At 40.3% G+C, this 57671-nt stretch carries 58 protein-coding genes, 2 tRNA genes and 2 pseudogenes (1 of these 62 running past the window's edge); 15 read left to right on the forward strand and 47 right to left on the reverse strand.

The annotated features are described in order from the left end of the window. The 5 genes from BMX26_RS06990 to BMX26_RS07010 all read right to left on the reverse strand — a co-directional run. The coding region (locus BMX26_RS06990; RefSeq protein ID WP_180366059.1) for a cache domain-containing protein at positions 1 to 788 on the reverse strand (788 nt) is incomplete at its 3' end. 189 nt (positions 789 to 977) lie between these two features. After that, positions 978 to 1622, reverse strand: coding sequence for a glycoside hydrolase family 73 protein (locus BMX26_RS06995; RefSeq protein WP_225355223.1), 645 nt, complete (start codon positions 1620 to 1622; stop codon positions 978 to 980). A gap of 12 nt (positions 1623 to 1634) precedes the next feature. Next, entirely contained in the window at positions 1635 to 2192 is a 558-nt protein-coding gene (locus BMX26_RS07000; RefSeq protein WP_225355225.1) for an ECF transporter S component, read from the reverse strand. A gap of 125 nt (positions 2193 to 2317) precedes the next feature. Next, entirely contained in the window at positions 2318 to 2974 is a 657-nt protein-coding gene (locus BMX26_RS07005) for a hypothetical protein (protein WP_075530733.1), read from the reverse strand. After that, on the reverse strand, positions 2967 to 3986 hold the full coding sequence (locus BMX26_RS07010) for a helix-turn-helix transcriptional regulator (RefSeq protein ID WP_075530734.1): 1020 nt from the start codon (positions 3984 to 3986) through the stop codon (positions 2967 to 2969). The genes BMX26_RS07005 and BMX26_RS07010 overlap by 8 nt, the downstream gene beginning before the upstream one ends. 160 nt (positions 3987 to 4146) lie before the next feature. On the opposite strand from BMX26_RS07010, the gene BMX26_RS07015 reads away from it, so the two are divergent. Continuing rightward, positions 4147 to 6699 carry a heavy metal translocating P-type ATPase gene (locus BMX26_RS07015; protein WP_075530735.1) on the forward strand — a complete coding sequence of 851 codons (2553 nt, stop codon included), beginning with the start codon at positions 4147 to 4149 and terminating at the stop codon, positions 6697 to 6699. A gap of 81 nt (positions 6700 to 6780) precedes the next feature. Here the strand turns inward: BMX26_RS07015 and BMX26_RS07020 are convergent, their stop codons facing one another. The 7 genes from BMX26_RS07020 to BMX26_RS07050 all read right to left on the reverse strand — a co-directional run bounded on the left by BMX26_RS07020 (position 6781) and on the right by BMX26_RS07050 (position 13114). Then, positions 6781 to 7026: a type B 50S ribosomal protein L31 gene (locus BMX26_RS07020; RefSeq protein ID WP_075530736.1), complete on the reverse strand. Its 246-nt coding sequence runs from the start codon at positions 7024 to 7026 to the stop codon at positions 6781 to 6783. A 98-nt stretch (positions 7027 to 7124) separates the two neighbouring features. After that, positions 7125 to 8447 carry a transcription termination factor Rho gene (rho, locus tag BMX26_RS07025; RefSeq protein WP_075530737.1) on the reverse strand — a complete coding sequence of 441 codons (1323 nt, stop codon included), beginning with the start codon at positions 8445 to 8447 and terminating at the stop codon, positions 7125 to 7127. 14 nt (positions 8448 to 8461) lie between these two features. Next, entirely contained in the window at positions 8462 to 9748 is a 1287-nt protein-coding gene (locus BMX26_RS07030; RefSeq protein ID WP_075530738.1) for a UDP-N-acetylglucosamine 1-carboxyvinyltransferase, read from the reverse strand. Positions 9749 to 10011: 263 nt separating this feature from the next. Beyond that, positions 10012 to 10191, reverse strand: coding sequence for an LBP_cg2779 family protein (locus BMX26_RS07035; protein ID WP_075530739.1), 180 nt, complete (start codon positions 10189 to 10191; stop codon positions 10012 to 10014). A gap of 73 nt (positions 10192 to 10264) precedes the next feature. Next, complete coding sequence (locus BMX26_RS07040; RefSeq protein WP_075530740.1) at positions 10265 to 11863, reverse strand: CTP synthase; 1599 nt, start codon at positions 11861 to 11863, stop codon at positions 10265 to 10267. A 173-nt stretch (positions 11864 to 12036) separates the two neighbouring features. Next, a complete protein-coding gene (rpoE, locus tag BMX26_RS07045; RefSeq protein ID WP_075530741.1) occupies positions 12037 to 12630 on the reverse strand; it encodes a DNA-directed RNA polymerase subunit delta in 594 nt (197 codons plus the stop codon). Positions 12631 to 12679: 49 nt separating this feature from the next. Further along, on the reverse strand, positions 12680 to 13114 hold the full coding sequence (locus BMX26_RS07050) for a DUF1934 domain-containing protein (RefSeq protein WP_082272509.1): 435 nt from the start codon (positions 13112 to 13114) through the stop codon (positions 12680 to 12682). A gap of 81 nt (positions 13115 to 13195) precedes the next feature. On the opposite strand from BMX26_RS07050, the gene BMX26_RS07055 reads away from it, so the two are divergent. From BMX26_RS07055 to BMX26_RS07075, 5 genes are read left to right on the forward strand one after another with little or no spacing between them, the layout of a single operon-like run. Then, entirely contained in the window at positions 13196 to 14503 is a 1308-nt protein-coding gene (locus BMX26_RS07055; protein ID WP_075530743.1) for an HD domain-containing protein, read from the forward strand. Positions 14504 to 14516: 13 nt separating this feature from the next. Beyond that, positions 14517 to 14885 (forward strand): DUF3899 domain-containing protein, encoded by a 369-nt coding sequence (locus tag BMX26_RS07060; RefSeq protein ID WP_173648111.1) that lies wholly within the window; start codon positions 14517 to 14519, stop codon positions 14883 to 14885. 23 nt (positions 14886 to 14908) lie between these two features. Continuing rightward, a complete protein-coding gene (locus tag BMX26_RS07065; protein ID WP_075530744.1) occupies positions 14909 to 15928 on the forward strand; it encodes a hypothetical protein in 1020 nt (339 codons plus the stop codon). Then, positions 15925 to 16764, forward strand: a complete 840-nt coding sequence (locus tag BMX26_RS07070; RefSeq protein ID WP_075530745.1) for a LicD family protein — start codon at positions 15925 to 15927, stop codon at positions 16762 to 16764. Before BMX26_RS07065 ends, BMX26_RS07070 begins: the two co-directional genes overlap by 4 nt. Continuing rightward, a complete protein-coding gene (locus BMX26_RS07075; protein ID WP_075530746.1) occupies positions 16757 to 17710 on the forward strand; it encodes a glycosyltransferase family 2 protein in 954 nt (317 codons plus the stop codon). The genes BMX26_RS07070 and BMX26_RS07075 overlap by 8 nt, the downstream gene beginning before the upstream one ends. 33 nt (positions 17711 to 17743) lie before the next feature. Here BMX26_RS07075 and BMX26_RS07080 read toward each other — a convergent pair whose 3' ends face one another. From BMX26_RS07080 to BMX26_RS07090, 3 genes are read right to left on the reverse strand one after another with little or no spacing between them, the layout of a single operon-like run. Next, positions 17744 to 18661: a hypothetical protein gene (locus BMX26_RS07080; protein ID WP_075530747.1), complete on the reverse strand. Its 918-nt coding sequence runs from the start codon at positions 18659 to 18661 to the stop codon at positions 17744 to 17746. Next, the gene (locus BMX26_RS07085) at positions 18645 to 19448 is read right to left on the reverse strand and encodes a YibE/F family protein (protein ID WP_075530748.1); all 804 of its coding nucleotides are present in this window, start codon (positions 19446 to 19448) and stop codon (positions 18645 to 18647) included. Before BMX26_RS07085 ends, BMX26_RS07080 begins: the two co-directional genes overlap by 17 nt. Then, positions 19435 to 20541 carry a YibE/F family protein gene (locus tag BMX26_RS07090; protein ID WP_075530749.1) on the reverse strand — a complete coding sequence of 369 codons (1107 nt, stop codon included), beginning with the start codon at positions 20539 to 20541 and terminating at the stop codon, positions 19435 to 19437. The genes BMX26_RS07085 and BMX26_RS07090 overlap by 14 nt, the downstream gene beginning before the upstream one ends. 140 nt (positions 20542 to 20681) lie before the next feature. Here BMX26_RS07090 and BMX26_RS07095 point away from each other — a divergent pair, with 140 nt between their 5' ends. Next, positions 20682 to 21647 carry a biotin--[acetyl-CoA-carboxylase] ligase gene (locus tag BMX26_RS07095; RefSeq protein ID WP_075530750.1) on the forward strand — a complete coding sequence of 322 codons (966 nt, stop codon included), beginning with the start codon at positions 20682 to 20684 and terminating at the stop codon, positions 21645 to 21647. Between the two features lie 29 nt (positions 21648 to 21676). On the opposite strand, the gene BMX26_RS07100 is transcribed toward BMX26_RS07095, so the two are convergent. The 11 genes and pseudogenes from BMX26_RS07100 to BMX26_RS07150 form a co-directional block, all read right to left on the reverse strand. Beyond that, entirely contained in the window at positions 21677 to 22552 is an 876-nt protein-coding gene (locus BMX26_RS07100; RefSeq protein ID WP_075530751.1) for a hypothetical protein, read from the reverse strand. A 224-nt stretch (positions 22553 to 22776) separates the two neighbouring features. After that, positions 22777 to 22849 (reverse strand) — tRNA-Thr (locus BMX26_RS07105). Between the two features lie 49 nt (positions 22850 to 22898). Continuing rightward, a pseudogene (locus BMX26_RS07110) lies at positions 22899 to 23864 on the reverse strand (alcohol dehydrogenase catalytic domain-containing protein). Continuing rightward, positions 23861 to 24490 carry an ABC transporter permease gene (locus BMX26_RS07115; RefSeq protein WP_075530752.1) on the reverse strand — a complete coding sequence of 210 codons (630 nt, stop codon included), beginning with the start codon at positions 24488 to 24490 and terminating at the stop codon, positions 23861 to 23863. The pseudogene BMX26_RS07110 and the gene BMX26_RS07115 overlap by 4 nt, the downstream one beginning before the upstream one ends. Next, entirely contained in the window at positions 24483 to 25259 is a 777-nt protein-coding gene (locus BMX26_RS07120) for an ABC transporter ATP-binding protein (RefSeq protein ID WP_075530753.1), read from the reverse strand. Before BMX26_RS07120 ends, BMX26_RS07115 begins: the two co-directional genes overlap by 8 nt. Beyond that, positions 25249 to 25887 (reverse strand): ABC transporter permease, encoded by a 639-nt coding sequence (locus BMX26_RS07125; RefSeq protein ID WP_075530754.1) that lies wholly within the window; start codon positions 25885 to 25887, stop codon positions 25249 to 25251. The genes BMX26_RS07120 and BMX26_RS07125 overlap by 11 nt, the downstream gene beginning before the upstream one ends. 49 nt (positions 25888 to 25936) lie before the next feature. Then, positions 25937 to 26815 carry a glycine betaine ABC transporter substrate-binding protein gene (locus tag BMX26_RS07130; protein ID WP_075530755.1) on the reverse strand — a complete coding sequence of 293 codons (879 nt, stop codon included), beginning with the start codon at positions 26813 to 26815 and terminating at the stop codon, positions 25937 to 25939. After that, positions 26805 to 27665 (reverse strand): SDR family oxidoreductase, encoded by an 861-nt coding sequence (locus BMX26_RS07135; RefSeq protein WP_075530756.1) that lies wholly within the window; start codon positions 27663 to 27665, stop codon positions 26805 to 26807. The genes BMX26_RS07130 and BMX26_RS07135 overlap by 11 nt, the downstream gene beginning before the upstream one ends. Further along, positions 27662 to 28126, reverse strand: coding sequence for a MarR family winged helix-turn-helix transcriptional regulator (locus tag BMX26_RS07140; RefSeq protein WP_075530757.1), 465 nt, complete (start codon positions 28124 to 28126; stop codon positions 27662 to 27664). Before BMX26_RS07140 ends, BMX26_RS07135 begins: the two co-directional genes overlap by 4 nt. Before the next feature lie 126 nt (positions 28127 to 28252). Further along, positions 28253 to 29875, reverse strand: coding sequence for an ABC-F family ATP-binding cassette domain-containing protein (locus BMX26_RS07145; protein ID WP_075530758.1), 1623 nt, complete (start codon positions 29873 to 29875; stop codon positions 28253 to 28255). Positions 29876 to 29936: 61 nt separating this feature from the next. Next, positions 29937 to 30581, reverse strand: coding sequence for a hypothetical protein (locus BMX26_RS07150; RefSeq protein WP_075530787.1), 645 nt, complete (start codon positions 30579 to 30581; stop codon positions 29937 to 29939). Between the two features lie 155 nt (positions 30582 to 30736). On the opposite strand from BMX26_RS07150, the gene BMX26_RS07155 reads away from it, so the two are divergent. Next, positions 30737 to 30958 (forward strand): hypothetical protein, encoded by a 222-nt coding sequence (locus BMX26_RS07155; RefSeq protein WP_075530759.1) that lies wholly within the window; start codon positions 30737 to 30739, stop codon positions 30956 to 30958. Positions 30959 to 30989: 31 nt separating this feature from the next. Here BMX26_RS07155 and BMX26_RS07160 read toward each other — a convergent pair whose 3' ends face one another. From BMX26_RS07160 to BMX26_RS07195, 9 genes and pseudogenes are all read right to left on the reverse strand, one after another. Next, positions 30990 to 31487 carry a GNAT family N-acetyltransferase gene (locus BMX26_RS07160; RefSeq protein ID WP_075530760.1) on the reverse strand — a complete coding sequence of 166 codons (498 nt, stop codon included), beginning with the start codon at positions 31485 to 31487 and terminating at the stop codon, positions 30990 to 30992. Between the two features lie 75 nt (positions 31488 to 31562). Beyond that, a complete protein-coding gene (locus BMX26_RS07165; RefSeq protein WP_075530788.1) occupies positions 31563 to 31745 on the reverse strand; it encodes a hypothetical protein in 183 nt (60 codons plus the stop codon). A gap of 109 nt (positions 31746 to 31854) precedes the next feature. Then, positions 31855 to 32835, reverse strand: coding sequence for a ribose-phosphate diphosphokinase (locus tag BMX26_RS07170; RefSeq protein ID WP_075530761.1), 981 nt, complete (start codon positions 32833 to 32835; stop codon positions 31855 to 31857). A gap of 68 nt (positions 32836 to 32903) precedes the next feature. Further along, on the reverse strand, positions 32904 to 34310 hold the full coding sequence (gene glmU / locus BMX26_RS07175) for a bifunctional UDP-N-acetylglucosamine diphosphorylase/glucosamine-1-phosphate N-acetyltransferase GlmU (RefSeq protein WP_075530762.1): 1407 nt from the start codon (positions 34308 to 34310) through the stop codon (positions 32904 to 32906). Positions 34311 to 34580: 270 nt separating this feature from the next. Then, positions 34581 to 34751, reverse strand: a complete 171-nt coding sequence (locus BMX26_RS09620) for a hypothetical protein (RefSeq protein ID WP_180366061.1) — start codon at positions 34749 to 34751, stop codon at positions 34581 to 34583. Further along, complete coding sequence (locus tag BMX26_RS07180) at positions 34723 to 35127, reverse strand: ABC transporter permease (protein ID WP_075530763.1); 405 nt, start codon at positions 35125 to 35127, stop codon at positions 34723 to 34725. Before BMX26_RS07180 ends, BMX26_RS09620 begins: the two co-directional genes overlap by 29 nt. Next, a pseudogene (locus BMX26_RS07185) lies at positions 35127 to 35498 on the reverse strand (ATP-binding cassette domain-containing protein); the annotation flags it as partial. The pseudogene BMX26_RS07185 and the gene BMX26_RS07180, both read right to left, overlap by 1 nt. A 331-nt stretch (positions 35499 to 35829) precedes the next feature. Beyond that, positions 35830 to 36666: a pur operon repressor gene (gene purR, locus BMX26_RS07190; RefSeq protein WP_075530765.1), complete on the reverse strand. Its 837-nt coding sequence runs from the start codon at positions 36664 to 36666 to the stop codon at positions 35830 to 35832. Positions 36667 to 36925: 259 nt separating this feature from the next. Further along, positions 36926 to 38551 (reverse strand): glycoside hydrolase family 13 protein, encoded by a 1626-nt coding sequence (locus BMX26_RS07195; RefSeq protein WP_075530766.1) that lies wholly within the window; start codon positions 38549 to 38551, stop codon positions 36926 to 36928. A 133-nt stretch (positions 38552 to 38684) separates the two neighbouring features. On the opposite strand from BMX26_RS07195, the gene BMX26_RS07200 reads away from it, so the two are divergent. From BMX26_RS07200 to BMX26_RS07210, 3 genes are all read left to right on the forward strand, one after another. Further along, entirely contained in the window at positions 38685 to 39839 is a 1155-nt protein-coding gene (locus BMX26_RS07200; RefSeq protein WP_075530767.1) for a glycerate kinase, read from the forward strand. Between the two features lie 36 nt (positions 39840 to 39875). Continuing rightward, positions 39876 to 40739 carry a 4-(cytidine 5'-diphospho)-2-C-methyl-D-erythritol kinase gene (gene ispE / locus BMX26_RS07205; protein ID WP_075530768.1) on the forward strand — a complete coding sequence of 288 codons (864 nt, stop codon included), beginning with the start codon at positions 39876 to 39878 and terminating at the stop codon, positions 40737 to 40739. 348 nt (positions 40740 to 41087) lie between these two features. Further along, entirely contained in the window at positions 41088 to 41660 is a 573-nt protein-coding gene (locus BMX26_RS07210) for a TetR/AcrR family transcriptional regulator (RefSeq protein ID WP_075530769.1), read from the forward strand. A 73-nt stretch (positions 41661 to 41733) separates the two neighbouring features. Here the strand turns inward: BMX26_RS07210 and BMX26_RS07215 are convergent, their stop codons facing one another. The 8 genes from BMX26_RS07215 to BMX26_RS07250 form a co-directional block, all read right to left on the reverse strand. Beyond that, positions 41734 to 41988, reverse strand: a complete 255-nt coding sequence (locus BMX26_RS07215) for a Veg family protein (RefSeq protein WP_075530770.1) — start codon at positions 41986 to 41988, stop codon at positions 41734 to 41736. Between the two features lie 90 nt (positions 41989 to 42078). Beyond that, positions 42079 to 42969 (reverse strand): 16S rRNA (adenine(1518)-N(6)/adenine(1519)-N(6))-dimethyltransferase RsmA, encoded by an 891-nt coding sequence (rsmA, locus tag BMX26_RS07220; RefSeq protein WP_075530771.1) that lies wholly within the window; start codon positions 42967 to 42969, stop codon positions 42079 to 42081. Next, complete coding sequence (rnmV, locus tag BMX26_RS07225; protein WP_173647868.1) at positions 42969 to 43520, reverse strand: ribonuclease M5; 552 nt, start codon at positions 43518 to 43520, stop codon at positions 42969 to 42971. The genes rsmA and rnmV overlap by 1 nt, the downstream gene beginning before the upstream one ends. Before the next feature lie 4 nt (positions 43521 to 43524). After that, the gene (locus BMX26_RS07230; protein WP_075530773.1) at positions 43525 to 44295 is read right to left on the reverse strand and encodes a TatD family hydrolase; all 771 of its coding nucleotides are present in this window, start codon (positions 44293 to 44295) and stop codon (positions 43525 to 43527) included. A gap of 54 nt (positions 44296 to 44349) precedes the next feature. Continuing rightward, the gene (metG, locus tag BMX26_RS07235; RefSeq protein WP_412771409.1) at positions 44350 to 46407 is read right to left on the reverse strand and encodes a methionine--tRNA ligase; all 2058 of its coding nucleotides are present in this window, start codon (positions 46405 to 46407) and stop codon (positions 44350 to 44352) included. A 31-nt stretch (positions 46408 to 46438) separates the two neighbouring features. Next, positions 46439 to 47155 carry an alpha/beta hydrolase gene (locus tag BMX26_RS07240; RefSeq protein WP_075530774.1) on the reverse strand — a complete coding sequence of 239 codons (717 nt, stop codon included), beginning with the start codon at positions 47153 to 47155 and terminating at the stop codon, positions 46439 to 46441. Between the two features lie 16 nt (positions 47156 to 47171). Next, positions 47172 to 47873 (reverse strand): NAD-dependent protein deacylase, encoded by a 702-nt coding sequence (locus tag BMX26_RS07245; protein ID WP_075530775.1) that lies wholly within the window; start codon positions 47871 to 47873, stop codon positions 47172 to 47174. Positions 47874 to 47887: 14 nt separating this feature from the next. Continuing rightward, positions 47888 to 49147 carry a hydroxymethylglutaryl-CoA reductase, degradative gene (locus BMX26_RS07250; protein WP_075530776.1) on the reverse strand — a complete coding sequence of 420 codons (1260 nt, stop codon included), beginning with the start codon at positions 49145 to 49147 and terminating at the stop codon, positions 47888 to 47890. A 73-nt stretch (positions 49148 to 49220) separates the two neighbouring features. On the opposite strand from BMX26_RS07250, the gene BMX26_RS07255 reads away from it, so the two are divergent. Next, positions 49221 to 49964, forward strand: a complete 744-nt coding sequence (locus tag BMX26_RS07255; protein ID WP_075530777.1) for a substrate-binding periplasmic protein — start codon at positions 49221 to 49223, stop codon at positions 49962 to 49964. A gap of 85 nt (positions 49965 to 50049) precedes the next feature. Here the strand turns inward: BMX26_RS07255 and BMX26_RS07260 are convergent, their stop codons facing one another. From BMX26_RS07260 to BMX26_RS07275, 4 genes are all read right to left on the reverse strand, one after another. Then, positions 50050 to 50388 carry a hypothetical protein gene (locus tag BMX26_RS07260; protein WP_075530778.1) on the reverse strand — a complete coding sequence of 113 codons (339 nt, stop codon included), beginning with the start codon at positions 50386 to 50388 and terminating at the stop codon, positions 50050 to 50052. Positions 50389 to 50523: 135 nt separating this feature from the next. Then, positions 50524 to 51447 carry an exopolyphosphatase gene (locus BMX26_RS07265; protein ID WP_075530779.1) on the reverse strand — a complete coding sequence of 308 codons (924 nt, stop codon included), beginning with the start codon at positions 51445 to 51447 and terminating at the stop codon, positions 50524 to 50526. A gap of 12 nt (positions 51448 to 51459) precedes the next feature. Next, the gene (gene trpS, locus BMX26_RS07270) at positions 51460 to 52485 is read right to left on the reverse strand and encodes a tryptophan--tRNA ligase (protein WP_075530780.1); all 1026 of its coding nucleotides are present in this window, start codon (positions 52483 to 52485) and stop codon (positions 51460 to 51462) included. A gap of 257 nt (positions 52486 to 52742) precedes the next feature. Next, on the reverse strand, positions 52743 to 53888 hold the full coding sequence (locus BMX26_RS07275) for a hypothetical protein (protein ID WP_143454879.1): 1146 nt from the start codon (positions 53886 to 53888) through the stop codon (positions 52743 to 52745). Positions 53889 to 54034: 146 nt separating this feature from the next. Between BMX26_RS07275 and helD the strand changes: the two genes are divergently transcribed. The 3 genes from helD to BMX26_RS07290 all read left to right on the forward strand — a co-directional run. Further along, entirely contained in the window at positions 54035 to 56290 is a 2256-nt protein-coding gene (helD, locus tag BMX26_RS07280) for an RNA polymerase recycling motor HelD (protein WP_075530782.1), read from the forward strand. Between the two features lie 50 nt (positions 56291 to 56340). Next, a tRNA-Thr gene (locus BMX26_RS07285) sits at positions 56341 to 56413 on the forward strand. A 733-nt stretch (positions 56414 to 57146) separates the two neighbouring features. Further along, positions 57147 to 57671: the 5' end (the start) of an APC family permease gene (locus BMX26_RS07290; RefSeq protein ID WP_075530790.1), read on the forward strand. Its footprint extends 948 nt past the window's final position; only the first 525 of its 1473 coding nucleotides appear in the window; the start codon lies at positions 57147 to 57149; the stop codon falls past the right edge of the window.

A 57671-nucleotide genomic window follows, 5' to 3' on the forward strand; every position in this document is an offset into this window, starting at 1 on the left:
TTATTGAAATAAACACCAGCGACCTTCGAAGCGCCTTTAATGGTGACAAAGCCTTTGCGCTTCTTAGAATTTTTTACTGCTTGATAAGTGGCTAATGATTTTAAACTAGCCCCTCTAGCATAACGTTTATCTTTAATAGGACTGGCTGAAGCAATGGCAACCCCTTGATCAGAGCACAAAACAGCCCGACCGGTTTTACCAATCTTGAGCTGGTTAATTGGACGTTCAATCGTATTAAAGTTGACATCGAACCCTAAAACAGTCGTTCTACCTGTCCGATCTTTAAAAGCATAAGAAGCAGTCAAATAGTAGTCCCCAGTAGTTGCATCCTTGTAAGGCAGCGACCACTGAATCGTATTCATATGCTTAACAGCTTGCTTATACCAAGTGCGGGTTTTAACTTTGTAATCAGCAGGCAAAGGCGGTAAAGTTGAGACCCCCATAAATTTTCCGTTGCTATTGCCAACCGTAATGGAAGTAATAGCATCATTGGTATTAAGCATTGCTTGAGCGGTTGCCTTCAAAGTCTTGCTGTCCATATTGCCTGATTTAAAAGACGCATCTTTGGCAGCTTTTTTAATTGTTTTAGCCGTTGAATTTTGTAAGTGGGCCCTTTCTTCTTGTAAAAGGTCGACAGCCCCCTGTTTGGAGAAATTATTTCTTTCAATCAAGTGGTTTCTTAATGAGTGATAACTTCCAAAACCTGAGACAAGCAGCGGTATTAAGCCCACCATCAACATCAACCACATAATTGTTGTGCCAAGTGATTTATTCTTTTTATTCTTCATAATAACGCTTCCTTTCGGCTGCAAAAAAATAATTGCTTAAATCTTTCATAAACATATTAATTATAACTTTAATAATTATTTTTTGATATATTTGCACCAAATAATCGCTAAAAAATCTAGCTTTTTTCTTTTTTTCGGCTAAAGTAAACTTTTGAGCTAATTATACAAAAAAAGACGTGTCAAACACGTCTAAGCTAAATCATATTGATCAAGATGATACTGTTCAATGAGACTAATCAATTTTTGCGCATAAGTCGGATCGGTCGCATACCCAGCCTCCTGCAAGGCTTTAGCTGCTTCCTTATAGTTACCGGCATTCAAAACAGCTCGATACTTATCTTTATTCCAACTAGTTCCATAAACAAAAAGGTTCGTGTGGGCTTTCACCGAAGATTCCCAGCTGCTGTAAGTGGCAAAGTTGGCTTTAACCGTAATCCATTGTCCATTCACATATTCTTTTGTTTCTAACAACACACTATTTTTACCGTAACTTTTAACCCCAAATAAATTATGATACTTGGATGCCAGCGTACTTTGGCCCCAGTTAGACTCTAAAGCAGCCTGCGCTAAGGTAATGCTCGGCAAGATTTTATGCTCTCTTTGTTCATTTTGCGCAATCGGTACCAGCTTTTGAATAAAACCTGCCCTGGTTTTAGTATTAATTTTTTCAACTTGGCTGGTTTGTGGATTGGTACTCTTATTGGCGCCGGCTGTCAAAACCCATTTTGTCAGCTGCACACTAACCAAACTCACCAAAATCAAAAGTAAAATAATATCGGAATACTGCAATTTGCCGTTATTGATTAAAAAATGTCTCCGCTTACGGCCTGCCACACGCTTCACCTCTTAACGCTGATATCTTTTCAACAATGGTAACGAAATAATTGGACAAATAACAGCTGCCATGATTGCTTCGGGAATCCCGTTGGTCACCACAACTCCTTCCAAATATGGCAATAAAGCTGCCACATTCACCGCATACAAAACCTGTGCCTGCCCGCGATAAAATAGAAAAATCAAGCCTAATACCAAAATGGTATTGGTTAAAGCACCTAAAAGTGAAGCTATCATCATTGCCCCAGATAGCTTGATTTTATTTCGCAGCCACATAAAAACGTACCCGCTCACAACCCCAATTAAAATACGCGGTACAACAGAAACCAAGGGATTAACAAAAACAATCGTAGCCAAAGGACTGGTTGGCCAAATAAAAGCCCTAATAAAGCAAACCAAGCCCCAAACGCCCCCAACTAAGGCTCCGTCAAAAGGACCCAAGACTAACGCCGCCACAATCACGGTTAAATGCAAAGTCGTTAAATTAAGCGGTCCTAATGGAATATAGCCAAAAAACGGCACAAAATTCTGCACAATAATGATCGCACACAACAATGAATCTAAAACCATTCTAAAAGTTTTATTCTTTGTAATACTCACTTTTAACAACATCCTTTTAATAAAAATTCAATTTAAATTATTATAACATATAAAAGATCGGTTAAAAAAACTCCGGTTAAAACCGGAGAACAAATTTATTTTATTTTTTTAAAATAAAATTGTTCCATAAAGCCTGCATCTTTTTTGAGCTGAACACCTAAAATCACTGCAAAGATAACAGCTCCGATAAAATCAGCTAACAAATCGCCCATCGTATCCATCAAAGCTGCCCGCCCTAAGAGCAAATGTCCCGCTTTCATGTAACGTTGCAGGTTCATTCCAAACGAATCACAGGTAAATTCATAAAATTCCCACAAAACACCGCAAAAAACAGCAAAGGCTGTCACATAAATTTCCACAAAAAGGGCCGGCAAAGACTGGCTTTTAACCAACAGCCCATATAAAGCCAAACCAAAACCCGCTAGCAAAGCGCCGCTAATCAAATGCAGCCCCTTATCCCAATAAGGAATCCGGTAAAAATGATAAATAGTGCCTAAATAAATAGCACCGTAAGTAAACAACAAAAACAGTCCATATAAAACCGGCGGCAGGTAAAAATGCAATTTTTGCGCCAGCAGCCGCGGTGCTACAATGACAACCGTCCCCAGCACAATCTCTAAGGCTAAAAAAAGCAAAGCTCCTTTTTGGCTACCGCGAGCCGTAAAAGCCTCAAAAAGTGTCATAAATAAAGAAATTAACATCGAAATAACAATAAAAGCCAGCAAAAAATCTAATTTACTCTTTTTACGCATTTTGTTCTTCCTTTCTCAAAAGCAACCGGTAACTGCTAGGAGTTTGACCATATGTTTGTTTAAAACTTTGACTGAATTTACTTTGACTCGCATAGCCGATTTCTTGAGCAATTTGTGCTAACGGTTTATTTGTTTCAGCTAAAATTTTTTTCGCATATTCCATCCGATGTTTGCGCAAATGGCTGGCTATGGGCTGACCATACACCCGTTTAAAGGCAGCTTTAAGGGTTGTTTGATTTAGTAAAAATTCATTGGCTAAAGCTGCAATGGTGTAATGCTTGTTTAAATTATCAACTAATTTGTCATGTACTTTTTTGACCGTATCAACCTGACTGGCACTATACTGGTTCACCAATAGCGGCTTGTCCGGAGCATACAGTAAATATAACAACAATTCCTGCAATTTTAGCCGCGCATATGGCAGCATCAGCTCTTCTGGTACTTCATATAATACTTCAAATAAATTTTCAATCCGCGCCGTCCTTAAAAAAGTCGTCGCCTTATTTTGTGACAGCCGGCAGTATTTTTCATAAACCTGCCTCCAACAGGCCCCGTCTGGCATAAGTGTTTCCATGACTTGATCAGCCTTTTTGACATCAATCGACAAATATAATCCCTGGTAATAATCACTGGGAAAAGCAATCTGTGAATGTTTACAACTATTCATGTCATGCAGCGACATATCACCTTCACCTAAATAAAGTGCGCCACCGTTTTGCATATTCCAGCCAATCCGGCCTAAGCGGCAATGGTTGATTTCGATGATTTTTTGTTCCAAATGGTTATGACAAAAAAATAATTGTTTGGCCTGATAAGTCCGAAAAGAAAGTTCAACTCCCGGCCACAATTCATAAGTCAAAATTTTACCCTTACCCAAGTCATCGACCGCAGCTTGTAAATTATGCTCGGTCAAAAAAGGCTTTTTATCAGCAATTTGATGTTTTTCAATCACAACTTGGCCTAAGGGCACCGCTGCTAGCTGCTGTTTTATCCCATAAATAGCTTCATTCACTTAACCTCACCTCTTGCCAATATCATAACACTTGCGCTGCTTTTTTTCGAATAATTAGCCCAAATAGGCAAAAACTTTTCCCAAATAGACAAAATCAAAGCGAAAAACTTGTTTAACCAAAAAAAGCCCCGTATGCTTAACAATGAAAGGAGGAAAAAACATGAAAAAAGAACGTTATGACGTGACTGGGATGACCTGTGCTTCTTGTGTCCGCCACGTTGAAGATGCGGTTAAAAAGCAGCCTGGCACCAAAAACGTCGTCGTCAACTTACTCACCAACAGTATGGTTGTCGAATATGATGAGCAGAAATTAAATCCGGCTTTAATTGAAAAAGCGGTCGATCAGGCTGGCTATGGTGCTTCGCTCCACCAAGATGAAATTAAAACGCCAGCGGCCAATAAAAAAACAGTCTCGCTAGCACAACAAAGTTATCAACAGACTAAAAAAAGATTGTTTCTTTCACTTATCATTGCCGTTTTCCTGCTTTACCTTGCGATGGGAAAAATGCTGCATTTGCCGCTGCCTTTGTTTTTCACAGGACAAAAAAACCTGCTGATTTGGGCTTTAACTCAAATGCTCTTGGCTTTAATCCTTATTGTCATTAATAAAAATTACTTTATCAGCGGCTTTAAATCCTTATTCCACTTAGCACCTAATATGGATGCACTGGTGGCAATTGGTGCCGGAACAGCTTTTTTATACAGTTTATTTTCCTTATATAGGCTAGCATTTGGCTTTGGCCATCAACAGGCATCACTCATCAGTCAATATGGCGGAAATCTTTATTTTGATTCCACCGGCATGATTTTAACCTTGATCACTTTAGGCAAAACACTCGAAGCCAAGGCTAAGGGGCAAACGACCACCGCTTTAGACAAGCTGCTTGATTTAGCTCCCAAAACAGCCCGCATTCTAAAAGGCAATCAAGAAATTACCGTGCCGCTGGCAGAACTTAAGCAGGGCGACCTGATGCTGGTTAAAACCGGCGAAAGTCTCCCAGCTGACGGCATTGTCATGTCGGGAACAGCTTCACTTGATGAATCAAGTCTTACCGGCGAAAGCTTACCGCTGACCAAGCATCAAGGCGATTCTGTCTTCAGTGCCACCATTGTTAAAAGCGGCTATTTAACAGTTAAAGCAACCCGCGTGGGTCAGGAAACGACCTTGTCACAAATTATTAAACTCGTAGATGATGCCAATAGCTCTAAAGCTCCAATTGCCAGCTTGGCTGACAAAATCAGCGCTATCTTTGTGCCGGCTGTCATCGGACTTGCCCTGCTGACCTTCATTGTATGGCTTATTTTGGGCGCTAGTTTTTCTTTTGCCTTGTCCTCAGCGATTTCTGTTTTGGTTATCAGCTGTCCGTGTGCTTTAGGTCTAGCAACACCAACTGCCATTATGGTTGGTACAGGCAAAGGCGCTTCTTTAGGTATTTTATTTAAATCAGCTGAAAGCTTGCAAAAAACACATGAAGTACAAAGTATTATCTTGGATAAAACCGGCACCATCACTAAGGGCCAACCACAAGTCACCGACGTTTTGGTTAGTTCACCTGATTTGCTGACCTTTGCTTTTTCCTTAGAAAAATTATCCGAGCACCCCTTAGCAAAAGCCTTGACTGCTTTTGCCCAAAAGCAAAAAGTCACGCCCAAGCCGGTAACAGAATTTAACCAGTTAACAGGTTTAGGGCTCAGTGGTAAAATTAATGGCCGCCTATATTTTTCCGGTAATCAAAAATTGATGCAGCAGCAACAGATTACAATTCCGGCTGAAATAGATATCGATCAATTCAGCCAAGCCGGTAAAACACCCCTCTTTTTTGCCAGCGAACAATCCTTTTTAGGTGTCATCTGTGTTGCTGATGTCATTAAAGAAGATAGTCCTAAAGCCATCAGCCAGTTCAAATCCTTAGGCATTGAACCTATTATGCTGACCGGCGATAACCAAAAGACAGCCCAAGCCATCGCTCAAAAAGTCGGAATTACCAATGTCATGGCTGATGTTTTGCCGCAGGATAAAGCAAACATGGTTAAAAAATTGCAGGCTCAAGGGAAAAAAGTGGCCATGGTCGGCGACGGTATCAACGATGCGCCCGCTTTAGCCCAAGCTGACGTAGGGATTGCCATTGGTGCCGGAACGGATGTAGCGATTGATTCTTCTGACTTAGTCTTAATGCATAGCCGTCTTAGTGATGTCACTACAGCCCTGGAATTGAGCCGAGCCACCATTAAAAACATTAAAGAAAACCTCTTTTGGGCCTTCTTTTACAATGTCATCGGCATCCCCGTTGCAGCCGGTCTGCTTTATCCTACTTTAGGCCTTAAATTAAGCCCAATGCTAGGAGCTTTAGCCATGAGCTTCAGTTCGGTTTTCGTCGTTTTCAATGCTTTAAGATTGCGTTTCTTCAAGCCAAGTTTAAGGACAGCCTCGGTTGAAAAAACAATGGATTCAGCTGATGCTGATGTTATAATAAAAAATATCAAATCACCCACAATTAAAGGAGATAATCTTATGAAAAAAACTTTTGCTGTTGAAGGTATGTCATGCGACAACTGTGTTAAACATGTAACGAATGCTTTGCTTAGTGTCGATGGTGTAAAAGATGCCGTTGTCAGCTTACAAGACAACAAAGCCCAGGTTGAAATGGAAGAGTCTGTTTCCAAAGATGCCTTGCAAAAAGCCGTGGCTGACGCAGGTTATACCTTAAAATAACTTGAAAAAAGGCGGTGCCGTTTTAGCACCGCCTTTTTTTGCACAAAAAAAACATCTCCCAAAAGGAGATGTCTAAACTGCTTATTTTGTAAAGCCGTACTTCTTGTTGAAGCGGTCCACACGGCCATCGGCTTGAGTGAACTTTTGCTTACCTGTGTAAAATGGGTGTGAATCACTTGAGATTTCAACACGAATCAAAGGATAAGTTTGGCCTTCAAATTCAACTGTTTCGTCAGAAGTCTTAGTTGAACCAGAAACAAACTTGTAGCCTGTAGCTGAGTCCATGAAGACAACTTCGTGATATTCTGGATGAATTCCTTGTTTCATTATAATTTCGCTCCTTTGCCCTGAATCATTTGCTGAAACAGAGTTATTTATGTTATCGCAACATACATCATGATAACATGATTTTGCAAGGCATGCAATCATCTTTTGCGATTTTTTTGCAGAGTTACTCTTTTCTTAACCTTTGTCGCTAAAATATTTTGACAAAATTCCTGATTATCAGCCGTTTGTCTCAACATTTTTAAAATTTCACCGGTAGACTTACGCAAATCATTATCCATCAATTCCCGCAGCTTCCAAGTTGCTTCAAGTTCAGCTGGACTCAAAAGCAGGTCTTCTTTTCGCGTCCCTGATTTTTTGAGGTCTACAGCTGGGAAAATTCGCCGTTCGGCTAATTCACGGCTGAGCTGCAATTCTTGGTTGCCGGTGCCTTTAAATTCTTCAAAAATAATATCATCTTGCCGGCTGCCGGTATCGACTAAAGCGGTCGCAATAATTGTTAAACTGCCGCCTTCACGTACATTTCGGGCCGCCCCGAAAAATTTCTTGGGCTTATATAAGGCATTAGGATCAAGTCCGCCTGATAAAATCTTGCCACTGGATGGAACAACGAGATTATACGCCCGGGCTAGCCTGGTTAATGAATCCAGCAAAATAACGACATCCTGCTTGTCTTCAACTAACCTCATTGCCCTTTCTAAAACCATTTCAGATATCTTGACGTGATTTTCCGGACGCTGATCAAAAGTAGAATATACTACTTCGCCCGTGGGGTTTATTTTTGCCAAATAATCTTCTAAATCCGTCACTTCTTCCGGTCTTTCATCGATTAACAGCATGATTAGTTTAGCCTTTTTAGCATTTTGCGAAATGCCCGCTGCAATATTTTTCAAAAAAGTCGTTTTCCCCGCTTTAGGCGGAGCTACAATCAAACTTCTTTGTCCAAAACCAATTGGTGCAAATAAATCAACTAACCGCGTTGATAATTCTTTGGAATCATGCTCCAAGACTAATCTTTGGTCAGGATAAATGGCTGTTAAAGCCGGAAAATGAGGCCGGCCTTTAGCCTCATCAGGCGCCTTGCCATTAACCGCATCAATGTACATCATGCCGTAGCGTTCATTTGAAGCATTCGACCGTGGGGGCCGAACCCGCCCAGCCACTTCGTCGCCATTTCTTAAGCCAAATTTTTTAATCTGTGAAGCCGAGAGATAAATATCTTCTTTTGAAGAACTATAGTTAATAGGCCGCAAAAAGCCATATCCGCCATCATCATAAAAGATTTCTAAAATGCCCTGCATCCGAAAATCATTTTTTTCAGCTTGAGCTCGGATTACCGCCAAAGAAAGTTCTTTTTTGTTCATCTGGCTGTAGTATTTGATTTTATACTTGCGGGCATACTCATAGATTTCCTTGAGGGTCTTTTTTTGCAATGCTTCCAGCGTGAAATTTTGCTCGCCCATTTAATCCCTGCTTTCTACAATTCCTGTTGCAAACTTGCACTTTCATTGATGACTTTTAAATCAACCGACAAACCTCTGAATTTTTCAACAATCCGGTCATATCCCCGCAAAATATTGTCGGCCTTATTAATCACGGTCGTTCCTTGAGCCATCAAAGCCAGTCCAACTAAAGAAACGCCGGCTCTGATTTCACCGGCTTCAACTTCAGCCCCGATAAGCTGGGTGGAATGGCTCACCGTAATCTTGCCGTCTTGACTGAAAATTTTGCCGCCCATCTTATTCATTTCTGGAATATGCTTTGTCCGCTTAGGGTATAAAGTATCAATAATCGTTGACTTACCTTGAGCACACATTAAAAGCGGTGTAATCGGCTGTTGCAAATCGGTCGCAAAGCCTGGAAACGGTGCTGTTTTGATATTAACAGGTGCCAATAAATCACCACCTGGAACATAGATTTTATCTTCATCGATTTCCAAAGTGACACCCATTTCTTCAAGCTTTGACAAGAAAGGATCCAAGTGTTCGGTAATGACATTTTTAACCAAAACCCCTTCACCATTAGCCGCTGCAAATGACAGGTAAGTCCCTGCTTCAATCCGGTCTGGGATAATAGTATGGGTGTTCATGGATTTGAGAGAATCAACCCCTTGAATCCTAATTTCATTGGTACCGGCTCCTCTGATATGAGCCCCCATATTATTCAAAAAAGTGGCCAAATCAACAATTTCAGGTTCACGAGCTACATTCTCCATGATGGTCGTCCCTTTAGCTTTAACGGCTGCTAATAAGACATTGATAGTTGCACCAACAGATACCAAGTCAAAGAAAATCCGAGCCCCGTGTAAGCCTTCAGGGCCAGTTGTGATGCAGACCGTATTATCTTTTTCTTCAACCACAGCGCCTAAAGCTTTAAAACCTTTAATGTGCTGATCAATTGGACGCGGTCCGATGTTATCGCCACCAGGAAAACCCACAACGGCTTTACCAAAGCGGCCTAATAAAGCCCCCATAAAGTAGTATGAAGCTCTTAAACTTCTAATCGCTCCACCAGGTAAAGGCACACTTTCAATCTGCGTTGGGTCAACCAAAAGTTCCCCATGCTGATAAAAAGACTTCACGTTCATCCGTTCCAAGATAAGCATTAAATTATGCACATCCAAAATATCCGGAACTGAATCAAAGCGCACCGGAGTATCGGCCAAAATTGCTGCGGGAATCAAGGCTACCGTGCTATTTTTAGCACCACCAATCGTTACTTCACCTTTCAGCTTCTGTTGACCTTTAACAATCATTTTTTCCATTTGTAATTATTCCTCACTCAAAATATCTTTTCGAATCATCATCATATCAATTCGGACTTATTCACCTAAGGCTTCAGTCCGCATGTTTACGTGCTAAAAAAATAATGCACCATATTGCATTTTACAAGATATATGTTTTTCTTTCAATAATCTTACAGTTATTATCGCATTTTTTTGAAAAAAAAGCGTGTAAATTCATGAAAATATTTTGCTTCTGCGGAAATAAAAAAAGATTGCCCTTCAAAAGAGCAATCTTTTTTAAACTAAATTCCCATAACTTTACGTAATTCAGTTTCTTCAAGTTCACTAGCTTCGCCGCGCATTGATTTAATATCATGCACTCTTTCAACTGAAACGTGACTTGCTAAGGAAAAATCGGTATCGGTCATATTGTGTTTTGCTTCATAGCTGATGATTTCGTGTGCTAAAGTCTCTTTATCCATCTTTACGCCTCCGCATCGTTTAATCTTACCTCTTCAGCATATCACAATTTAACCCCACTTGTCTTAAAAAAGCTTACTTTTCAGCAGCTGATTTAACAAATTCGGCAAATAAACCTTCAGGGCGCTGTGGCCGGGACAAGAATTCTGGATGATATTGTGAAGCTACAAAGAACTTGTGATCAGTAATTTCTACAACTTCAACCAAGTGGTTATCTGGTGAAGTTCCCGCAAAAGTTAAGCCTTTTTGTGACAACAATTCACGGTACTTGTTGTTGAATTCATAACGGTGACGGTGACGTTCCTGAATAACATCTTGGTTGCCGTAAGCCTGCGCTGTGCGCGTACCAGGACGCAATTTGCATGGGTAAAGGCCTAAACGCTGTGTCCCACCCATATCCTTGATATCAGCTTGATCAGCCATCAAATCAATGATATTGTTCTTGCATTTAGGATCAACTTCAGCTGTGTTGCAATCTTCAAGGCCGCAAACATCACGGGCAAATTCGATACATGCCATTTGCATCCCTAAGCAAATACCCAAGAATGGCACATTGTTTTCACGGGCATAACGGATGGATTGAATCATACCTTCAAGACCACGATCGCCAAAACCGCCTGGCACAATGACACCATCATAGTCTTTAAGTTCAGCAGCAACGTTATCGGCAGTTAATTTTTCAGAATCAAAATAATCAATCTTAACGCTCTTATTAATCTTGTAGCCGGCATGCTTCAAAGCTTCGTTAACGGAAATGTAAGCATCTGGCAATTGAACATACTTACCAACAAGCGCAATCTTAACTTCGCCTTCCAAGTTGCGTACCCGGTCGCACAGTTTTTGCCAATCACTCATATCAGCTTGCGGTGTATCTAAGTGAAGCATCTTGCAGACAATATCATCCATATGTTGAGCTTGCAAGTTCATTGGAATTTGATAGAGGGTATCAACGTCCATTGATTCAATAACAGCTTCTGGCTCAACGTCACAGAAGTTGGCAATCTTATCACGCATGGATTGTGAAATTGGCTTTTCGGTTCTGACAACTAAAATATTAGGCTGAATGCCTAACCCGCGCAATTCCTTAACAGAGTGCTGTGTTGGCTTGGTCTTCATTTCACCGGCAGCCCGCAAATATGGCACTAAAGTTGTATGAATATAAACCACATTTTCACTGCCAACGTCGGACTTCATTTGGCGCAAAGCTTCCAAAAATGGCAAGGATTCGATATCACCAACGGTCCCGCCAACTTCCGTGATAACCACGTCAGCATCCGTAATGGTCCCAGCCCGCATAATCTTTTCCTTAATCATATTGGTAATGTGCGGAATAACTTGAACAGTAGCGCCCAAATAATCACCGCGCCGTTCTTTTTTCAAAACTTCAGAATAAATCTTACCGGTTGTCACATTAGAATACTTGTTCAAGTTGATATCAATGAAGCGTTCATAGTGACCTAAATCAAGATCAGTTTCTGTACCATCATCGGTCACAAAAACTTCCCCATGTTGGTAAGGGCTCATCGTCCCTGGATCAACGTTGATATATGGGTCGAATTTTTGAATTGTCACCTTCAAGCCTCGATTTTTAAGCAATCGGCCTAAGGATGCTGCTACAATTCCTTTTCCTAATGAAGAAACGACACCGCCAGTAACAAAAATATACTTGGTCATTAAAATAGCTCCTTTGAAAATTTTACTGGGTCAGCACATTTAAAAAATAAAACGACAAGCTCCCTATTCCTCAATATGAATAGGGAGCTTGTCTTTTTTCGTACCTTAGCCTCAACTATATGAGGCGCCCATAAAGCATTCTACACAATTACAAGATGGGCGTCAAGTATTAATTATAATTCTTCGTCAGAATCATCCAAATCGTCATCGTTAAGTTCGCTTAATTGACCTTCAATACCATCAGGAAGTTCATCTTCTCCGTCATCAGTACTGTCAATATCATCTAAGTCTTGACTATAAGCTTTTAATTCATGATCTTCATCATCATCGCTATCGTCATCACTATCAAAGTCGCTATCGAGATCATCATCTTCAGGATCATCGTTATTGTAATCAATAACATCATCTTCATCAGCATCATCAGCCAAGTAAGCATTAACCTTATTACGCTTCTTGCGTGGACGATCTTCATCTTCTTCATCATCAGAGTGAACAAGAGCTTCATCGATTGAATCATATGGGAACCATGAACGAAGCCCCCATTCATTGTTGCCAAGTGAGATAAAGCTGCCGTCAAAGTTTAAATCAGTGTAAAACTGAGGTAAACGGTCACGAATTTCCTGGTTACTCTTGCCTAAAAATTCTTGAATTTCATTAACTAAGTCATCAAATGCCATTTGAGTGCCATTTTCATGCAAAATAGCATGGGCAACTTCGATCATTGATAATTCACTTTTATCGGCATTTTTGAATTTTTCTAGATCCACTGGTGCACGTCCTTTCTGCTGTTTACAGTCTACTCTTCATCTTACTATATCATGCTTCAAATTGCAATCGGATTTTATATTCTCCCAGCAATTCTTCGCCTGAGAAAAGCTGGTAATCCACGGCTAATTGCCCCTTGGCATTCTCCTCTTCAAATAAAACTTTTTGGGTTTGGCAAGTTAACTTGATTGCCCCAAAAGGGGTTTGATAATTAGTTTCATAGTGCTTTGCTTCATCAAAGTAAAGGCGCAATTTCATCTGCGATCCATTTCTGGTCAGCCAAATGCCTTTTTCATCAACTTTAAAAGTCACTGTCAAGTTCTGGTCTTCTTCGTAGCGCAAATAAGTATTTTCTTTAACCTTAGCCAGCCGGCCTGAAAATTCCTGCTGATACTTATTCAATTGCCCATCCTGCTGTTGTAAGGTTTTAATTGTTATTTTAATAGGTTTTCCGTTTGTTACCGTCAACTTTGATGTTCCTTTCACTTTAAAGTCGGTTTATTGTATAATTGATTGATAATTACTTAAAAGAAGGTGGCCTCAATTACTCTTGATTATACACCTAAAATGCTTGCAAGAGAAAAAGTCTTGCGCGACCCTGTGCATGACCATATTTTCATTTCACACCAAGTAATTTTAGATTTGATTAATACCAAAGAATTCCAACGCTTGCGCCGCATTAAACAGCTGGGTACCACCAGCTATACTTTCCACGGTGCCGAACACTCCCGTTTCTCCCATTCGGTGGGTGTCTATGAAATAACCCGCCGTATTTGCGATTTATTTGAACGCAACTATCAAAGCCAAACACCAAATGACGGCTTATGGGATGATTCAGAGCGCTTGGTTGCTTTATGTGCAGCCTTGCTTCATGACCTGGGACACGGCGCTTATTCACACACTTTTGAACACCTATTCAAAACTAACCATGAAAAAATGACTCAGCAGATTATTACTGACACCAGTACCGAAGTCAATCAAGTGTTAAAAAAAGTTGACCCTGCTTTTCCAGCCCAAGTTGCGTCTGTAATTAATAAAACCTACCCTAATCCGCAAGTGGTACAGATGATTTCCAGTAAAATCGATGCCGATCGCATGGATTATTTGCTGCGGGATTCATATTTCACCGGTGCTGACTACGGCACCTTTGATTTAACCCGTATTTTAAGAGTGATGCGGCCATGTAAAGATGGCATTGTCTTTGATAAAAGCGGTATGCATGCCGTGGAAGACTATATTATCAGCCGGTTTCAAATGTATCAGCAAATTTACTTCCACCCCGTCTCCCGGTCGATGGAATTAGTATTGGCTCATTTACTAAAAAGAGCCAAGGACCTTTACCAGCAAGGCAAATTAGAAAATAATTTTGCTAAAAAATACCTTGAACCTTTCTTTAACGGCAATTTTTCCCTCGAAGATTATTTGAGCTTGGATGACGGGGTGTTAAATACTTGCTTTATGGCTTTTAGAGATGCTAAAGATCCGATTTTAAGCGACTTTGCTCGACGTTTTTTAGATCGTCATCCCTTAAAATCAGCCAAATTGACCGGCCAAAGCAAAAAAATGCTGCCAAAGTTGCGTCAGCTTGTCGAAAAATGCGGTTTTGACCCCGCCTACTATACCGGCACCAATGATAGTTTCGATACCCCTTATAAATATGACAGCACCAACATTCGTTTGCGCGAAAAAGATGGGCAAATCGTTGAATTGTCACATGTGTCTGCTTTGGTAGACGTCTTAAAAAATCGTTCTTTAGGTGATGAACGCTTCTTTTTCCCTAAAGAAATGCTTGATCAAAATGAAGAACCTGAAATTTTTGATATCTATTATCAAGAGTTTGCCCAACATGTCAAAAACGACCAAATTATCCAATAGAAAGGATTTTTTTATGAATTTTATTCAAAAAAATTTATGGATGCCCTGGGCCCCATTGCTGCTGATACTTTCCGTACTAGCAGCCCTGATTTTGGCTTTCACACCTTACCGCATCCAAGCATCTAACTTTTTATTCCTTTGCGGCCTTTTTTTGCTGTGCGTGGCTATCGTTGATATTCTGCTGCATGCCCACTTGATGGCCGGCTGGTTTCAAAAGCAGCGCAAAGGCGAAAGCGACGAAGCTTTTAAAAAACGTAAGATTGATATTAAAAGTGTTGCTTCCAAGCAAAAAAACGAACCGATTCATTTTAAAAAGCTTTCGTTTACCTGCACTTTAATCGGTGGCTTAATGATTTTAGAAGCCATCGCGATGACCATCTAAATTTTTTACAAAGGATTATGAGTATGGAGATTTATTACTTAGCGGAACCTAAACGCAAAAAAGATAGCCGCGATGCCGGCAACAAAGCCCGTAACGATGTCGAAAAAATTTGTCAACAAAATCAGTTGCTTCCAGTATTTCCTTATAATGTTGATACTAATCGGAAAAATAAACTCAAGCTGTGGTTTGAGCTTCACCAAGCCTTGCATAAAGTTCCTAAAGACAAGTTGTTATTAATTCAATATCCCCTTCCTTTAGGGTATAACCTCTTTTTGCCGGGTATTTTAAAAAAATATCGGGTTATCTTATTGATTCATGACTTACTCGACCTCAGAAGTGGACTTGATACTACCAAAGAAATCAGCTTAATCAACCAGGCGCACTTTATTATTTCACATAATCAAAAAATGTCAGACCTGCTTATTACAAATGGAGTGGCAAAACAGAAGCTTTTTAACCTCGAATTATTCGATTATCTCAGAAAAGACGACAGCTATCAGTTCAACCACCCAAATGATCCTTACTGCCTTTGTTTTGCCGGCAACCTGCGCAAATCGCAATTTATCTACCACTTTGCGCCTGAAGTTGCCCAATTAGGTGTTAATCTTTATGGCAATAATTTCGATCAGACTAAAAAACTGCCACCCAAGGTAGTGTATCATGGGGCTTTTCCAACTGAAGAGATTCAAGAACAGTTAAACGGCCGGTTTGGTCTGTTATGGGACGGACCCAGTCCTCTTTCCTGTCAAGGTAAAGACGGCAATTATTTAAAATACAATAATCCGCATAAAGTATCCATGTATTTAAGCGCTGAAATGCCGGTGATTGTTTGGAGCGGCGCTGCGATTGCTGATTTTGTCCAAAAAAAGCACGTCGGCTTGGCTCTTGACTCATTAAATGACTTGCCTGATATCATCAGCCGTTTAACGCCTAAAGAGTACCAAACCCTCTGTCAAAATGCCGCTAAAGTCGGTCAAAAAGCGGCTCAAGGCGGCTTTTTGACCAGTCAATTAAAAGCTATCGTAAAGCAGGTGCAAGCATGAAAAAATATATTTTAAGTCCAGCCGAACTTAAACAAATCCAGGATTTAGAAATCGGAGCAATGTGTGAATTAGATCGCATCTGCCGCAAATATAATTTGAAATATACCTTAGCCGGCGGCACTCTTTTAGGCGCTCTAAGGCATGATGGCTTTATTCCATGGGATGATGACATGGATGTTAATATGCTGCGCAGCGACTTTTTAAAATTGCGGGAAATCGCCCCCAAAGAATTGAGGCAGCGCTATTTCTATCAAAGTTCCCAAACCGACCCTGAATACCTCTACTTTTTCGACAAAATCAGGATTAATGATACAACCTTCAAGGAAGCGGTTCTGGCTGATAAAAAAATTCACCATGGCGTTTATATTGACATTTTCCCGGTAGACGATATTTTAGATGCAAATTCACAACAAGCACAAGACCAGCTTAAGGAATTTAAACATTGGCGGTCAGGGTTGATGGGCAAATATCTCGATATTAAAAACCGTCCTGTCTCTGTCCAATTAAAACAGGCCCTATTAAAGCTGTTATACTTGCCTTATTCAACCAAAGAGCTGTTGGCAAGAGCCGAAAAAACCATTCAAAAATATAATAACCGGCAGTTAACGACCGTCAGATGTTTTTGCGGCACGGATGTCGATAAAGAAGTCCTCTTAAAAAGCGATTACGAAAATATCGTTGAACATGACTTTGCGGGACATAAATTTTTTATTCCCCAAAATGCCGATGCCCTGCTTAGGCAAAAATACGGCGATTATTTAAAATTACCGCCTAAAGACCAGCAAAAAACACAGCACGACCTCGTAGCTTTGGATCTAGGTGATAAAGATGAATAAGATAACCATTAGCGTGGTAATGCCCATCTATAATGTGGCTCCCTACTTGAAACAATGCCTAACCAGCTTGCAAAATCAGACTTACCCGAAAGAACTGACCGAAATCATCTTAGTTGATGACGGTTCAACTGATGATTCCGCAGCGATTTGCCAAGCTTTTGTCCAGCAAAATCCGCATTTTACTTATTTAAAGCAAGCCAATGCCGGCCAAAGCGCAGCGCGCAACTACGGTTTAACCCAAGCCAAAGGGCAATATGTTCTCTTTTTAGACAGTGACGACTGGTTTGAACCGGACCTGCTAAAACACCTTGTTTCAGCAAGTGCTGCAGGGACTAAAAAACTGGTTGAAGCCAGCTTTACTTGGGAATTTTCAGATCATCAAAGCTTTTATCAAGCACCAAGATGTTCTGATTTAGCGCATTTTGTCGTTCATGCTCATGTCGTGCCTTGGAATAAGCTTATTGATCGCCAGTGGCTGCTTAAGACTAAGATTTTATTTCCTGAAGGCCGCTTATATGAAGACCAAGATTTCTTTTTTAAACTGATGGGAAACCTCAAAGACATAAGTGAAGTCGGCATTAGCCAAGCAAGTGATATTCACTACCGCCAACGTGGGGGGTCGACCATCTATACTTATTCAGAAAAATTAACTGATATTTTCTGGATTTACCAAGATATCTTGCAATACTACCAAAAAAACGACCGCTTTCAAAAGGAGCTGGAATACCGTTTCACCCGCAATCTTTTAGGAAATATCTTACTGCGCCAAGTGCGCCATTTCCCTCAAAAAGCGCAAAAAGAATATCTATTGAAACTGATTTTTACTTTTATCCAGCAAAATTTTCCTGCTTGGAAACACAACCCTTATCTTAAAGAAAGAAGTGCCGTTAATTGGTATTTGAAATTAACACCCAACTGGCTCTTCAAATTTATCGCTCTGCATTAAAAAAAGCGCAAAACCAATTGTTTTGCGCTTTTTTTAATTGATGTCTTCATATTGTCCACTAATAGCATCTTGCTTTTGGGCTTTTTTCGTGGAGGTATTAAATTTATACATGCCTTTCAAATTTGAAACTGTTGTATTAACGTTGCTAGTATGGCGAATTTCAATTTGATATTCATCATCACCAAGGTCTTGCACATAATACTGATCGCCCGCTTCCTGTGGAATGCCGGTAGCATCCCTAAAAGCTTGTAAGATTTCATCATTGGTCAAATTCTTAGTAAATGAAGAAATCGAGGCACTGGAAGCCGATGAAATATCGCTGCCGGTTGCTTTTTTGTATTGCGAACTTAAAATTTGTGAGCTGCGCGCATTGATATAACCTGACGCACTACTTTGACTAGCACTGCTAGTGCTGGTAGCTTGGGCTTGATCAATTAAATAATTGTACTGTGCGGCCTTTTGCTGCAAATTAGCAACTGCTTGGTAGCTGTTAGGCAAGGAATTAAGCGACTGTAAGCTGCCGGCTGCTTCTGAAGCCTTATCAGCCTTATAGTAAGCAATCACATCATTGTAATATTCATTAGCCAGACTGACAATCTGATATTCTTTTTGCACTTTAGTAATTTGCTTGGTCAAAGCTTCTGGACTGGTAACATTATCTAATTTTTGCAAATTTTTTTCTGCTTGGCTCACCCTATTAGCGGCTAAATTTTTCTTCGCTGTCAATAAATATTTGAGATTTTGCTTGAATTTTTGTTCTTTCACAGATAGTTTATCTGCCTGCGTTAAATCTTGATAAGCCTGCTTAGTATTGCCTGCTTCCAAGTCAGTAATGGCCGTTTGATAACTGCCATCACTTTTAGTAGTTGTCTCGCTAGTGCTTTGCTTACTGCAAGCTGCTAAACTGGCTATTAAGCTGACTATTAACAGTCCTTTAAATAGTTTTTTCATCTTGATCCCCCGTTTCACTCTTGCTTAACCCATTTTGACGCTGCTTCATAATCTTTTTCCCCATTAAGTACGTCGTAATCGCAATCACCAAAACAACTGCGATGACTGAATATAATACTTGCATAGATTCAGCAACAAAAATTTTTGAATTTAAATAATAGCCGAAATTTTCTTTTAACTTATGCAATAGCACAAATAAGGCTAAATCGCCACCAAACATCCCAAAAAACAAGGTGTTGAAAGTCATTCCCATAATTTGAAAGCCAATATTTTTACCGCTGCGATAAATTTCATCCAAAGTTATGGCAGCATTATGTTGGCTAAGCTCTTCTAACCCGCTGGCAATTGCCACAGCTGCTTCGGCAATCGCGCCCAAGGTACTTAAAATCGTCGTAGCAATCAAAACCTGTTCAAAATCCACCCCAACCAAGAGGTTAAAGGCTTCAATTTCTTCTGACTGCTCATTGGCAAACCCTTTAATCTGAGCCAAGTAATCCATTGGAAGCATTAAAGCCATCATTACTAATAGCACAATAATTGTAGCAAAAAAAGCTGTCGTTGTCGCATCTTCATCGCTATTACCCATAAAAATTGTAATTGCTAATATGCAAATACTGGTAAATAAAACAACCAACAACGGCGAAATACTACCGGCAATTAATAAAAGGGCCATAAAGAGCAGTGAAAAATTGAACACGACACTTAAAAAAGCACTTAATCCGCGCTTGCCGCCAACTAACACCATTAGGCCAAATAAAATCAGTACTAATAAGCTAAGCGTCGACATGACTGTCACCCCCTAAAACATTGGCAGTTAAAAAGCTGGCTAAAGGAACCGTTAAGGTAATTCCAATCCCACTAATCACAGCTTGCACAACACCTAAGGCCATCGTCCATTCAAAGGTATAGGCAATACTGTTATTGGTTCTAAAATAAAGTAAAGCCATCATAAATGTTTCCGCAAAAAAGATGAGGACTAAAACATTCACTAGCGGCCCCATAATAGCTTGACCAACGTTCATCCCTGATTTAAACAATTGTCTTTTAGAGATATAATGATCATTTTCCTTCATTTCAAAAAGCGTCGAAACAATATCGGTGGCTGCATCCATCACTGTCCCTAAAAGTCCAATCACCGTTGCAGCTAAAAAAAGTTGCTTAGGCGCTTGAGTAGCGTAATCTAAAGCTTCATAATGCATTCCTTGATCACCGGTGACTTTCATAGCCAAAACACCAATAACCAATGCCAAGACTGTTGTGGAGGTCACCGCCGCAAATGTTACACCAAATTGTTTATTGAACCCAATTACTAAGAACAGTGACAGGCCGGTAAAGATTAGTGCTGCCAGTGCAAACAGCCAGAAAAAGTGCGTCAAATTCAGCCTGACATCCAAGTCAACAAACAATAAAAAGATGACAAAATTAAGCAAAACACTCAAAATACTCTTCAGGCCCGCAAACTGCATCGTGGCATATAAAAGTACTACAACTAGCCAGCACAAAAAAACTAAATACGTATCTCTTTTTTCATTACTAATGATAGCAGTAATTTTTTTGGAGCCGGTAATTATCAAAAAGACCCGGTCGTTCACCTTATATTTTTGATCATACCCGCCCGACTTTGAGTAAGTATTAGGCAATTTAAATTTTTGACCACGATATTTTCCATTTTCTACCACCATCCAAACGGTTTGTTCAGTGGTATAGTCCGCATTACCATAGGTATCTTCCGACCGCACGGTTTTCCCCTGCTTAACCTTGGTAATCCTAGCTATCGGGTCATGATACAAAAAAGCATCATGGTTCATAAACCAAACCAAGACCATCCCGCTTAAACAGATGAGCAAAAGCTTGAGCAGCTTTTGCATATTTTTTTTCATTATTTCCACCTGACTTTCTCTGCTACCCATCTAATTATAGCGAATTTACCCACCAAATTAAACCAAACATCCCTTAAACTTGCATGTCCCGTAAAAAGCATTTTATAATAAATTTAATTATAACTAAAGAAGGTTTATTTATGAAAACGAGTACCCAAGTTTTAAAATTGCTTATTGATGCTGACACTTATCTTTCCGGTCAAGAAATTGCTCAAAAACTCAACTTATCCCGCACAGCTGTCTGGAAAGCTATCAACACTTTAAAAGAAGCTGGGTACCAAATTGAAGGTAAGCCACGCGTCGGCTACCGCTTTAACGATAATAACAAACTAAGCGAAGCCGGCATCCGCAAATATCTAGCGTCTGATTTGGACCTTGATTTTGAAATCTACGACACCATTGATTCTACGAATACCCGCTGCAGCCAAGTAGCCAGTGCTCAAACAATCACCAAACCGCTGGTTGTCATCGCCGACACCCAAAGCAAAGGCCATGGGAGATATGGCCGGAATTTTTCTTCACCTAAAGGATCAGGTATTTATTTGAGCATCCTGCTGGTCAATACCGATCCTGATTTTAACCCGGGCTTATTGACAACAGCAGCGGCAATTGCGGTCACCCGCACTGTTGAAAAGCTGCTTCATGTTGATTGTAAGATTAAATGGGTCAATGATGTCTTAGTCGACAACAAAAAAATTACTGGCATTTTGACGGAAGGTGTGGCTGACTTAGAAAACCAGCTGCTCAAAAATATCATTGTCGGCACGGGCATCAACTACCTGACCGATCCCCATACTTTTCCCGACGACATCAAGGATCGTGCAGGTTCTTTAATAGAATACGTCCAAAAAACTGGTATCAGCCGCAACCAATTCATCGCTCAATATCTCAATGAATTTTTCAACCTTTATCCCGACTACAAAAAAGCCGGCTTCATGGATGAATACCGTAAGCATTCTAATACTATCGGCAAAGATGTCGTCATTAACCGCTCCGGTCAAATAACAACCGGCCACGTGGCCACAATTGATAATGAAGGCCGCATCGTCCTTAGTTCAGGGCAAATTATTTCATCTGGCGAAGTAACTAAAATCAGAGGCATTTAAAAAAAGCTCCTGCAATTGCAGGAGCTTTTTTAATAATGTCCATTGCTATTATATTGTGCTGCTTCCATTAAATCTTGAAATAAAGACAATCTAAAGAAAGCGATGAAACTGCCTAAAATAATCAAGCCACCCCCTAACATCCACAGCATATTCTGCGCCTCTACCAGATATTTGAAGTACAGGCTGTTAAAAGAATAGACTGAATTCTGGTAAGCAAAAGATGAGTTGGTCATCGTCGCTACCAGCGCCAACAAAACAACAGCCAGCCCCGCAGCCGGCAAAGCCAATTCTAAGAGTTTAAATGTTTTAGCGATATTCCGCTCATTGGAATAATAAAAAATCAACAAAATCAACCCAATCACAACTAAAGCTCCGACCATTAATATCCGGCAGACAACCCTACCAATCAGATAACGCTGCTGCACCCGCATCATCCCAGAACGCCTAAATTTGATGCCGAAATATAAAGCTGCATCTTGCGCAAAAATATGATGAAAATTATACAATTGTTGCGGTGTAGCCTTTAAAGAACCCTTTTTCAAAGCGGACTCAAGGTTATGTTCGACCATTGCAGTAAAAGTATCAGCATTAGCTAATTGCTTACGGCCTGCACAAAAATTTTGCGTTGTCTGCTTGAGTAAAAGCTTCGTTTGGCTTTCAGTCAGCGTTAAATGTCGAATTTGCTGGCTGGAAAAACCATTCGATTGAGCACAATAATTCAGTACATCATTATAAATATTGCGATACTCTATCACAAAAGTACCGGTTTGACTTTTTTTTACCAGATACTGCTGGTTTAAAACCGTCGTATCTAAAGAAAGGGCCACTAAACTGCCCATCAACGCCAAAATAATAGCGATTTCCAAAAGACTGTAAAATAGCAACCTTTTGCGTTTTTTTTCCACTTTTATCCCCCCAAAAATACCTTACCTAACAACAAGCGCTTTCTTTTTATGGTTAAAAGCAAGCCCTAAATTGCCTTTAACCGTAGCGCTTTCATTAGCATGTATGTTCAGTGATTAATAATAGCTTATTTCAATGAACAAAATATGACTTAGTTATGTTAAAAAATCAAACAAGATTGTAATGTAAAAAAAGCAGGTAACAATCATGTTACCTGCTTGGGTAGTGCTTGTTAAAGGACTTGAACCTTCGACCTACGCATTACTAGTGCGTTGCTCTACCAGCTGAGCTAAACAAGCATCGTGGTTTATAACCAACTTCTTTATTCTACCATATTTAAAAATATCGTCAAGCCTTTTTAGCTAATAAAATAATTATTTTTCCAAAACTATGGGAACTTTCCAAATATTGGTGAGCCAAAGGAACTTCTTCCCAGGAAAAAATTTTTTCAGGCTTTAACACGAGGTGGTGATCAACGACAAACTGCACCAAGTCATTGAAGCTTGCTTCCGTGACATCACCAGAATATCCGCCGGTGAAGTAGCGCTGGTTAGGGATATCCATAATCGGATCAAAATCTTCTAAGTACCACTGATCACCAAGTTAGCCGGTACTGCAAACAATTCCTCCCTGCTTAACATGCTTAAAGGTGTCTTTCATGCTTTTCGGCCCAATTAATTCCAAAACACGATCAAAACTTAGTTTGCTTTTTAAAACATTAGCTTGATCTAAAATTACACCATCAAAGCCGGCCTTAAGAAGCTGATTTTCTTTGGCTTTAGACCTAGTTGTCCCCCCAAATTTTCACATGATCAAAGCTGTGTTTAACCAAATTCACAAACGCTACGCCTACACCGCTGGTTGCCCCTCGGACTAGGATTTCCTGGTGGGGCTTAAGCTGCAGATTTTTCATGGAAATAAAAGCGGTGTAATAAGTTTCCGGTAAAAAAGCCAATTGTTCATAAGACAAATTAAAACGGGCGGGATAAAGCTGATTATTAGGCAAAAGCACGTATTCGACGTAACTGCCGTCAAAAGCCCTACCCATCTAACCCATCAAAGAAACAACTGTCATCCCTAGCTTAAATTATGCGGGTCAGACGTTTCCGCCACAGTCCCAACGCATTCAATGCCTAAAATTCGCGGCAATTTAACTGTGGGTGACAAACCTTTTCTGGTAAAAATTTCCGAATGGTTAATGCTAAAAGCCTGAACCTTAACTAAGGCCCAGCCCAGCTTTACTTGCGGCTTAGGAACTTCTTCTAATTGCAAAGCTTCACTTCTGCCTGGATGGCGTAAAACAATTGCTTTCACCTAATCCCCGCTTTCTTGGATAATAAATATTCTAATCCCTGCATCACAGCCATAATCATTAAGGTTAAAACCATTGTCAGCAGGGTTCCAACTAAAATCGTCGTCAAATCTTGCGTTTGCAAACCTAAAAATAAAACCTGGCCTAACCCGCCGGCTGAAATCGTAGCTGCAATCGTGGCCGATCCCATCACTGAAGCTAAAGCCACTTTAAGTCCCGAAAAAATGCTGGGAATAACTAAAGGCAACTGCACTTTGAAAAAAATCTGCTTTTTGGTCATCCCCAGTGCCGCTGCGGCTTCAAGCAAACCGGGATCAATTTCGGCAAGGCCGGTTAAAAAGGTCCGCAAAAGAATATACTCACTATATAGCGTCAGCACAATAACGGCCGTCTTCACCCCTAAACCTGTCAAAGGAATCAAAATTGCAAAAAAAGCATAGCTCGGTACCGCATACAAAGCCGAAAAAAAGTATACTAAGCCCCGCATCAGCTTTTTAAAAGACATAAAAAGCATAATAATGACGACAGCTAAGATTAACGCTAATCCCAGCGCCGTTAAAACCAGCTGCAACTGCTGCAAACAATAAGTTGTTAAATCGGCGCTATTTTCATTTAAATATTTAAGCATGCAAATCCCTCCACATCTCTTGTTCCAAGGTCACCGTTTCTAACAGCTGCTTGACAAAAGGCGCTTGCTCTTTGGTTAAAAGTTCTTTAGGACTCGCATAAGCTTCAATTCGGCCTTCATTCATAATCATAACTTTATTTGCTAAGAAGAAAGCCTCAGCAATATCGTGCGTGACAAAGACGAAGGTCTTGTCTGGCATTTGCTGGTGAATTTGCTTCAATTGCTTTTGTAATTCTAACCGGGTTAAAGCATCGATCGCTCCAAAAGGTTCATCAAATAAAACAAAATCCGGATTAGCCGCCAAGGCCCGAACCACCCCGATTCTTTGGGCTTGACCGCCAGAAAGCTGGCGCGGATAGCGCTTTTTGTAATCACTGGGATCGAGCTGAACTAAAGTCAATAGTTCATCCACCCGTGCAGCAATTTTATCAGGCTGCCAGCCTAAAAGTTCAGGCACAATCGCAATATTTTGTGCTACTGTCATATGCGGAAAAAGTCCAATTGACTGGACTACATAACCAATCTGCCGTCTTAACTTGGTTAAATCCTGTGCTTTTGTATCTTGTCCATTCAGTAAAATTTGGCCTTTGCTCGGTTCAATTAAGCGGTTAATCAGCTTTAAGGTCGTCGTTTTGCCTGAACCGGATGTGCCTAAGATGGTGACAAAATCGCCACGGTTTATCTGAAATGAAAGGTTGGGCAAAATAACTTTATCCTCATAGCTTTTTTGCACCTGCTTAAACTCAATTCCTACCTGTTTATTTGACATCTCTTTTCACCTTTCCTATTACTAAATCAAAGATGAACATAAACATCAGCGACAAAAGTGCCACCGATATGCCGCCAATCAGCAGCAAATCCATCCGATACAAGCCTAAACCAGTAAAAATCAGCGTACCCAACCCGCCGGCTCCAATATAAGTAGCTAAGGTCGCTGAAGCAATCACTTCGACTAGGGCTAACTTAACCCCATTTAAAATATAGGGCAAAGCCAGTGGCAACTGAACCTTAAAAAAGAGCTGTCTAGGACTCATGCCAAGGCCTAAGCCAACTTCCTGCAAATTTCTATCAACTTCATTAAAGCCTAAAATCGTATTAATAACTAAAGGCGGCAAAGCTAAAACAACTAAAGCAACCAAAGCCGGCAACACACCTACGCCAATCAGTGGAATTAAAATGAACAATAAAGCCAAACTCGGCACAATCCGCAAAACTTGAGCAAAGCTGCTGCAAAGGCCGGCAACCATTTTAGACCGCGAACCTATAACACCAAGCGGAAAAGCAATTATAAAAGCCAGCAATAATGTTCCAAATGACAAGGCTAAATGTTGTAAAACAGCCGTAAAATATTCACCTGAATTTGTTTGAAAATAGACTAGAATCTGTTTTAAAAGCATCAAATCACCTCCATCTGAAAAAAGGGGGAAATTCCCCCCTCATTATAGCTTAAAAATTCTTATTATACCAAGCCTTAGCTACTTTCTTATAGCTTTGCTTATCCAGGTCAACTTTTTTATTTAACTGGATTAACGTTTTGGTATTTAATTTTTTATCAACCTTATTTAAGGTTTTAGCCAATTTAGGATTCTTCTTGTAAACACTGGCCCGCACGATTGGCATTAGGTTGTATGGCGGCCAAAAATGCTTATTATCCTTTAAGACTGTATATTTTTTGGTATTAGCCAGCTGTCCTTCTGTGGTATAAGCTGGTGTGGCATCGGCCTTATTTTGGCTTAAAATTTGATATTTGAGCGAATTATCGTAGACTGTTGCTGACTTGAAATTAAACTTGCCATATGTCTTAGCCAAGCCTTTTAATCCATCTGAACGCTTATCAAATTCACCTTGCGAAGCAAAGCGAATCTTGGAAGCCTTCTTTTGCAGATCACTGATTGTCTTAATATGGTATTTCTTAGCTACACTGGTCTTAATGGCAATTCCTTGACTGTCATTTCCGGGTGCATATGGCAAAGCCGTTAAATTTTTCTTGGCCAAACCCTTTTTGACAGTTTTATAAACCTTGTCAGGATCGGTTTGCATCTTCTTTTTCAAAATTGTCAGCAAAGTCGTCCCTGTATATTCTGGATACAAATCAATTTGTCCTTTTTCAATCGCTGTTGGAATAACCGAGCTAGAGATGTTTTGCTTGCGGGTAACCTTAAAACCTTGTTTTTCCAAAGCTAACGCATAAATTTCACTCACCACTTGGCTTTCCGTAAAATTCTTTGAACCCACAACGACACTTTCGGCTGCACTCGCTGTTTGAGCAGCTGGAAGTGTCAACATCGCCCCTAAAAGCAGTAGCATAACTTTTTTATTTTGCATAATTTTCCTCCATAAATGTTAAAAGTGATGGTTCTTTGTGCCCCATAATTTTTTCAAAATCATCACTAACTTCATCCAATAAACCTAAGGCTCCACCGGCATACATCGATGACAGCATGTGTCCTTCACCATTTTCATCATATAAAGCACCAAATTCAGTCAGACTCACAGGCTGATAACCGATTTTATGCCCCGATACTTGGCTTAAAATTTCAGCTAATTGCGGCATCGTATAATTCCTATCCTGGGTTAAGGTATAAATCTTGCCATCAAGCCGCAAGCTTTCTGTTACCGCTACTTTTGCAAAAGCCTGTGCACTATCGGCTAGTGAAATGAAGGTCAAAGCTTCCTGATTCACAGGATAAATTACATTTTGTCTTTCAATCAATTCCGGCAAATACGGCACCAAAGGATCAGCATATAAAGCGTTGCGGATAATGGTATAAGGCAGACTGCTTTCAGCTAAACGCCGTGGCAAATAACCATAAAAAGCACTCAAATCAAAAGGATTATTTACCTGATCAGCAATAAAGCCCATGGCTAAAAAATGCTTGATTTTGGCCTTTTGGGCTGCAGTAACAACCCTTTCTAATTCTTGCACCCGGCTAAAAGATGTGTGGCTTTTGCTTGGCACATAGATTAAAATATCTGCCTGCTGAAAAGCTTTCAGCAAGCTGTCTTCGCTATTGAATTCGATTGAAACCAAAGGATAACCGTCTTCTTTTAATTTTTGAGCCTTAGATAAGGTGTGTACCCCCGCTAAAATATCAGTTTTAGCGATATATTGGCTTAAAGCTGCTACAATTTGCGCTCCTAAATGTCCTGTCGCGCCTGTCACTAAATATTTCATTTTGGCTTTTCCTCCTCTTTTCGGCTGGCTGCTACAAGATTGGTTTCAATTCGTTTAAGGTAGGCTTCAAAGGCTGCAATTTCAGTTTCAGAAAAGCCTTGATAGAATATCCGGCCTAATTTTTCACTGACTTCATCACCAATCAGCTGTTGGTTTTTTCCTAAAGTCGTCAAAACCACAATTCGCTTGCGCTTATCAGATTCATCTTGCTCAAGTGTGATTAAGCCTTGCTGTTCCAGTTTTTTAAGCATCAAAGTTAAACTGCTTTTAGCCAGTCCTGTTTTTGGCGCCAGCATACTGACTGTTTGAGGATTTTGTTCCCACAAAGCCGACAAAATCTTGCCTTGCTCAGCATTATAAACAGCTCTGCCATCTTCTGTCAGATAACGGTTGAACAGCCGCCCATTATAATGCTGAATCTTAGAGACCAAATAACCGCCTATTTCATATGTATTCATCATAGCCACCTCCAAATTATTTTTATATAAAACTTTCTTACAAGAGAATAATACGATATAAAACTAAATCCGTCAAGAAAAAGTTTGATATAAAACAAAAAAGTTATGCCGCAGCATAACTTTTTTAACTTAATATAAATCTTGGACTTGGCTTTTGACAACCTCATGATTCAAAAATTCATCATAACTGGTTTCAGCCCGGTCAACTGAACCCTTAGCAGAAACTTCAACCAAATGATCGGCAATTGTCGAAATAAATTCGTGGTCATGTGAAGTGAAGATGACTGAACCAGGAAAAGCTACTAAAGCATCATTCAAAGAAGTGATGGATTCAAGATCCAAGTGATTGGTTGGATCATCTAATAAGAGGCAGTTGCCTTTTTCAAGCATCATCTTAGATAGCATGCAGCGAACCTTTTCGCCCCCAGATAAGACCTTAATTTGCTTTTTGATATCATCACCAGAAAAGAGCATCTTGCCCAAAAAGCCCCGCAAGAAGGTATTATCGTTTTGCTCCTTTGTAGCATATTGACGCAGCCAATCTAAAATTGACAATTCTTCATTATTGAAATTGGCATCCAGGTCACGGGGAATGTAGCTTGTAATAACGGTTTGCCCATACTTGACGCTTCCTGTATCAGGCATCATTGTACCAGCTAAAATCTGCATCAAAGTCGTTTGCGCTAAATCACTGCGCGATAAAATAGCGGCTTTTTCACCTGGCCGGATGGTAAAGCTGACATTATCTAAAATTTTAACCCCATCGATGGTTTTCGAAATATTTTCTACAAATAATAAATCATTTCCAAGGTCACGGGTCATTTCAAATTTGATAAAAGGATATTTCCGTGAGGATGGTTTAATATCGTCCAAGGTAATTTTTTCCAATTGCTTTTTACGCGAAGTTGCCTGCTTTGATTTAGAAGCATTTGCTGAAAAACGAGCAATAAATTCATTTAATTCCTTGATTTTCTCTTCTTTTTTAGCATTAACATTGGCGCGCATTTCTGCAGCTAAGCGGCTGGATTGCAGCCAAAAGTCGTAATTACCCACGTACATTTGAATTTTGCCAAAATCGACATCACACATTTGCGTGCAAACCTGGTTTAAGAAATGGCGGTCGTGGGAAACCACAATCACAATTTTATCATAATCAGCCAAGAAGTTTTCCAACCAGTTAATGGTTAACACATCAAGCCCGTTAGTCGGTTCATCTAAAAGCAAAATATCAGGATTGCCAAATAAAGCTTGAGCCAAAAGAACTTTAACCTTTAAGGCTTCATCTAATTCACTCATCTTTTTAGTATGCAGTTCTTCTTTAATACCTAAAGATTGAAGCAATGAAGAAGCATCGGCTTCCGCATTCCAGCCGTCCATTTCAGCAAATTTAGCCTCTAATTCGCCGGCCAAAATACCATCTTCTTCGCTAAAATCAGCTTTAGCATATAAAGCATCTTTTTGCTGCATAATTTCATAAAGCTGCTTATGTCCTTGAATGACTGTTTGCATAACTGTAAAGTCTTCAAAGGCAAAGTGGTTCTGGTTAAGGCTGGAAATACGTTCATTGGCGCCAATCGAAATCGTACCCGTGGTTGGTTCCAATTGTCCGGAAAGTAATTTTAAAAAGGTGGATTTCCCCGCGCCGTTAGCGCCGATAATGCCATAGCAGTTACCTTCGGTGAATTTTAAATTCACATCATCATATAAAAGACGTCCTGAAAAGTTCAAACTTAAATCGGTTACGGTAATCAATCTTGTTCCTCGCTTTATCTTTTTTTTTAATGTATCATGGAATGCCATATTTAGCAAATAACTAATTAATCGCTTTTTCTACATTCAGGTGCTTAAGTTTAGGCAAAACAAACTTATCTGCCAGACCAATTAAAGCACCTTGAAATACCAAGGCAAAAATTGTACCCACATTGATGGCCTCAATTCTTCCTGTTACTAAAAAGGCAATTATAATAGCCAAAATAGGCGGAGTAAATGAGACTAGCTGGGCAATAATAGGATTTCCTTTAAAGAATTTAAACCGTAAAATCTGCATCAAGTCATCTGCCGGATGCAAAGCCCAGTTAATCCTTTGGTAGATTGACACAGCCGTCGAAAAGAAAATGACTCCTAAAAAATCAAACCCGATTTTTAAGCCTAGCGGTAAATGGGTAATCCCTAAATTAACCAGCAAGGGTGACAAATAACCTACCAGCCACGCAAAAGGCACCATAAAAATTAAATTACCTATAATACGCCGCAAATCGATCTTTTTGATTAAAAAGGAATTAGTAATAATGATGATAGAGCCGATAAAAAATAAAATCAAACCCAAAGGAAGCTTGACTGCATTAGAAATATTCACCGCCGAAGCTGTCCATAAGGCACTGCCCAAATTAAGTGAAACCGTTAAAGCATTACCAAGGCAGTTTAAAAATAATGAAAAGATAAAACATAAACCAAGCATTAAGGTTGATGGTCTTTTTTTAACTTCTTGCACAAAAAATCCTTCTTTCTTATGTCATAAAGGACATTTTACCACAGACACCAAGGGTTATTCTAATCAATTAAAGTTAATTTGTGCTAAAATGAGGACAGAAAAAAACGGAAAGGGTGATTTTTATGAGTGAAAATGTCTTCTTTAACCCCGGTGATTCTATCTCTAGCAATTATGACTTCAATAAAGCCTATGTTTCAGCTCAGATTTATCACAATAAAGCAGCTAAACCTGTTTTAATTGTCCAAGAAAAAGATGGTAAACCATATTTTATCTTTGACGAAGAAGCTGCCTTAGAGCAAGAAGCAGCTGAAGCTAAGCCGTTTAAAGTCGTGAAAAAGCTCTAAAAAAAGGTCTTGTCGCACTAGACAAGGCCTTTTATTTTAAAATTTTAGCATACAGCTGGTAATCTTCAAATTTACCGTCCTCAAAAAAATAGTCCTTAAGTAAACCTTCATAGTGGTAACCATTTCTTTTAGCCACTGCTTGGCTTTTCAAATTGAGCGGGCGGGTCAAAATTTCTAGACGGTGCAAGCCCATTTGCGCTGCTGCTTGCTCTAATTCCTGCAAATTTTTCGTGACAATTCCCTGCCCTATAAAGCGTTCATCCAGCCAGTAACCAATTCTGGCATGACAATCAGCCTGTGAAATAGCGTGCAAATCCATCATACCAACAATTTGTTCCTGTTCTTCAATCACAAAAGTCTTTTGCAGGCCGGCTTCACCCATCTCTAAAGCAAACTTTATAAAGGCTACTTCATCTTCTGCTGTGCGCATATTTTTAACCCAAGGCAAAAATTGTCCTAGCGCTTGCCGCGAGTGATTAACCAACTGAAATAAAAAAGCAGCATCGTCTAATGCAACTAATCTAAGCATTTTTCCTCAGCTCCTCGTTTTTTATCTTATTATACACAAAAAAAGCGGCCTTGCCGCTTTTTTTAGATGAGACTTTTAGTGGTTAAATAAATCTTTGGATTTCAAATGAATTAAAAGTTCCAGGCCAACTCCAAAAATACCCAAACTTAATAATTCAACTACAATAGCCACATACTGATTCATAAAACCGAGGCCGACTAAAAATTGGCTCACAGCAAAAATCAGCATTAAAATAATAATCCAAGCTTGTGTCTTCATGATTGTCACCTGCACTTTCCTTTTTACGCCTTTATTGTAAGCCCTTGCATTAATTATTGCAAGTCTTTAAGCCAAAAAAAAAGCTAGAAAATTTCTAGCTCTTAAGTCCTTAATGTTGATCTTGGTGGAAACGGTTATTGAACAAAGGACTAACCGGTTTATTTTCGTGAATCCGTTTGATAGCATCCCCGATAAGCGGACCAACTGAAACTTGGACAAGTTTATCGATTTGTTTTTCTTCTGGAAGTTGAATGGAATCAGTTACCACTAATTCTTTGATTGGTGATTTTTCAATCCGTTCAATAGCTGGGCCTGACAATACTGGGTGGGTTGCGCAAGCATAAACTTCAGTAGCACCAGCATCCATCAATGCTTGAGCTGCCAAAGTAATAGTACCGGCCGTATCAATCATATCATCAATTAAAATGCAACGCTTACCGTCAACTGAACCAATAATGTTCATGATTTCAGCCACGTTAGCGCGTGGACGACGCTTATCAATGATAGCAATTGGTGACTTCAAGAATTCAGCCAACTTGCGGGCACGGGTTACACCACCGTGGTCGGGTGAAACAACAACGGCATCTTTATCAAGACCATTAGTCAAGAAGTAGTCTGCCAAAAGCGGAGCCCCCATTAAGTGGTCAACCGGAATATCAAAGAAGCCTTGAATTTGGGCAGCATGAAGGTCAAGCATAATAGCGCGATCAGCACCGGCTTTTTCAACCATGTCAGCGACCAATTTGGCAGTAATTGGTTCACGTGAACGGGCTTTACGGTCTTGACGTGCATAACCGTAGTAAGGAATAACCACATTAATTGTGGCAGCACTGGCCCGGCGTAAAGCATCAATCATAATCAAAAGTTCCATCAAATTGTCATTAACAGGAGCTGAAGTTGATTGTACAATAAAAATTTCATCCCCACGAATTGATTCTTCGATGTTAATCCGAATTTCACCGTCGCTAAAACGGTCAACCGAAGTTTTACCCAAAGGAACCCCGACAGCTTTAGCAATTTTTTCAGCCAATGGTTTGTTTGAATTCAAAGCAAAAATTTTAAGCTTTGACCCAGAATATTGTTCAGACATATTATCCTCCAAAATAGTTATCTATAATTAATCTTATGCATTATTCCGTCTAAAATCAAGCCTAATTCTTATTTTTCTTCTTTGGCTTCTGTTTTTGCAGCTGCTTGAGCAACCGGATAGCGGTCATAGTAGCCTTTTTTATTTACCTGACGGCCTCTGGCAATAGCCATATCATGTGCTTTGACATCATCTGTAATTGTCGAGCCTGCAGCAACATAAGCGTGGTCTTCAATCTCAACTGGTGCAATAATATTTGAACCGCTGCCGATAAAGGAGTAATCGCCGACATTCGTATGGTGTTTATTAATACCATCATAATTGATGAAAGTTGTGCCACAACCAATATTAATTTCCTTGCCTAACGTTGCATCCCCGACATAAGTCAAATGGCCCACCTTCGTATTCTTGCCAATTGTAGCTTTCTTAACTTCAACAAAGTTGCCGATATGTGCGCCTTGGCCAATGTCAGCTAGTGGACGCAGGTGGCTGTATGGACCAATATCGCTGTTTTGACGCATATGAGCTTCCTCAATCAAGGAGCTGGTTACCGTAACGCCGTCTTCAATAATGCTGTCTTTGATTTGTGAATGAGCACCAATAATGCAATCAGAACCGATGACAGTCTTGCCTTTAAGGTAGACACCTGGTTCGATAACTGTATCGGAACCAATTTCAACGTCAATGTCGATGTAAGTATTGTCAGGGTCAATTAAGGTTACCCCGTTTTGCATGTGCTTTTCATTAATGCGGCGTTGCATCACCTTAGTAGCCTTGGACAAAGCTAAGCGATCATTAACCCCCATGGATTCTTCAAAGTTCTTCATTTGATAAGCTGCAACAACTTTACCTTCTTTTTGGAAAATTTCCATCACATCAGGCAGGTAGTATTCACCTTGGGCATTATCATTTTTAACTTGTGCCAAAGCCTTGAAAAGTTCTTGATTATCAAAGCAATAAACCCCAGTATTTATCTCAGTTACTTCAGCCTCTTCTTTAGTGGCATCTTTTTGTTCAACAATCTTTTCAACAATACCGATATCATTGCGGATAATCCGACCATAACCGAAAGGATTGTCTGTGTGAGCTGTCAAAACGGTTGCCACAGCTCCCTTAGATTCATGATACTGGAACAATTCAGCAAAAGTTTTAGCGGTAAATAAGGGTGTATCACCACAAGCAATGATGGTCATGCCTTCTTTATCCCCTAAAATATCCTTAGCCTGTAAGACAGCATGTCCAGTCCCTAATTGTTCAGCCTGCAAAGCATACTTGGTCCGGTCGCCTAGTGTTTCTTCCACCTTTTCAGCACCATGACCGACAATGGTGACAACTTCATCCATGTCATTTTTTTCAATCTGGGTCAAAACATGATCTACCATAGATTTGCCGCACACAGGATGCAAAACCTTGTATAATTTGGACTTCATTCGGGTTCCCTTGCCAGCGGCTAAAATAATCGCATATCTTGCTGTCATTTATTTATCCTCATCTCTTTTATATATGTACTATTTGATTATAACGCTTTTTAGGTCACGTGGCATTAATTCTTTTAAGTAAAAAGGCTGAAATGAAATAGCCTGGATACAAAAAACTAGCAAACCTCTCATTTTTAAATGATAGCCTGCTAGTTTTTATCGAATTTAAAAGCTGTCAACAAAGACTTTAAAATTAAGCTGCTGAAAATAAGGTAATTTTTCAAAGCTTAAAATATCATCTTTTGAAATTTTTTTCCAGTTTTTTTTACGTTATTTCCAAACACTCAAAACCTGTTTTTCAACCAAAGCCAGGTCTCTTTCCTCATCGTAAGGAAGGTTTGGCGCTAAAATAAAGCGTTGCACAAAGTAAGCTCCCAAAGGCCCGATGAAGCTTCGCAGTAGCACTACCTGGTCATATTCCGGATGAATCTTGTTTGCCATATCCAAAACCATTCCAAGTTCTCTTTGTCTGCTTGGTCAAAGTGGTCTTTGAAGAATCGGTATTAGCGTAAGTTACCGTGTATTTATTATCTCTTTGAACAATTACACCATCTATTTTATCATCTTTCAAAGCTTCTTTAGCATCTTTTTTAGACGAGTATTGCTTAATCGAAACTCCGTCAACTTTCTGCATGTTTTTGATAACAGTCTGGTTAACGTCAACTGTCGCTAACTTAACGTTAACATCACTGTTGACCGAAAACATAACACTCAGCAGCCACAAAATCAAAAGCGGTGCAATAAACATCAAAGCCAAGGTCCGCTTATCCCTAAACAGCTCTAACATAACTCTTTTAGCAATTGTCCATGTTCTCATTATTGCTCACCTTCTGCTTTCAAGAATACTTCTTCAATCGTGTCGACCTGGTATTGGGCTTCCAAAACCTTGGGCTTGTCAAAGGCAATGATATCGCCGTACAAAAGCAAGGCCACCCGGTCGGTAAGTTCTGCTTCGTTCGTAACATGGGTTGTCACCAGAACACTTCTGCCTGCATCTCTGATGGAAGCCAATTCCTTCCAAATCTTTTTTCTTAGGGCCGGGTAAATCCCGACAGTCGGTTCGTCTAAAATCATCAAGCTTGGATTTACCAATAAAGCAATTGCTAAAGATAATCTCCGCTTCATCCTGCCAGAATAGCCCAAAACGCGCTTTTGTAGGTCGTCTGTCAAATCAACTGAATGTAAAACGGTTTGTTCACCATATTTTTGAAAATTTGTTTAAATAAGCGACATTAAATCTTTTTTAGCCTTGTTCCTTTATGTAATGACGCCAAGGAAATATAAAAAAAGCAGCCAAAATCTGAAATTAAATTTTTGCTGCTCTTTAAATTGTCTGTTCCATTATCTTTTTGTTTTAATCCGAAAACCCATGATAGTTGTAAAACAGTATAAAATTGCATCCAGCAACCGCCATCCCGGATCGCCGCCGCTAAAACTTACGTCATTTTTTCATTCCAGTCAAAAGGCGCCCTTAATTTTCTAAAAAAAGGCCCCTGCTATGAGCAGGGGTCAAAAACAATTATTTTTCAGCACCAAAAACGCGTTCTAAGTAGTTGCCGGCACTCACATGAATGGTCTTATCCATAGTATTAACCTGGTCTACTTTGAGCAAGGACGTATAATCATCAACCATTCGTTGTCCTTCAAATGAGCCTTCCGCAAAGACCGTAATCCCTACTAATTCGGACTCAAATTCTTCAATCATGGACTTCATACCGTTGACCGTGCCGCCGCCCTTCATGAAATCATCCACCACTAAAACATGGGAGCCGCGCTTCAAACTACGCTTGGATAATTCCATTTTTTCAATTCTTTCACTTGAACCGGAAACATAGTTGACGGAAACCGTAGCCCCTTCCGTAATCTTGGAATCGCGGCGGACAATGACAAATGGCACATTCAAATAGCTCGAAACACTTTGGGCAATCGGCACACCCTTGGTAGCCACTGTCATTACGGCATCGATTTGCTTATCGATATATTGCCGAGCAATAACCCGTCCTACTTTACGCAAAACATCTGGACGTCCCAATAAATCAGAAAGGTACACATATCCCCCCGGCAAAAGGCGGTCTTGTTCTGATAATTCGACAGTCATATCATTAATAAATTCGCGCGCTTCGCTTTCAGAAATTGAAGGGATGAAGCGGGCACCACCAGCAGCACCTGGAATGGTTTCCAAAAGACCAATACCTCTTAATTTAAATGTTCGTTTAATGATAGCTAAATCTTCACTGATGGAAGATTTGGCTGATTCATATCTCTCTGAAAAAAAGGTCAATGAAATCAAGGTATGCGGACGTTCAAGCAAGTATCTTGTCATGTCAATCAGACGATCACTTCTTCTGGTTTTCAAAATATTTTCCTCCAAAAATAGTTTATATCTTCGAAATATCATCAATCATTTATTAATTATAAAGCAAATGATTGTGTTTTCATAGCCTTTTAGTTAATTTAATCCAAAAAAGTTCGCTTTTTGCGCTAAATATTCCCTCTGCACCAGGTCATTCATCGGAAACATCCAGTTTTAAAATTAACGTTCGGCTTTTGTCGCAAACTATTATAGATTACCACCATGAAAAGTTTTCGTCAACATTTTTTCTTGCTTTTGCGCTTTAATCTTTGATTTCACAAGCAAAGGCTTCGTATGGTTTCAATACTTTTTGGCTTAAATCAAGCACTCCTTCGGCATAGTTGGCAATCCAAGCCTTCAGTAGCGGAAAACCTTTCAGACTTAGCTTTTGCAGCTGATTGGTAAAGTTAGCACACACCAGCAACTTTTGTCCTTGATATTGGCGCACATAGCAAAAGACGCCATCTAAGCCAGTCTCAATTTCCGTAAAATCACCATAAACCACTAAATCATGCTGCTTGCGGTAAGCAATTAACTGCTGATAAGTATAAAAAATGGAATTTTTATCTTCAAGACAGGCTTGCGCATTAATCACCGGATAATTAGTGTTTACATGCAGCCACGGCTGCCCTTTTGTGAAGCCGGCATTTAAGCTTTTATCCCATTGCATTGGGGTACGGGCATTATCGCGACCTTTTTTATTAATTTTAGCCAGTAAATCTTCTTTTTGTGCCCCCTTGCTAATTTCCTCGGCGTACATATTTTGACTTTCAATATCATTAACTTCGCTGATATCTTGTACTGGACAATTCGTCATCCCTAATTCTTCACCTTGATAGACATAAGGCGTCCCTTTTAGCAGATGCAAGACGATAGCCAGCATTTTGGCACTTTCAATCCGGTAAATCCGGTCGTCGCCGTATTGGCTGACAGCACGTGGCAGGTCATGATTATCCCAAAACAAACTATTCCACCCTTCATCTCCTAAAGCTTTTTGCCATTTAACCAAGGTCCGCTTCAGATAAGGTATATCAAGTTCTTTGGTGTGCCATTTATCATCACCTGCTTGATCAGCGAAAGTTGTTTCAAATTGAAAAATCTGGCTAAGTTCATGCCGTGCGGGATTAGAATATAATTTGGCAATTTCAGGATTAGCACTCCAAGCTTCGCCCACTGTCAATAAATCATGCTGGCCAAAAGTTTTTTGATTCATCTCTTGGATGTAAGCATGCAACTTGGGGCCATTTGTAGAAATCAGCTTATCAGGCTCTTTGCCCAGCATTTCGATAACATCCATCCTAAAACCGCCAATACCTTTATCAATCCAAAAGTCCATCATTTTGTAAATATCTTGGCGCATTTTAGGATTGGCCCAGTTTAAATCCGGCTGCTTTTTACTGAAGAAGTGCAGGTAATACTGACCTGTTTGTTCATCATATTGCCAAGCCGACCCGCCAAAAAGCGACTTCAAGTCGTTTGGTTCATGTCCTAAAACCGGATCATGCCAAATATAATAGTCGCGATACCGGTTATCTTTAGCTTTTTTAGCTTCGATAAACCACTGGTGTTCATCTGAAGTATGGTTGACTACTAAATCCATAATAATTTTGATGCCACGCTGACCGGCTTTTTGAATTAATTCTTCCATATCGGCCATGGTTCCAAATTCGGGCATAATCTTGAAGTAATCAGCAATATCATACCCATTGTCCGCATTAGGCGATTGATATACCGGCGAAAGCCAAATGGCCGTAATCCCTAATTTTTCCAAATAATCAAGCCTTTGAATAATACCTCTTAAATCCCCAATCCCATCAGCATTTGAATCTTGAAAACTGCGGGGGTAAATTTGATAAATTGTGGCATTATGCCACCATTTTCGTTCCATATAATCAACCTTCTTTATCTTTTTTCGTTTTAATTGTAAGCGTTAACTTGAATTTATGCAACCGGTTTTATAAACTTTTTTTCCGACTCCTCTTCAACTATAATATAGTTATCATTAATAAGAAGGTGATTATATGCGCTTTTTAATCGCACCTGATTCATTTAAAAATTGTCTCAGTGCTGAAGAAGTCTGCGATGCCATTGCCAAAGGCATTTTAAAAGCCGCCCCCAACTCAGAAATCATTAAAGTTCCGATGGCTGATGGCGGTGAAGGTACAACCAGCGTCATCGCTAAAGCATTAGGTGCTGACATCATCCATTGCACGGTAACCGGACCACTCCCAAAAAAAGTTACCGCCTTTTATGCTTTGGACCACTCAACTGCCATTATCGAAGTTGCACAGGCCTGCGGTATCACCTACACCACGGCTAAAAACCGCAATCCATTTTTAGCTAACAGCTATGGCGTAGGCGAATTAATTAACGATGCTTTAGACCACGGCGCCAAACATTTCATCATCGGTCTGGGAGGATCAGCAACCAATGATGGCGGCTTTGGCATGGCCCAAGCCTTAGGTGTTCGCTTTTATGATCAAAATAACACCTTGCTCAAACCCGCTGTCACTGCCTTAGCTGCCTTAGCCCGGATTGATACAAGTAAGCTTAATCCTAAATTAGCACAAGCTGATTTTAAATTGGCCTGTGACGTCACCAGTCCCTTAACTGGGCATAAAGGAGCCAGCTTTGTTTTCGGTCCGCAAAAAGGGGCCCAGCCTGATGACTTGCCTAAACTTGATGCTTTATTAAAGCATTATGGAACTCTAGTAGCTCCAGAACTCATGTCTTGTCCCGGAGCCGGCGCAGCTGGTGGTTTAGGATTTGCCATGATGGCTTTTTTAAAGGCAAAACGAACGTCAGGCGCTGTCCTAGTCGCTGATACCGTTTCCTTATTTCAAAAAGCGCAAAAATGCGACGTCGTCTTCACCGGTGAAGGTAGTACTGATTTTCAGACGGCCTTTGGCAAAACCCCTATGGTCACCGTCCAAATTGCCAAAAAAGCCAGTCCTAACTGTCTTGCAATCGGACTTAGCGGTCACTTAGGGGATGATTTAACTTTACTTTACGAAAAAGGTTTTGACGCCTTCTTTTCCATCGTTAACGGCCCCCAAACATTGGATGAAGCTTTGCTTAAAGGAGCTGACAATTTAACCCAAACAGCTGAAAATATTACCCGCCTTATCCTAAGCCAACAGTCCAAGTATTTTAAAAAAGGACAAAATCAAGTATAATAAGAATAATATTTTGAAATAGGAAAGGTGGACCGGATGGAAATATCAGAAAAAGCCCCAGCTAAACTAAATTTTAGCCTCGATACCCCTTTTCGCCACCTCGATGGCGAACCTGAGTGGAAAATGGTCATGATTTCCATTGACTTAGCCGATTATGTTCACATCAAAACCCGAACTGACACCAATCAGATTACCGTAAGAACCGATAGCGGTTTTTTGCCTTGCGACCACCGCAACCTCGCCTTTCAAGCTGCTAAGAAAATGCAAAGTCTGGCACAGACGCATGAGGGTGTAGATATTTACCTCGACAAGAAAATTCCTGTGGCTGCTGGCATGGGGGGCGGCTCTTCTGATGCCGCAGCGGTCTTAAGAGGGCTCAATAAACTTTGGGCTTTAAACTTTACACTAGAGCAGCTGGCTAAAATCGGTCTTGAAATTGATTCAGATGTACCTTTTTGTATTTACAGTCGCCCTGCCCTCGTGACAGGACGCGGCGAAATTATCACACCTTTAAAAGATTTAGAGCATCTAAACTTAGTCGTTGCTAAGCCTAAAGACAGTGTTTCAACTCCTACCATTTTAAAGCGTATTGATTATGAGCATTTAACTCATCAAGATGTAGATGGTGTAGCCAAAGCCATTATGGAGGACGATTACCCGCAAATGATCAAGAAAATGGGTAACACTTTGGAACCTTTAACATCAAAATATCATCCCGATATCTTGAAAATTAAACAAAAGATGCTTTCTTTCGGCTGTGATGCCGCCCAAATGTCCGGTACAGGCCCAACCGTTTTTGGCATCTGCCGCAATCACAGTCGAGCCGTGCGGGTTACCAACAGTTTACGCGGTTTTTGCCGTGAAGTTTACCTTGTGCGTCCTTATTCTTTAAAAGACTAAAAAAGAGCCGCTAGAGGCTCTTTTTTGTCTATACCTAACCGCTCGCCAAAGCACCCTGTTTGTAGTACGACTTAGGCTCACATGGGCTTAATGACAAGGAACTACTCCTCGGGGGCTTGACAGCCCCGCTTCGTCGCAGTCCAGCTTGTCATACAGCCCATAACCGCTCGCCAAAGTACCCTGTTTGTAGTACGACTTAGGCTCGCATGGGCTTAATGACAAGGAACTACTCCTCGGGGGCTTGACAGCCCCGCTTCGTCGCAGTCCAGCTTGTCATACAGCCCATAACCGCTCGCCAAAGTACCCTGTTTGTAGTACAATAAACCTATTGTGTTTGGGGGGATTTATATGAATAACGAACAACTGACAAGGGCGCGCATTTTAAATGAAACCAGCGAACTCTTTCAAAAAAAGGGCGTTAAATTCACCATGGATGAATTAGCAGCTCAGCTTAAAATGAGTAAAAAAACGCTTTATAATTACTACAGCGACAAAGAAGATCTTTTTTCCCATACCATTGATTTTGTTTTTGATCAAATTATGGTTGAAAAAAAACAGATTATGGAGCAAGAAGACCTAGAACTTTTAGATAAAACCGCAAAAGTTTTGAAAGTTTTTCCAAAACAATACGAACACTTGAATTTCCAACAAATTTTAACCTTAGGGGAAAAATATCCTCCTTTATATCAAAAAATTCTGACCCGTTTGGAAAACAACTGGGAAATGACTATCGAACTCTTGGAAGAAGGAAAAAAGAAAGGACTATTACGAAATTTTTCCATTCCTATCTTCCAATCAATGTACGAAGCTACAATTGAACATTTTCTTTCCCGTTCCGTTTTACATGAAAATAAATTAACCTATCAAGAAGCTTTAAATGAAGTAGTAGAAATTATGCTTGATGGCATTAAAACAAAATAGTGCGTTTTTTTGACGCACTATTTTTTTGTATAAAAAAAGGACCTAAAAAGGTCCTATAACTTGTCTTCTTTGGTTATGCTTGAGCAGCGCTACTGGAGGCAAAATCAATCTTGATGTTTTTAGTCAACACATCTGTGTAGCTATATGAAACGCGCTTGACTGCATTATTTTCATCGTCCAATTCAATAATAAAAATCGCAGGGAAGGTTTCTTTCAAGACACCATGGCACTTATTGACTTTCTTGCGTCCAATATGGGACGTAACGGTCAAACTGTCACCAACACAACGATCAAGTTTATTTTTAATATCAGCTAAATTATTTGGCATGACTTCATCCTCCTGTGAAACATTTTAACATAGTTTCACAGAAAAAGCAATATTATACCATAATAGCATTATAACTTCAATAAAATCTCGCTATTTTCCCGCTATTTTTTTAGCAAATAAACCATCAGCCAATTGAATCATCTCTTCAATCGACAACCGTTCCGCCCGGACCGCTTTTTCAAAGCCCAGGTCCGCTAAAACTTGCTCCAATTTAGCCTTGGTTTCGGGTTCTTTGCCATATAAGCCCTGCAAATTATTCCATAGACTCTTGCGTCGGTGCAAGAAAATTCCTTTGACCATTTGCTTGAAAAAAGCTTCATTTTTAGGCTTAACTCTTTGCTCAGTCCGTTTACTTAAATATACAATCGCTGAATCAACTTTTGGTTGAGGCATAAAGACCGTCTTAGGCACAATAAAGGCAATTTTGGCGTCCATTTCATATTGAACAGCTACAGACAAAGAGCCGTAATCCTTTGTCCCTGGGTGAGCAGATAAACGTTGAGCAACTTCTTTTTGCATCATAACTACAATGGCATCAAAATCAACATCGCCTTCTAAAATATGCATGATAATAGGTGTGGTAATGTAATAAGGCAGATTGGCTACCAATTTCAATCGATGCTGTCCGTCAAAATGTTCTGCGATTACCTGCTTTAAGTCGGCTTTCAAAACATCCTGCTTAATAATCGTGACATTATCATAAGGGGCTAAGGTTTCGCCTAAAACTGGAATCAAACGATCATCAATTTCCAAAGCCATCACTTGGTGAGCCTTGTGAGCTAATTGCTCCGTTAAAGCACCAATACCCGGACCGATTTCAATGACGTCATCATCAGTTGAAACTTCAGCAGCAGCCACAATTTTACGTAAAATATTAATATCAGTCAAAAAGTTTTGGCCTAAGCTTTTTTTAAAGGTTAAATTATACCTTTCCATGATAGCGCGTGTCCGAGCCGGACTTGCAATCTGTGGATTATCCATTATTTTTCCTCCTCAATACGGGCAAGTGCCTGGTTAAATTCTTCTTTGGTAATCTGGAAAAGATTGAGGCGTTTTTGCAGTTGCTTGCCATTCACATAGCCGATTCCCAACTCATCGCATAACAAAATCCGCTTGCCTTTTGAACCAGGGCCATCAATCAAACCTGCTTCAAATAAATCCTGTCTGGAAATCAGCGGTTCGCTATCCGGTTCTTCAGTGTAAAGGTTCTTCAACGCTTCCCTAATAGCTTCCGGAGTTGCATGTTCTACACCTAAACTGCCTTTATGGTCAGGCGCAGCATCTTTGCGCTTTAAAAAAGCGTGTTTGACCCCAGGAACATATTCTTGAATTGTTTTACGGATTTTTTCGCCTGAAAAATCAGGGTCGGTAAAGACAATAACCCCTCTTTTTTCCTGCAAATCGGCAATTTGTTCCAAAGTTTCTTCGTTAATCGCTGATCCTCTGGTCTCTAAGGTATCAGCTTTAACCGCCATATTAATACGTTTGGTGTCATCTTTACCTTCAACCACGATGACTTCTCTAATTTTCATTTGTTCATCCATTTATCTTTAGTACTCTTTTCGTATTTTCCCTCGTTGCCTGTGCTAATTTTTGCGCTGGTATCTTAAGCAGTGACGCGATAAATTCTAACGTGTAGCGCGTCATAGCCGGCTCATTCATCTTTCCACGAAATGGCAGTGGTGTCAAGTAAGGTGCATCTGTTTCGACCATGATTCGGTCCAATGGCGTCTGTAAAATTGCCTGTCTAACCTCTTTAGCATTGCCAAAAGTGCAAACCCCGCTATAGGACAGATTAAAGCCCAGGTCTAAAAATTTTTGCGCCCATTGCTCATCCCCGTTGAAGCTATGCATAATGCCGCCATATTCAGCCGCATTAGTTTCCTTTAAAATGTGGTAGCAATCTTCAATGGAGTCGCGGTTGTGAATTGAAATCGGCAATTTTAATTCATGGGCTAGACTAATCTGTTTTTTTAAGGCAGTAAATTGGGCCTCTTTAGGCACATCACAGTGGTAATCCAGCCCAATTTCGCCGACTGCAACCATTTTTTTGTGGCTTAAATAATGTCTTAACTGCGCTTCATATCTGTCGTCATATTTTAATGCATCTTCAGGATGGCAGCCGCAAGCCCCATAAACCTTTTCAGATTGATCTAAAAGCCGGCATAAAACATCAGCGCTTTTTTGATCATAGGCCAAAACCAGCATTTCTGTGACATCTAAAGCCCGTGCCCGCTGGATAACATCGGGAATATCATCTTTAAATTCAGTGGAATTAATATGTGTATGTGAATCAAATATTTCCATTTTTTGCCTTTCTTTCTACTAAAAAAGAGCCAGGTACAACCTGACCCTTTCATGTTAGCCTAAAAGTGCGCCGGCTGGAATATCGTCAGGCACGGTAATTAATTTAACTGTATCGCCGTATTCAGCTGAAAGCAACATGCCCTGACTAACAGTCCCCATCATTGGACGTGGTTGCAAGTTAGCTACAATGGCAACTTTCTTACCGACCAGCTTTTCTGGTTCTGGATACCACTTAGCAATACCGGATAAGATTTGCCGTTCACCGTTGTCACCAGCATCAAGGCGGAAGCACAGCAATTTATCAGAGCCTTCAACCTTAGAAACAGCCTTGATTTCAGCAACTTTGAGTTCAACTTTATCAAATTTATCAAAGCGGATTTGCTTTTTGGTCAAGTTCAGTTCCGTCTTTTCAGGATCATAGCTGGCCATAGCCTTTTGCGCCATTGCCTTGCGTCCTTTGGCTTTTTCATTCTTAGTCATCTTCGCCTTCAAATATTCCACTTCAGCTTCAACGTCTAACCGTGGAAAGATTGGTTCGCCCTTGGCTACCACTTGACAGCCATCTGGCAAGGCAAAGTAATCAATTCCTTTGATATCCATGTTATCCGTTGGCAAGCCAAGTTGAGCGAAGATTTGCTTTGGTGCATGCGTCATTACAGGCTGAAGCAAGATAGCAATCATTCTTAAGCTAGCAGCCAAGTGAGCTAGGACGCTATCAAGTTCAGCTTGTTTAGTGTCATCTTTAGCTAAAGCCCAAGGTGTGGTTTCATCGATATATTTGTTAGTCCGCGCAACAAATTTCCACAAATTGTCCAAAGCTTGAGTGAAGTGAGCAGTATCAAGACCAGCTTCATATTCTTTAACAGCTAAAACAGCCGCTTCTTCTAAACTTTGATCAACAGCTGTAACACCAGCTTTCAAAGCTGGAATTTTACCATCACGATACTTGTTAATCATCGCTACTGTCCGGTTGAGCAAGTTACCCAAGTCATTAGCCAAATCAGAGTTGACACGATTAATGAAATCTTCTGGGGTAAAGATACCATCATTACCATAAGGAACGGCATGAACTAAGTAGTAGCGCAAGGCGTCAAGGCCATAGCGTTCCACAACCATTTCTGGATAAATAACGTTTCCTTTGGACTTGGACATCTTGCCGTCTTTCATCAAAAGCCAGCCATGACCTAAGATATGCTTTGGCAAAGGCAAGTCTAAAGCCATCAAGATAATTGGCCAGTAAATGGTGTGGAAACGCACGATTTCTTTACCAACCATTTGAATATCAGCAGGCCAAAACTTTTTGAATAACGAATCATCAGCACCATCATAGCCTAAAGCAGTGATATAGTTGCACAAGGCATCAATCCACACGTAAACCACGTGCTTAGGGTCACTTTTGACTTTAATCCCCCAATCAAAGCTGGTTCTAGTCAAAGCCAAATCCTCCAACCCAGGCTTGATGAAGTTGTTTAACATTTCATTTTTGCGGGTTTGAGGCATGATGAAATCAGGATGTTCATCATAATATTGTACAAGCTTGTCGGCATATTTGGACATTCTAAAGAAGTAGCAGTCTTCTTCGACTAATTCAACTTCATGGCCAGAAGGAGCCTTGCCCCCAATCATCTTGCCGTTTTCGTCACGATATACTTCGGCTAATTGTGATTCGGTAAAGTACTCTTCATCGGAAACCGAATACCATCCTTTATACTTGCCCAAGTAAATATCGCCTTTAGCTAAAAGCTTTTCAAAAATATCTTGGATAGCTTTGACATGGTAATCGTCAGTGGTACGGATAAATTTATCATTGCTGATTTCCAGCAATTTCCACAAGTCTTTGATTTGATCTGCCATCATATCAACGTAAGCTTGCGGAGTCATCTTTAAGCTTTCAGCTTTTTCTTCAATCTTAAGACCATGTTCATCAGTCCCTGTTAAGAAGAAAACATCATAGCCCTGAAGACGCTTGTAACGTGCTAAGACGTCACAAGCAATTGTTGTATATGAATTACCGATATGCAATTTGCCAGATGGATAATAAATCGGCGTGGTAATGTAAAATGTTGGTTTTTCAGCCATTACTTCATTTCCCTTCGTTTTCGTTTCAAAGATATTATCAGTATAACATAAAATCTGATAAGCTTTACTTGATTTTTGCAAGCCATGCTAAAAGCAGCTGCGCAACTTGTCTTTGCTGGCTGGCATTAGAAATGGTCGCTTTTTTATCGCCTTTTTGTGCTCCGTACGAACCAAAACCAGCATGATTACCGCCTTTAATGACTTTTTTAGTCGTAGTTTGCGGCAAATATTTAGCATTTTGCTTCAAACGGGATTTTTTGATGACGCCATCATTAGTAGCTGTCACCTGTAAAACGGGCAATTTTGTCTTAGATAAATTTCCCTTTTGGTCTGCATAACTGGCTAAAAAGAAGACGCCCTTGAGATTTTTTTGTTTTTGATGCTTATTAGCATACCGTGCCGCACAAACCCCGCCTAGCGAATGGCCGCCAATAACATATGGGGTCTTTTGGCTGTACTGATCAGCACGATTAACCGCCAACAGGGCAAAATCCATTGGAAAATGAGCAATTGCCACACGGTAGCCATGCTTAGACAACTGTTGGGCCCAAATACTGTAACTATTTGGTTCAACTAAAGCTCCTGGATAAAAAATGACCAGAGGCTTCGTTGATAAGCCCTTAAATTCGGTAAAATTCCGGCTAATAGTCGCTTTTGAGGCTGAATTTGAAGCCAGCGTACTTGGTTGATATGTTTGGTGCCTTAAAGCCATAAATATTAAGCATAAAATAGCTAATACTAAACCTACAGCTGTTAGTTGCTTACGTTTCTTCATTGACATAGAATCAATCCTTTATTTAAATTTCAATTTTAGAAAAGACTTCTTGGGCATCCGCCAAAATTAAAGAAGCACCTTTAGGTAAAGAGATTTGCTCGCGGTTAACGGCAACGATTTTAGCCTGAGGTTGACGATATTCCAATAAACCGGCAAAAGGATACACCACTAAAGAAGTTCCGCAGACCACAATCAAATCGGCTTCATTGACAGCTTTAAGTGCTTTAAGCAAGCGGCTTTGTTCAATGCCTTCTTCGTATAAAACAATGTTGGTCCTTAAAATACCGCCGCATCCTGCATGCACCATTGACTGCAGGTAGCTTTCATAGGGGACTTTTTGGCCACATTTTTGGCAATAAATATCATAGAGATTACCATGAAATTCGACGAGACAATCTCGGGGAGTTCCGGCCTTTTGGTGCAGGCCATCAACATTTTGCGTCACAATTTTAGCCCTGCCCTTTAAGCATAGCTGGGCCATTTTTTCGTGGATAATATTGGGATTCGCCTCAGGATAAAACATCTTTTCTTTAACAAATTGATAATGTTTTTGCGGTTCTTTTTGAAGACAGGTTAAACTAAGCAGGTATTCCGGACGTTCGCCTGTTTGATACAAACCATTTTTAGAGCGATAATCAGGAATGCCCGACGCCGTTGACACACCGGCACCGGTTAAAAAAACGACTTGATTAGCTTTTTTGATTAATTCATTTAACGCTGTCATACAAAAGTTCCTTTCTAGTTATTTTCTCTGATTTCAGCTAATAAAAGCTCGGCGCTGTGCGAATCTCTTTTGTGGACTTTTTCCAAAGCTTCCACTAATAAATTGATTTCATTTTCCTTGGCTCCGACACTTTTGGCCAAAGACTTCAGCTGCAAGCGCATATGTCCCTGCTGAATGCCTTCGGTTACTAAAGCATACAAAGCAGCTAAATTTTGACCTAACCCAACGGAAGCAATAATTTGAGCCAGTCGCTTGGCGTCAGGATTTTGCATCAGCTGCCGGTTGACTTGCACCAGTGGTACAATTGAAATCGAGCCGCCCACAGATCCTAGTGCCAGCGGCAAAGCAATCCGGCCGGTTAACTCATCTTTTTTTTCATCATAAGTCCACGTTGTCAAACCGCGATATTGGCCGGTACGGCTGGCATAAGCATGAGCACCGGCTTCAACGGCTCTAAAATCATTGCCGCTGGCTAATACGCAAGCATCGATGCCATTCATAATTCCTTTATTATGGGTAGCCGCCCGGTAAGGATCAATTTGAGCCAGTTGCGAAGCTTGAGCGATTTTTTGCGCAATGCGGCTTCCATCAAGCCCCTTCTTAACCAAAAGTGCGCTTGGCAGCGTGCAGGTGCTGGTTACCACTGATGCTGTTGCATAATTTGACAAGATGCACATAACCACGTCTAAATTAAGTTCCGTCAGATAATGTCCGCAAGCTTCCAACATGGTGTTAAGCATGTTAGCTCCCATAGCTTCTTTGACATCAACGAATAAATCGACTGACAGCATACCTTGCCCTAAGGGGCGCAAACGAATCTTTTTAGCGCCGCCACCGCGTTTGACAATCGAAGGGTGGGCTAAATTAGCCGTTTCTAACAGCCTGTCTTGCTGCTTTTGCAACAGGGATAGTGTCTTTGCTTCATCCACAACCCCAGCAATCACCACTTGTCCGATCATCAGCCGTTCTTCAAAGCTGGTCTTAAATCCGCCAGCCTTTTTTACTAAAGAACCGCCATGACTAGCAGCTGCAATCACCGAAGGTTCTTCCGTAACCATAGGGATTAAGTATTCACATCCATCCACCACATAATTTAAAGCTAAACCCTCTGGCAGGTGGTATTCGGTGATAAAATTTTCAATCATTGTCTCATCCAGTTCGTGATTTTGGACGCTGGCTTGCAGCAGTTGCAACTCGTCTTCATTTAAGACAGATTTTAAAATGTCCAACCGCTCGGACCAATCTTTTTTATAGTACTTCTCAAAACCTTGCATTTTTTCACCTCATTGGTTTAAATCATTATTTATTATATAATGGATGAGGCAATCTATTAAAGGCGGTGACTCCATGTTTAAAAAATTTCTGCTCGCTTTAGGAATCTTACTGACAGTATGGCTATGTCCCAACAAGGCTTTGGCTTTGACGGTCGGCCTTTTACAAAATAATCAGCCCTATACTAATTATGAAAAAGCCTTAACTAAAAAAATCTACCCTAAAGCGCATATTAAACGCTACCGGACGCAAAAGTCACTTTTAAAAGCTGTCCGCCACAAAAAGGTTGATTTAGCCTTAGGAGCTTTTAATGATCAAGATCTTAATCAAGCTTTTTATGCTACTTCCACACCTTACCTCTATGTGCGCAATATCTTATTTACCCGCCAAGACAGCAAGTACCAGCGGCTTTCAAAGCTTAAGGGTCAAACAATAGGCATCCTGTCATTTGAATCACAGCAAGCTTTAGCCCACAACTTGCATCTCAAAACTAAGCGCTACCCTTCAATGAAGGCTTTAAATCGAGCTTTAAATCAAGGCCAAATCAAAGCGGGCCTCGTTTTAACGCATACTTACACCAATTATTTAAAAGATCACCCCGAACTAATCGAAGTCTCTGACAGCACTAACTTTCGCCAGCAGGGCCAAATACTTGTCAAAATTGCTGACCCGCAGGTAACAGCTTCGCAATTTGTTGTTGTGGGCAAAAAAGCGGCCTTAATTAATAAAGTTGACTGCAAATTAAACAAATTAGCCGACCGGCAGGTTTTAGCCCAGTTATCACAAACCTATCTTGGTCAAAATCTAACGTTAAATTAAGCTGTTTTAAGAACAGCTTTTTTTATAGCAAAAAACCCGCTTAAAGCGGGCTTTGATATCAAATTAGTTTTCTTTTTTTAAGTTATTAGCGAGCTAGGTTGAAGTGGGTATCAATTTCAGATACTAATTGATCAATAGCACCAGCATGGTCAAGATCAATATCAGCTACAATTTTGCCACCTTCAAGCCGTCCTGCAACTGCCTTGTCGAATTGCTTTGGCACGATGGTTACACCGTCTTTGCGGTATGAGCCGCGCAGTGCATGACCATCATATTCGATTGAAGAAACTTCAAAATTATCCCCCAAACGATCAGTCAATTCAGCAATCTTTGCACTATCAAAGATTGTTGAACCTTGGCTGACATAGCCCATTTCGAGTGAAGCAGGAACAACAACGTTTACAGCTAATTTCTTTTGATCCATATTTATCTTCCTCCAAACCGTTAAATCTTTATCACGTCTATTATGATAGCGCTTACTTAATAAATAGTCAAGCTTTTTTATAAAACGGTTTCATTCTTTTCTAAAAAAAGAAGGTCCTAAAACCTTCTTATAAAATTACTTTCTAATCATGGAATAAATAACCCCTTCTCTGACACCTGATTCAGAGAAAATAATTTCGGGAATTTGTAAATATTCAATCAATAAAGCAATCGGTGTCAACCCTGAGATAATAATATCAGCGCGGTCTTTTTCCGGTCCTAAAGCCTGCTGGCGAGCTGTTTTATCCATCCCCAGCCATTCAATATAGGTTTGAATAAAAGAATAAGCTGACATTTTCATCCCGTGAAACTGCATTTTATCCAGCTTGCCTAACCGAGCCATTTCCTTGCGGGCTACAGTGCGGCTAGCTCCGCCCAACAAGACCAAAGGAAGCTTTTTGCCCTCTAAAAGCCACGGCAGCTGGCGAAATTTTTGCATGATGAACCGCTCAAATTTGAATAAATCTTGCGCAGTAATCATGTCATGACTCTTGAATTTTTCCGCTAAACTGACAGCCCCATAAGGAATGGATACATAACTCAAAGCCTTCTTATCCTTGACGGTTACTAATTCAAAACTGCCCCCGCCCATATCACAGATGACACAGTCAGAAATATCTAAAGCATTAATGACCCCAACGTAATCATAATAAGCTTCAGCGCTACCGGATAAAACTTCAATATCAACCCCGGTAAGTTCTTTGACCTGGTTCAAAAAATCTAAACTGTTATCCGCTGACCGTACCGCTTCGGTAGCAATTCCGCGCAAAGTTAAGTTAGGCAGGTCACGATATTCTGCTTGGAAATTTTTTAAAGCATCCAAGGTTCTGGCAATTGCCTCTTCATCTAAGACTTTAGGCCCTTCTTTGCCCATTCCTTCAGCCATGCGGGTCATCTGCTTTAAACGCTTAATTTCTTTGAAATTGCCTTGATCATCAACTTGATTAATGGACATGCGGGTTGAGTTGGAGCCTAAATCTAACATGACTAAATTTTTCATTTTTATCGCCTCTTATTTAGTCAAATTATCAAAATAGTTTACACCAATAGCAGCTCTGACTTCTTTTAAGGTTTGGTTGGCTACTTCATTAGCCTTGTCGCTGCCGTCTTTTAACATTTTGTATACGCTTGGCAAATCTTGGGCGAATTCTTCGCGCCGCTTTCTGATTGGCCCTAATTCATTTTCCAAAACTTCATTCAAATAGCGCTTAATTTTCACATCGCCTAAACCGCCGGCTTGATAGTGTTCCTTTAATTCAGCAACTTTTTTCGTATCTGGATCAAAGATATCAAGATAAGTAAAGACCATGTTGCCTTCAATTTGACCAGGATCTTCTACGTGGATATGGTTAGGATCAGTGTACATGGACATAACTTTTTTTTGTAATGTATCTGCATCATCTGAGAGGTAAATGCAGTTGCCCAAAGACTTGCTCATCTTGGCATTGCCGTCTAATCCAGGCAAGCGTCCACTACCTTTTTCAGGGAAAATGCCTTCAGGTTCAACTAAAACTTCACCATAGATGGAGTTGAAACTGCGTACAATTTCACGGGCTTGTTCTAGCATCGGTTCCTGGTCATCGCCAACTGGCACATATTTAGCCTTGAAAGCCGTGATATCAGCAGCTTGGCTAACAGGATAAGTGAAAAAGCCGGCGGGAATCGACCGTTCAAAATTCTTTTGCTGAATTTCAGCTTTAACCGTCGGATTTCTTTCCAAACGGGATACAGTTACCAAGTTTAAATAATACAGATTAAGTTCAGACAAGGCTGGGATTTGTGATTGCACAAAAATGGTTGATTTTTTAGGATCAATGCCGACGGCCAAGTAATCTAAAGCCACTTGAATCAACGAATTTTTAATTTTTTCAGGATCACGCGCATTGTCAGTCAGAGCCTGTTGATCAGCAATCATGATGTAAGGTTCATACTTGTCTGAATCCTGCATCTTGACCCGGTTTTTCAAAGAACCAACGTAATGTCCAATGTGAAGTTTGCCGGTAGGACGGTCGCCTGTTAAAAAAATTTCTTTTGCCATAATTGACTTCCTTTCTTTTTTTGCAAAATAAAAAACCCGCACTATTCTTAAAAAAGAATAGGACGAGTTACCGTGGTGCCACCTATTTTGCAAATAATTGCCGCTTCATTTATTCAATTGGTTTCTCCAGGCTCCAATTCGCTCAGTGTGCTTTCTTTCACCGGCTAAAAGCTCTCTGTTTGTACTTTGCTACTTTAACCCTTCAGCGAAACGTTACTTAGATTTTAGCCAAAAAAATTCCGTTTGTAAAGCTTAAATTAGGCTGACAAGTCATCATTGTTACTGCCGCTAGAATCCATACGCCAAATGGATGCACCGCCCAATACCGCCAAAATTCCTGTTATCAGCATCAAAAAACTTTCTCCAAAAGGCAGGTTGGCTGCAGCATTTTTTTGCTTATTTTTGTCATCAACTTGAACGGTTTTTTTAGGTGTGACTGCATTTTGTGCTAGCGAACCGGAGGAAGCCGCTTGACTTGCGGCATTTCCAGCTTGGCTCTTTTGTTTAGCGGTTTGTTGCATCTTAAAGACAACGGTCTGCTGGCCCACCTGCATCCGTTTACCGGCAATTTGTTGGGGATAAACCACCTGGTTAGGGGTTAGGACAGGGTGTAATTTCAAATAGTTGGCCAAATTAACACTAGCCTGCCGGTATAGCGTTAAATAGCGATTTTTCAATTCTTCTAAAGCTTGGGCCTTTTTTTGCTTCAAATTATTTAAGGTCTGCAAGTCTTGTTTAATCAAATCCTGCAAGGCCTTGGCATCTTGTTGTTTTAAGGCGTTAAGCTGGGCTAACTGGGTCGTTTTCAGTTCTTGTTCAACATTGGCTAAATCTGTTTGTAATTTTTCAAGTTCTGCGTTTTGGCTTTGCGAAAGTTCTTGTAAAATATTCGCATCATTTTCAACTGTCTGCGCAATTTCAGCCTGTTTTGCCTTGATTTCAGCCTGTTTTGCAACATATTCATCCGTGTCAGCCGCCAATTTAGCCAGCTGTGTTTGCAAGTCTGCCAACTCATCCTGCAGCTTGCTTTCAATGATTTCATAATTTCGCTTTTGAGTTGCATAAATTTCATTTAATTGTGTTTCTTTGGCTAAAATTTCAGCCTTATCTTGGGCGATTTTTTGCTCAAGCGCCTGCTCATTAGCTTTGGCTAAAGCATCTTCTTTTTTTGCATTGGCTTCTTTAAGTGCCGTTTCCTTTTGCAGGTTGGTTTTAGTCAAAGCCGCAATTTCTTGATCATACTGAGCCTGCTTACTTTGATAAGACGTCGTCAACGAATTTTTTAAGCCAGTCAAGCTCGCTTGGCTTTGGATGTTGGTATTAAAGTTATCTGCTAGGACGCTGCCACTGCTAAAAACCGCACTTAGTCCTACCAGCAGCATAACCAGCCATTTTTTCTGCAACAAAATCACCTCACTAAATCTTTTCTTATATTTTAGCATATTAAGCCTTTTTCTTGTTGTTCTTTTAAAAAAAGCTTACTACTTGACGCGCTTGGGATAAAAGGTGCTAAAATAAAAAGTCAAATAATCAGCGAAAGGACATTGCCGTGAATAACGAAAAAAAAGCCGAACAACAAAGGGTCGATAACGTCATCCAAGAAATCGACCGTCAAATCAATGCTACTGCTGCCGAATATGAAACGGCCCGTCAAGAACGCTCATCTGTCGAAAAAAATTACGTCCAAAATGCGCGTATCAATACTTTTGAAGTGGATGACCAGATGGAAACCAACGCTGAAGTCCAGCAGCAAAAACAATTGGTCGCTAAAAACGTCACTACTGAACAAATCTTAAAACAGCAATTAACCAAGCTAACCCTCCTCAAAGATTCGCCTTATTTCGGTCGCATTGATATCATCGACCCCGGTGAAACCACGCCCGAAAGTCTCTACATTGGGACTGCTTCGCTCAATGATGAGACCGGCGACTTTTTAATCTATGACTGGCGGGCACCTATTTCAGCGATTTTTTACAATGGCAACTTAGGCCAAGTCAAATACGAAACGCCGATGGGCACCCAGGAAACCGAACTCGTCAAAAAAAGACAGTTCACCATTACCGGCGGACAAATCAAGCACATGTTTGACACTAATGATACCGTCGGCGACGCCATGCTGCAGGCCGTTTTAGGCGAACACAGCGATGAATATATGAAAAATATCGTCGCTACCATCCAACAGGAGCAAAATGACATTATCAGAGATACCAGCCATGACCTCTTATTAGTCCAGGGGGTTGCCGGCAGCGGCAAAACCTCCGCAATTCTGCAGCGAATTGCCTTTTTACTGTACCATAGCGACAGCCAATTAGCCGCCGATCAAATTGTCTTATTTTCCCCTAACCTGCTTTTCTCCCATTACATTTCAGAAGTTTTGCCCAGCTTAGGCGAAAAAAATATGCGTCAAACAACCTTGGCGGCCTTTTTTTCCAACCGATTCCAGGGTTTGTTCGTTGAAAACCTCTTTGACCGCTATGAACGCTTGCCTAAAGCCAGCAAAGCCGACATTGAAAATATGCAGATTAAGGAAAATCATGCCTTTATTGACCAAGTTTTGCAATACATTGAAACGCTAGCGCCGGACGAAATGCAATTTTCCGACCTGTCTTTAGGAAGCAAGGTTATCTTTTCGGCTGACCATATCCGCACAATTTACCAAAAATTGCCTCAAGCCATGACCGCTAAAGATAAATTCTTGGCAACCCAAAATAAATTAATTAAAGAATTAAGTCACCTCTTAAACCAGTTAGCAAAATCTTCTCAAATGCAGGATCGTTTAGATTTATTGTCAGAAGAAGAATATCACGAACTCATGGGCAGTAAAAGACGCAACCACTTTCAAAGCCTTGACCAAGAAGCTTTGTACATGGGAAAAAAATTAGCAAGAAAATACTACGCCCCGATTTACGATGGTATCTTTAACGGTTTTTTCTTCGATGTTTACGCCCAATATAGTCTTTTTTTGGCACAATATTTGCCGATGTCACAGGAAGCTTTTGATCAAAGGCTGGAATACCATCAGTTGTTCCTCGAAGACTGCGCTCCTATCTTATTCATGCGCGACCTGCTTACCGGTGGCGGGCAAAACCGCGGGATTAAGCATCTTTTTATCGATGAAATGCAAGATTACCCTGAAAGCTGCCTGCTATACCTCAAGCATGCCTTTCCCAAGGCTAAATTAACCCTGTTAGGCGACAGTGAACAAGCTATCTTCAATCCTTTAGAAGAACCAAAGTCCTTGCTTTTGCGCCTTGAAAAAAATCTCCAGGCAAAAAATGCCCGTATCATTGAATTAAACACCAGCTATCGATCCACTAAGCAGATTACTGACTTCATGAAAGCCATGCTGCCAAATGAAAATAACATCAAATCGTTCACACGCAATGGTCCTAAACCACGCGTCTTATTTGCCAAAGACGCTCAAGTCTTGGATCAAACAATCACTGACGCCTTACTTCACAATGATACTGTCGCTTTAATCACCAAAGACCTGGCTCAAGCTAAAGCTTTAGCTGATAGTTTAGCTAACTTTAAGCCAAACTTATTAAATGATCAAGATACGGCCGTGCCTAAAGGTTTGTGCATCCTGCCGATTTATCTGGCCAAGGGATTGGAATTTGACGCCGTAATTGTCGCTCAAGTCACCAATGCCAACTATCCGCCTGAAGATGTCGGTATCTTATATACCATCTGTTCTAGAGCCATGCATGATTTAACCCTCATCTGCCCTGAAGAACTGCCGCAAATCATGCAAAAAATCAGCCCCGCTTTGTACGAATTCAAGGCAATCTTGCAAAAAGAATAAGAATTCATTGCATTCACTTGCCTAATCAGATATACTGATTAGGTATTTATGCCGCTTTAGCTCAGTAGGTAGAGCGCCACCATGGTAAGGTGGAGGTCACCGGTTCAAACCCGGTAAGTGGCTTAAGTTATGGAAATTACGCGTTTCTACTAGGTACGGAACGTTGATTTTACGGCATTTTAGTTACTAAGCGTTACTATATTCTGCTGACTTTGGTGACACTTTTGGTGACACTTTGAAGTGAGATGGAGAACCGCATTCTGAATATATTATCACAAATGCCCTCGGCCGTGGAAGCTGAGGACATTTTTGTTATTCTTTGAGTTTTTCATCAAAAATTCCTATTTTTTTTATATAAAAAAATATCCCCCGTTCGGCACGGAGGATTACGAAGCTATATACGATTGTGGCTATATTATATCACATAAATTGTCAGTATAACAAACGCTGACCGATAAAAAAAGCAGATGTTGAACCGCTTGCTGCCACATCCGCTTTCTTGAATCTGAATCAACATATCCCAGCCCTAATTTTTGAAATTAATCAAAAACTTGATTCATATCATTGCCATTGACCGGCAAAAATGAATTAATCCGTGTGGCTAATTTCATAAGGCATCTATCCTTTTATCTGTTTTGGGTAACCGATTACATTATTTATTATAACGCTCTTTTTCCAAACACAAACACTTTTCGTCATATTTTTTCAAACAATTCCAAATCGTCCCACCTGAATATGGAATTATCTGCAAAAAGACAGCTAAGACTGACTTGACACCTCAATTAAATGAGCGTTTTCTAACAAAAAATAAGCTGTTTTTAATTTTAATTTGACTAATTTCATTATCTTTTATAAAATGAACTATCAACTTTTATTGGGGGCTTTTTTATTGCAGATTTTTAAACGAATGTTTCAAAAAGAAGATGTGTCCTTTTATAAGGATAAAGACTCGCATTTACGCCAAGTCTTAACGACCAAGGACTTCTTGGCTCTAGGGGTAGGGACCATTGTTTCCGCAGCTATTTTCACCTTGCCTGGTGTAATTGCGGCTAAATATGCCGGCCCGGCAGTCGCTATTTCTTTCTTGCTGGCCGCTGTAGTCGCCGGACTAGTGGCATTTGCCTATGCTGAAATGTCATCAGCTCTGCCTTTTGCAGGATCGGCTTATTCGTGGATGAACGTAATTTTTGGCGAATTCTGCGGTTGGGTCGTCGGCTGGGCGCTACTAGCCGAATACTTTATTGCCGTTGCCTTTGTGGCATCTGGTCTTTCGGCCAATTTTAGAGGTTTAATTGAACCCTTGGGCTTAAGATTACCGGCGGCTTTATCCAATCCTTTTGGGACTAATGGCGGGGTAGTTGACCTGATTGCGCTAATCGTT

The sequence above is a fragment of the Ligilactobacillus sp. WC1T17 genome, from assembly GCA_900110005.1.
Taxonomy (GTDB): Bacteria; Bacillota; Bacilli; order Lactobacillales; family Lactobacillaceae; genus Ligilactobacillus; species Ligilactobacillus ruminis_A.

Coding starts and splice junctions, on each gene's coding strand:
- BMX26_RS07180 (WP_075530763.1), bottom strand. CDS start 35,127: ATGAGAACATGGACAATTGCTAAAAGAGTTATGTTAGAGCTGTTTAGG.
- rnmV (WP_173647868.1), bottom strand. CDS start 43,520: ATGAAAATTAGAGAAGTCATCGTGGTTGAAGGTAAAGATGACACCAAA.
- BMX26_RS07090 (WP_075530749.1), bottom strand. CDS start 20,541: ATGAAAAAAAATATGCAAAAGCTGCTCAAGCTTTTGCTCATCTGTTTA.
- BMX26_RS09620 (WP_180366061.1), bottom strand. CDS start 34,751: ATGGCAAACAAGATTCATCCGGAATATGACCAGGTAGTGCTACTGCGA.
- BMX26_RS07260 (WP_075530778.1), bottom strand. CDS start 50,388: ATGGATCAAAAGAAATTAGCTGTAAACGTTGTTGTTCCTGCTTCACTC.
- BMX26_RS07150 (WP_075530787.1), bottom strand. CDS start 30,581: ATGCTTGGTTTATGTTTTATCTTTTCATTATTTTTAAACTGCCTTGGT.
- BMX26_RS07195 (WP_075530766.1), bottom strand. CDS start 38,551: ATGGAACGAAAATGGTGGCATAATGCCACAATTTATCAAATTTACCCC.
- BMX26_RS07030 (WP_075530738.1), bottom strand. CDS start 9,748: ATGGAAAAAATGATTGTTAAAGGTCAACAGAAGCTGAAAGGTGAAGTA.
- BMX26_RS07255 (WP_075530777.1), top strand. CDS start 49,221: ATGTTTAAAAAATTTCTGCTCGCTTTAGGAATCTTACTGACAGTATGG.
- BMX26_RS07070 (WP_075530745.1), top strand. CDS start 15,925: ATGAAAAAATATATTTTAAGTCCAGCCGAACTTAAACAAATCCAGGAT.
- ispE (WP_075530768.1), top strand. CDS start 39,876: ATGGAAATATCAGAAAAAGCCCCAGCTAAACTAAATTTTAGCCTCGAT.
- BMX26_RS07115 (WP_075530752.1), bottom strand. CDS start 24,490: ATGCTTAAATATTTAAATGAAAATAGCGCCGATTTAACAACTTATTGT.
- rsmA (WP_075530771.1), bottom strand. CDS start 42,969: ATGGATAATCCACAGATTGCAAGTCCGGCTCGGACACGCGCTATCATG.
- BMX26_RS07135 (WP_075530756.1), bottom strand. CDS start 27,665: ATGAAATATTTAGTGACAGGCGCGACAGGACATTTAGGAGCGCAAATT.
- BMX26_RS07095 (WP_075530750.1), top strand. CDS start 20,682: ATGAAAACGAGTACCCAAGTTTTAAAATTGCTTATTGATGCTGACACT.
- BMX26_RS07250 (WP_075530776.1), bottom strand. CDS start 49,147: ATGCAAGGTTTTGAGAAGTACTATAAAAAAGATTGGTCCGAGCGGTTG.
- BMX26_RS07065 (WP_075530744.1), top strand. CDS start 14,909: ATGGAGATTTATTACTTAGCGGAACCTAAACGCAAAAAAGATAGCCGC.
- BMX26_RS07055 (WP_075530743.1), top strand. CDS start 13,196: ATGCTTGCAAGAGAAAAAGTCTTGCGCGACCCTGTGCATGACCATATT.
- BMX26_RS07060 (WP_173648111.1), top strand. CDS start 14,517: ATGAATTTTATTCAAAAAAATTTATGGATGCCCTGGGCCCCATTGCTG.
- rho (WP_075530737.1), bottom strand. CDS start 8,447: ATGGGCGAGCAAAATTTCACGCTGGAAGCATTGCAAAAAAAGACCCTC.
- BMX26_RS07215 (WP_075530770.1), bottom strand. CDS start 41,988: ATGCCAAATAATTTAGCTGATATTAAAAATAAACTTGATCGTTGTGTT.
- trpS (WP_075530780.1), bottom strand. CDS start 52,485: ATGGCAAAAGAAATTTTTTTAACAGGCGACCGTCCTACCGGCAAACTT.
- BMX26_RS07170 (WP_075530761.1), bottom strand. CDS start 32,835: ATGTCTGAACAATATTCTGGGTCAAAGCTTAAAATTTTTGCTTTGAAT.
- BMX26_RS07040 (WP_075530740.1), bottom strand. CDS start 11,863: ATGACCAAGTATATTTTTGTTACTGGCGGTGTCGTTTCTTCATTAGGA.
- BMX26_RS07080 (WP_075530747.1), bottom strand. CDS start 18,661: ATGAAAAAACTATTTAAAGGACTGTTAATAGTCAGCTTAATAGCCAGT.
- BMX26_RS07160 (WP_075530760.1), bottom strand. CDS start 31,487: ATGCTTAGATTAGTTGCATTAGACGATGCTGCTTTTTTATTTCAGTTG.
- BMX26_RS07085 (WP_075530748.1), bottom strand. CDS start 19,448: ATGTCGACGCTTAGCTTATTAGTACTGATTTTATTTGGCCTAATGGTG.
- BMX26_RS07120 (WP_075530753.1), bottom strand. CDS start 25,259: ATGTCAAATAAACAGGTAGGAATTGAGTTTAAGCAGGTGCAAAAAAGC.
- BMX26_RS07130 (WP_075530755.1), bottom strand. CDS start 26,815: ATGCAAAATAAAAAAGTTATGCTACTGCTTTTAGGGGCGATGTTGACA.
- BMX26_RS07035 (WP_075530739.1), bottom strand. CDS start 10,191: ATGGATAAAGAGACTTTAGCACACGAAATCATCAGCTATGAAGCAAAA.
- BMX26_RS07240 (WP_075530774.1), bottom strand. CDS start 47,155: ATGTCAATGAAGAAACGTAAGCAACTAACAGCTGTAGGTTTAGTATTA.
- BMX26_RS07200 (WP_075530767.1), top strand. CDS start 38,685: ATGCGCTTTTTAATCGCACCTGATTCATTTAAAAATTGTCTCAGTGCT.
- BMX26_RS07125 (WP_075530754.1), bottom strand. CDS start 25,887: ATGCTTTTAAAACAGATTCTAGTCTATTTTCAAACAAATTCAGGTGAA.
- BMX26_RS07000 (WP_225355225.1), bottom strand. CDS start 2,192: ATGGTTTTAGATTCATTGTTGTGTGCGATCATTATTGTGCAGAATTTT.
- glmU (WP_075530762.1), bottom strand. CDS start 34,310: ATGACAGCAAGATATGCGATTATTTTAGCCGCTGGCAAGGGAACCCGA.
- BMX26_RS07015 (WP_075530735.1), top strand. CDS start 4,147: ATGAAAAAAGAACGTTATGACGTGACTGGGATGACCTGTGCTTCTTGT.
- BMX26_RS07140 (WP_075530757.1), bottom strand. CDS start 28,126: ATGATGAATACATATGAAATAGGCGGTTATTTGGTCTCTAAGATTCAG.
- BMX26_RS07020 (WP_075530736.1), bottom strand. CDS start 7,026: ATGAAACAAGGAATTCATCCAGAATATCACGAAGTTGTCTTCATGGAC.
- BMX26_RS07210 (WP_075530769.1), top strand. CDS start 41,088: ATGAATAACGAACAACTGACAAGGGCGCGCATTTTAAATGAAACCAGC.
- BMX26_RS07245 (WP_075530775.1), bottom strand. CDS start 47,873: ATGACAGCGTTAAATGAATTAATCAAAAAAGCTAATCAAGTCGTTTTT.
- BMX26_RS07005 (WP_075530733.1), bottom strand. CDS start 2,974: ATGCGTAAAAAGAGTAAATTAGATTTTTTGCTGGCTTTTATTGTTATT.
- BMX26_RS07265 (WP_075530779.1), bottom strand. CDS start 51,447: ATGAAAAATTTAGTCATGTTAGATTTAGGCTCCAACTCAACCCGCATG.
- BMX26_RS07230 (WP_075530773.1), bottom strand. CDS start 44,295: ATGGAAATATTTGATTCACATACACATATTAATTCCACTGAATTTAAA.
- BMX26_RS07155 (WP_075530759.1), top strand. CDS start 30,737: ATGAGTGAAAATGTCTTCTTTAACCCCGGTGATTCTATCTCTAGCAAT.
- BMX26_RS07075 (WP_075530746.1), top strand. CDS start 16,757: ATGAATAAGATAACCATTAGCGTGGTAATGCCCATCTATAATGTGGCT.
- BMX26_RS07165 (WP_075530788.1), bottom strand. CDS start 31,745: ATGAAGACACAAGCTTGGATTATTATTTTAATGCTGATTTTTGCTGTG.